The organism is Mesorhizobium sp. WSM2561 (genome assembly GCF_000513915.1).
Classification (GTDB): domain Bacteria; phylum Pseudomonadota; class Alphaproteobacteria; order Rhizobiales; family Rhizobiaceae; genus Mesorhizobium; species Mesorhizobium muleiense.
In genome coordinates this window covers 171454-228028 of record NZ_AZUX01000002.1, presented here as the reverse complement: position 1 = coordinate 228028, position 56575 = coordinate 171454, and the positions used below count along the sequence as shown (strand labels likewise).

The 56575-nt window shown below is 64.0% G+C and carries 51 protein-coding genes and 1 pseudogene (2 of these 52 running past the window's edge); 22 read left to right on the top strand and 30 right to left on the bottom strand.

Annotation, left to right across the window (positions count from 1 at the left end):
* The 7 genes from M727_RS0104190 to M727_RS0104155 all read right to left on the bottom strand — a co-directional run.
* Window positions 1-647 carry the 5' portion of a gamma-aminobutyraldehyde dehydrogenase gene (locus tag M727_RS0104190; protein ID WP_027151618.1) on the bottom strand. 781 nt of this gene lie to the left of the window's left edge, so 647 of the gene's 1428 nt are visible here — the first part of the coding sequence; it begins with the start codon at window positions 645-647; its stop codon lies beyond the left edge, outside the window.
* A gap of 29 nt (window positions 648-676) precedes the next feature.
* Entirely contained in the window at window positions 677-1492 is an 816-nt protein-coding gene (locus M727_RS0104185; RefSeq protein ID WP_027151617.1) for an ABC transporter permease, read from the bottom strand.
* Entirely contained in the window at window positions 1482-2447 is a 966-nt protein-coding gene (locus M727_RS0104180; RefSeq protein WP_027151616.1) for an ABC transporter permease, read from the bottom strand. The genes M727_RS0104185 and M727_RS0104180 overlap by 11 nt, the downstream gene beginning before the upstream one ends.
* A gap of 256 nt (window positions 2448-2703) precedes the next feature.
* Window positions 2704-3702, bottom strand: a complete 999-nt coding sequence (locus M727_RS0104170; protein WP_027151615.1) for an ABC transporter ATP-binding protein — start codon at window positions 3700-3702, stop codon at window positions 2704-2706.
* Window positions 3703-3888: 186 nt separating this feature from the next.
* The gene (locus M727_RS0104165; protein ID WP_027151614.1) at window positions 3889-5040 is read right to left on the bottom strand and encodes an ABC transporter substrate-binding protein; all 1152 of its coding nucleotides are present in this window, start codon (window positions 5038-5040) and stop codon (window positions 3889-3891) included.
* A 126-nt stretch (window positions 5041-5166) separates the two neighbouring features.
* Entirely contained in the window at window positions 5167-6093 is a 927-nt protein-coding gene (locus M727_RS0104160; protein ID WP_023802869.1) for a LysR substrate-binding domain-containing protein, read from the bottom strand.
* A gap of 76 nt (window positions 6094-6169) precedes the next feature.
* Complete coding sequence (locus M727_RS0104155; protein WP_027151613.1) at window positions 6170-6943, bottom strand: DeoR/GlpR family DNA-binding transcription regulator; 774 nt, start codon at window positions 6941-6943, stop codon at window positions 6170-6172.
* 426 nt (window positions 6944-7369) lie between these two features.
* Between M727_RS0104155 and M727_RS0104150 the strand changes: the two genes are divergently transcribed.
* Both M727_RS0104150 and M727_RS0104145 read left to right on the top strand, forming a co-directional pair.
* Window positions 7370-8254 carry a phosphotransferase family protein gene (locus tag M727_RS0104150; protein ID WP_027151612.1) on the top strand — a complete coding sequence of 295 codons (885 nt, stop codon included), beginning with the start codon at window positions 7370-7372 and terminating at the stop codon, window positions 8252-8254.
* On the top strand, window positions 8251-10704 hold the full coding sequence (locus M727_RS0104145; RefSeq protein WP_027151611.1) for an FAD-dependent oxidoreductase: 2454 nt from the start codon (window positions 8251-8253) through the stop codon (window positions 10702-10704). The genes M727_RS0104150 and M727_RS0104145 overlap by 4 nt, the downstream gene beginning before the upstream one ends.
* Before the next feature lie 115 nt (window positions 10705-10819).
* Here M727_RS0104145 and M727_RS0104140 read toward each other — a convergent pair whose 3' ends face one another.
* Complete coding sequence (locus tag M727_RS0104140; RefSeq protein ID WP_023802865.1) at window positions 10820-11452, bottom strand: class I SAM-dependent methyltransferase; 633 nt, start codon at window positions 11450-11452, stop codon at window positions 10820-10822.
* 158 nt (window positions 11453-11610) lie between these two features.
* Here M727_RS0104140 and M727_RS0104135 point away from each other — a divergent pair, with 158 nt between their 5' ends.
* Window positions 11611-12513, top strand: coding sequence for a phosphotransferase family protein (locus tag M727_RS0104135; RefSeq protein ID WP_027151610.1), 903 nt, complete (start codon window positions 11611-11613; stop codon window positions 12511-12513).
* A 41-nt stretch (window positions 12514-12554) separates the two neighbouring features.
* Here the strand turns inward: M727_RS0104135 and M727_RS0104130 are convergent, their stop codons facing one another.
* The 4 genes from M727_RS0104130 to ilvD all read right to left on the bottom strand — a co-directional run bounded on the left by M727_RS0104130 (window position 12555) and on the right by ilvD (window position 17100).
* Window positions 12555-13475, bottom strand: a complete 921-nt coding sequence (locus M727_RS0104130; RefSeq protein ID WP_027151609.1) for a DMT family transporter — start codon at window positions 13473-13475, stop codon at window positions 12555-12557.
* A 140-nt stretch (window positions 13476-13615) separates the two neighbouring features.
* Window positions 13616-13870 carry a hypothetical protein gene (locus tag M727_RS0104125; RefSeq protein WP_027151608.1) on the bottom strand — a complete coding sequence of 85 codons (255 nt, stop codon included), beginning with the start codon at window positions 13868-13870 and terminating at the stop codon, window positions 13616-13618.
* A 46-nt stretch (window positions 13871-13916) separates the two neighbouring features.
* Window positions 13917-15227 carry an amidohydrolase family protein gene (locus M727_RS0104120; RefSeq protein ID WP_027151607.1) on the bottom strand — a complete coding sequence of 437 codons (1311 nt, stop codon included), beginning with the start codon at window positions 15225-15227 and terminating at the stop codon, window positions 13917-13919.
* A gap of 28 nt (window positions 15228-15255) precedes the next feature.
* The gene (ilvD, locus tag M727_RS0104115; RefSeq protein WP_027151606.1) at window positions 15256-17100 is read right to left on the bottom strand and encodes a dihydroxy-acid dehydratase; all 1845 of its coding nucleotides are present in this window, start codon (window positions 17098-17100) and stop codon (window positions 15256-15258) included.
* A gap of 277 nt (window positions 17101-17377) precedes the next feature.
* On the opposite strand from ilvD, the gene M727_RS0104110 reads away from it, so the two are divergent.
* Entirely contained in the window at window positions 17378-17851 is a 474-nt protein-coding gene (locus M727_RS0104110) for a VOC family protein (RefSeq protein ID WP_027151605.1), read from the top strand.
* Window positions 17852-18024: 173 nt separating this feature from the next.
* Here M727_RS0104110 and M727_RS0104105 read toward each other — a convergent pair whose 3' ends face one another.
* Window positions 18025-19617, bottom strand: a complete 1593-nt coding sequence (locus tag M727_RS0104105) for a peptide chain release factor 3 (protein ID WP_027151604.1) — start codon at window positions 19615-19617, stop codon at window positions 18025-18027.
* Between the two features lie 136 nt (window positions 19618-19753).
* Here M727_RS0104105 and M727_RS0104100 point away from each other — a divergent pair, with 136 nt between their 5' ends.
* Window positions 19754-20830 (top strand): FAD-binding oxidoreductase, encoded by a 1077-nt coding sequence (locus M727_RS0104100; protein WP_027151603.1) that lies wholly within the window; start codon window positions 19754-19756, stop codon window positions 20828-20830.
* Here M727_RS0104100 and M727_RS0104095 read toward each other — a convergent pair.
* The 3 genes from M727_RS0104095 to M727_RS0104085 form a co-directional block, all read right to left on the bottom strand.
* Window positions 20824-22197: an amidase gene (locus M727_RS0104095; protein ID WP_027151602.1), complete on the bottom strand. Its 1374-nt coding sequence runs from the start codon at window positions 22195-22197 to the stop codon at window positions 20824-20826. The genes M727_RS0104100 and M727_RS0104095 overlap by 7 nt on opposite strands.
* A gap of 168 nt (window positions 22198-22365) precedes the next feature.
* Window positions 22366-23166 carry a class II glutamine amidotransferase gene (locus tag M727_RS35795; RefSeq protein ID WP_036261407.1) on the bottom strand — a complete coding sequence of 267 codons (801 nt, stop codon included), beginning with the start codon at window positions 23164-23166 and terminating at the stop codon, window positions 22366-22368.
* A 14-nt stretch (window positions 23167-23180) separates the two neighbouring features.
* Window positions 23181-23435, bottom strand: a complete 255-nt coding sequence (locus tag M727_RS0104085) for a DUF6356 family protein (RefSeq protein WP_027151601.1) — start codon at window positions 23433-23435, stop codon at window positions 23181-23183.
* 114 nt (window positions 23436-23549) lie between these two features.
* Between M727_RS0104085 and M727_RS0104080 the strand changes: the two genes are divergently transcribed.
* The 6 genes from M727_RS0104080 (at window position 23550) to M727_RS0104055 (ending at window position 28045) form a co-directional block, all read left to right on the top strand.
* Window positions 23550-24020, top strand: a complete 471-nt coding sequence (locus M727_RS0104080; RefSeq protein WP_027151600.1) for an Lrp/AsnC family transcriptional regulator — start codon at window positions 23550-23552, stop codon at window positions 24018-24020.
* 84 nt (window positions 24021-24104) lie between these two features.
* Window positions 24105-24590, top strand: a complete 486-nt coding sequence (gene dut / locus M727_RS0104075) for a dUTP diphosphatase (protein ID WP_027151599.1) — start codon at window positions 24105-24107, stop codon at window positions 24588-24590.
* Entirely contained in the window at window positions 24590-25246 is a 657-nt protein-coding gene (locus M727_RS0104070; RefSeq protein WP_027151598.1) for an HAD family phosphatase, read from the top strand. Before dut ends, M727_RS0104070 begins: the two co-directional genes overlap by 1 nt.
* A gap of 85 nt (window positions 25247-25331) precedes the next feature.
* Window positions 25332-26180, top strand: coding sequence for a hypothetical protein (locus M727_RS0104065; RefSeq protein ID WP_027151597.1), 849 nt, complete (start codon window positions 25332-25334; stop codon window positions 26178-26180).
* A 69-nt stretch (window positions 26181-26249) separates the two neighbouring features.
* Window positions 26250-27053 carry an oxaloacetate decarboxylase gene (locus M727_RS0104060; RefSeq protein WP_027151596.1) on the top strand — a complete coding sequence of 268 codons (804 nt, stop codon included), beginning with the start codon at window positions 26250-26252 and terminating at the stop codon, window positions 27051-27053.
* A complete protein-coding gene (locus M727_RS0104055; protein ID WP_027151595.1) occupies window positions 27050-28045 on the top strand; it encodes a proline racemase family protein in 996 nt (331 codons plus the stop codon). The genes M727_RS0104060 and M727_RS0104055 overlap by 4 nt, the downstream gene beginning before the upstream one ends.
* A gap of 99 nt (window positions 28046-28144) precedes the next feature.
* Here the strand turns inward: M727_RS0104055 and M727_RS0104050 are convergent, their stop codons facing one another.
* Window positions 28145-28840: a sulfate transporter family protein gene (locus M727_RS0104050; protein WP_027151594.1), complete on the bottom strand. Its 696-nt coding sequence runs from the start codon at window positions 28838-28840 to the stop codon at window positions 28145-28147.
* A 195-nt stretch (window positions 28841-29035) separates the two neighbouring features.
* On the opposite strand from M727_RS0104050, the gene M727_RS0104045 reads away from it, so the two are divergent.
* Window positions 29036-30028: an adenosine kinase gene (locus M727_RS0104045; RefSeq protein ID WP_027151593.1), complete on the top strand. Its 993-nt coding sequence runs from the start codon at window positions 29036-29038 to the stop codon at window positions 30026-30028.
* 17 nt (window positions 30029-30045) lie between these two features.
* Here the strand turns inward: M727_RS0104045 and M727_RS0104040 are convergent, their stop codons facing one another.
* A complete protein-coding gene (locus M727_RS0104040) occupies window positions 30046-32325 on the bottom strand; it encodes an NADP-dependent malic enzyme (protein ID WP_027151592.1) in 2280 nt (759 codons plus the stop codon).
* Between the two features lie 141 nt (window positions 32326-32466).
* Between M727_RS0104040 and mutS the strand changes: the two genes are divergently transcribed.
* Window positions 32467-35217 carry a DNA mismatch repair protein MutS gene (mutS, locus tag M727_RS0104035; RefSeq protein WP_027151591.1) on the top strand — a complete coding sequence of 917 codons (2751 nt, stop codon included), beginning with the start codon at window positions 32467-32469 and terminating at the stop codon, window positions 35215-35217.
* A gap of 24 nt (window positions 35218-35241) precedes the next feature.
* On the opposite strand, the gene M727_RS0104030 is transcribed toward mutS, so the two are convergent.
* From M727_RS0104030 to M727_RS42265, 3 genes and pseudogenes are all read right to left on the bottom strand, one after another.
* Entirely contained in the window at window positions 35242-36087 is an 846-nt protein-coding gene (locus tag M727_RS0104030) for an aldo/keto reductase (protein WP_027151590.1), read from the bottom strand.
* Between the two features lie 69 nt (window positions 36088-36156).
* Complete coding sequence (locus M727_RS42270) at window positions 36157-36525, bottom strand: DUF305 domain-containing protein (protein WP_036261486.1); 369 nt, start codon at window positions 36523-36525, stop codon at window positions 36157-36159.
* A 30-nt stretch (window positions 36526-36555) separates the two neighbouring features.
* A pseudogene (locus tag M727_RS42265) lies at window positions 36556-36897 on the bottom strand (YHS domain-containing protein); the annotation flags it as partial.
* Window positions 36898-37205: 308 nt separating this feature from the next.
* Here M727_RS42265 and M727_RS0104020 point away from each other — a divergent pair.
* Together M727_RS0104020 and murJ are read left to right on the top strand one after the other, a co-directional pair.
* On the top strand, window positions 37206-40007 hold the full coding sequence (locus M727_RS0104020; protein ID WP_027151588.1) for a [protein-PII] uridylyltransferase: 2802 nt from the start codon (window positions 37206-37208) through the stop codon (window positions 40005-40007).
* 46 nt (window positions 40008-40053) lie between these two features.
* Window positions 40054-41652, top strand: coding sequence for a murein biosynthesis integral membrane protein MurJ (murJ, locus tag M727_RS0104015; protein ID WP_027151587.1), 1599 nt, complete (start codon window positions 40054-40056; stop codon window positions 41650-41652).
* On the opposite strand, the gene M727_RS0104010 is transcribed toward murJ, so the two are convergent.
* Both M727_RS0104010 and M727_RS0104005 read right to left on the bottom strand, forming a co-directional pair.
* Complete coding sequence (locus M727_RS0104010; RefSeq protein ID WP_027151586.1) at window positions 41627-42031, bottom strand: type II toxin-antitoxin system VapC family toxin; 405 nt, start codon at window positions 42029-42031, stop codon at window positions 41627-41629. The genes murJ and M727_RS0104010 overlap by 26 nt on opposite strands.
* A complete protein-coding gene (locus tag M727_RS0104005; RefSeq protein WP_027151585.1) occupies window positions 42031-42276 on the bottom strand; it encodes a PSK operon transcription factor in 246 nt (81 codons plus the stop codon). The genes M727_RS0104010 and M727_RS0104005 overlap by 1 nt, the downstream gene beginning before the upstream one ends.
* A gap of 186 nt (window positions 42277-42462) precedes the next feature.
* Between M727_RS0104005 and trpS the strand changes: the two genes are divergently transcribed.
* From trpS to M727_RS0103990, 3 genes are all read left to right on the top strand, one after another.
* On the top strand, window positions 42463-43530 hold the full coding sequence (trpS, locus tag M727_RS0104000) for a tryptophan--tRNA ligase (RefSeq protein ID WP_027151584.1): 1068 nt from the start codon (window positions 42463-42465) through the stop codon (window positions 43528-43530).
* 88 nt (window positions 43531-43618) lie between these two features.
* Entirely contained in the window at window positions 43619-44110 is a 492-nt protein-coding gene (locus M727_RS0103995; RefSeq protein WP_023796709.1) for a universal stress protein, read from the top strand.
* 134 nt (window positions 44111-44244) lie between these two features.
* A complete protein-coding gene (locus tag M727_RS0103990) occupies window positions 44245-44814 on the top strand; it encodes a NifU family protein (RefSeq protein ID WP_023796710.1) in 570 nt (189 codons plus the stop codon).
* A gap of 110 nt (window positions 44815-44924) precedes the next feature.
* Here M727_RS0103990 and M727_RS0103985 read toward each other — a convergent pair whose 3' ends face one another.
* On the bottom strand, window positions 44925-45542 hold the full coding sequence (locus tag M727_RS0103985) for a L,D-transpeptidase (RefSeq protein WP_027151583.1): 618 nt from the start codon (window positions 45540-45542) through the stop codon (window positions 44925-44927).
* Window positions 45543-45768: 226 nt separating this feature from the next.
* Here M727_RS0103985 and cueR point away from each other — a divergent pair, with 226 nt between their 5' ends.
* A complete protein-coding gene (gene cueR, locus M727_RS35790) occupies window positions 45769-46191 on the top strand; it encodes a Cu(I)-responsive transcriptional regulator (protein WP_036261399.1) in 423 nt (140 codons plus the stop codon).
* A gap of 26 nt (window positions 46192-46217) precedes the next feature.
* Here cueR and M727_RS0103975 read toward each other — a convergent pair whose 3' ends face one another.
* Window positions 46218-47006: a sulfite exporter TauE/SafE family protein gene (locus M727_RS0103975; protein WP_027151582.1), complete on the bottom strand. Its 789-nt coding sequence runs from the start codon at window positions 47004-47006 to the stop codon at window positions 46218-46220.
* 111 nt (window positions 47007-47117) lie between these two features.
* The gene (locus M727_RS0103970; protein WP_027151581.1) at window positions 47118-47351 is read right to left on the bottom strand and encodes a hypothetical protein; all 234 of its coding nucleotides are present in this window, start codon (window positions 47349-47351) and stop codon (window positions 47118-47120) included.
* 177 nt (window positions 47352-47528) lie between these two features.
* On the opposite strand from M727_RS0103970, the gene M727_RS0103965 reads away from it, so the two are divergent.
* Window positions 47529-48029, top strand: a complete 501-nt coding sequence (locus M727_RS0103965; protein WP_036261485.1) for an MmcB family DNA repair protein — start codon at window positions 47529-47531, stop codon at window positions 48027-48029.
* A 224-nt stretch (window positions 48030-48253) separates the two neighbouring features.
* On the opposite strand, the gene nhaA is transcribed toward M727_RS0103965, so the two are convergent.
* The 4 genes from nhaA to hrpB all read right to left on the bottom strand — a co-directional run bounded on the left by nhaA (window position 48254) and on the right by hrpB (window position 54180).
* The gene (gene nhaA / locus M727_RS0103960) at window positions 48254-49450 is read right to left on the bottom strand and encodes a Na+/H+ antiporter NhaA (RefSeq protein ID WP_027151579.1); all 1197 of its coding nucleotides are present in this window, start codon (window positions 49448-49450) and stop codon (window positions 48254-48256) included.
* 129 nt (window positions 49451-49579) lie between these two features.
* Complete coding sequence (locus M727_RS0103955) at window positions 49580-50143, bottom strand: ActR/PrrA/RegA family redox response regulator transcription factor (protein WP_027151578.1); 564 nt, start codon at window positions 50141-50143, stop codon at window positions 49580-49582.
* A gap of 63 nt (window positions 50144-50206) precedes the next feature.
* Complete coding sequence (locus tag M727_RS0103950) at window positions 50207-51532, bottom strand: ActS/PrrB/RegB family redox-sensitive histidine kinase (protein WP_027151577.1); 1326 nt, start codon at window positions 51530-51532, stop codon at window positions 50207-50209.
* Window positions 51533-51564: 32 nt separating this feature from the next.
* A complete protein-coding gene (gene hrpB / locus M727_RS0103945) occupies window positions 51565-54180 on the bottom strand; it encodes an ATP-dependent helicase HrpB (RefSeq protein ID WP_027151576.1) in 2616 nt (871 codons plus the stop codon).
* Window positions 54181-54582: 402 nt separating this feature from the next.
* Here hrpB and M727_RS0103940 point away from each other — a divergent pair, with 402 nt between their 5' ends.
* Together M727_RS0103940 and M727_RS0103935 are read left to right on the top strand one after the other, a co-directional pair.
* A complete protein-coding gene (locus M727_RS0103940) occupies window positions 54583-55914 on the top strand; it encodes an ABC transporter substrate-binding protein (protein ID WP_027151575.1) in 1332 nt (443 codons plus the stop codon).
* A gap of 126 nt (window positions 55915-56040) precedes the next feature.
* Window positions 56041-56575, top strand: the 5' portion of a protein-coding gene (locus M727_RS0103935) for a sugar ABC transporter permease (protein WP_036261481.1). Its footprint extends 413 nt past the window's final position; only the first 535 of its 948 coding nucleotides appear in the window; its start codon is at window positions 56041-56043; its stop codon lies beyond the right edge, outside the window.

The window sequence follows — 56575 nt, the reverse complement described above, 5'->3', positions numbered from 1 at the left end:
TTCGGGTGGTTGATCAGCGTGTTGCCGACGCTGTCGCCTCTGCCGAGCACGACGTTGACGACGCCCTCGGGCAGAATCTCGGCAAGGATTTTTGCCAGCTTCAGCGCCGTCAGCGGCGTCTGCTCGGACGGCTTGAAGACGACCGTGTTGCCGCCGGCAATCGCTGGCGCCAGCTTCCAGGCCATCATCATCAGTGGGTAGTTCCACGGCGCGATCGAGGCGACGACGCCGATGGCATCGCGGCGAACCATCGAAGTGTGGCCCGGAATGTATTCACCGGCGACCTGGCCCGGCATCGAGCGGACAGCGCCGGCAAAGAAGCGGTAGCAGTCGACGATCGCCGGGATTTCGTCGTTGAGCACGGCATTGATCGGCTTGCCGCAATTGAGCGCCTCGAGGGCGGCGAAATCTTGTGCCGCGGCCTCGATGCGATCGGCGATCTTCAGGAGATGACCGGAGCGCTGCGCCGGCGTGGTGCGCGACCAGGTGACGAAGGCCTTTTCGGCCGCCAGCACCGCCGCCTCGATCTGCGCCTGGCTGGCTTCAGGCAGGTTGAGGATAGTCGCCCCGGTCTTTGGATTGAGGATCGGCTCCTCGGTCTCGGTGCCCTTCTCGAATTTCGAGCCGATCAGCATCTTTGTGTCCATGGCAGTCTCTCCCTTATGGATTCTTGACGTCATTTGCCCGAACCGGCGATCTGGTCGCCGTCGCGGGTCAGGTAATAGGCGACGAGGATGGGCAGCAGCGTCACCAGCACGACGACCATGGCCACGACATTGGTGACCGGGCGCTGGCGCGGACGGATCAGTTCCTCCAGCATCCAGATCGGCAGCGTCTGCTGCTGGCCGGCGGTGAAGGTGGTGACGATGACCTCGTCAAACGACAGCGCAAAGGCAAGCATGCCGCCGGCAAGCAGCGCGGTGGCGATGTTGGGCAGCACGACATGCCGAAACGTCTGGAAGCCGTCAGCGCCGAGGTCCATCGACGCCTCGATCATCGAGCCGGAGGTGCGGCGAAAGCGGGCGACGGCGTTGTTGTAAACGACGACGACACAGAAGGTGGCGTGGCCGAGCACGATCGTCCAGAACGAGAACGGAATCTCGGCCAGCGAAAAGGCCGAACGCAGCGCGATGCCGGTGATGATGCCGGGCAGCGCGATCGGCAGGATGACCAGCAGCGAGATGGTTTCGCGGCCAAAGAACCGTGTTCGCGAAACGGCGGCCGCGCAGAGCGTGCCGAGGACCAGGGCGACGAGTGTCGAGATGGCGGCGACACGGACCGACAGCGACAGCGCTTCCCACACGTCCGGGCGGTTCCAGGTGACGGCGAACCATTGCATCGTCAGTCCCGGCGGCGGCCAGGCGAAGCTCTTTTCCTCGGTCGTGAAGGCATAGATGAAGATCAGGAAGATCGGCAGATGCAGGAACAGCAGACCGCAGGCGGCGGCGACCTTCAGGCCGAGAGGAGCGGATGGTGAGCCATCAGAGCGCATCGAAGGCCCCCATGCGCTTGGCGCCCCAGAGGTAGAGGCCCATGATGACGATCGGCACCACCGTGAAGGCGGCGGCGAGCGGAATGTTGCCGGCGGTGCCCTGCTGCGAATAGACGGCCTGGCCGATGAACAGCCGCGAGGTGCCGATGATCTGCGGGATGATGTAGTCGCCCAGCGTCAGCGAGAAGGTGAAGATCGAGCCGGCGACGATGCCCGGCAGCGCCAGCGGGAACATCACGTTGCGGAAGGTCTGGCCGGGCGAGGCGCCGAGATCGGACGAGGCCTCGACCAGATTGCCCGGCACGCGCTCGAGCGCCGCCTGCACCGGCAGGATCATGAACGGCAGCCAGACGTAGACGAAGACGATGAAGGTGCCGGTGGACGACACCGACAGCGAGTTGCCGCCGACGACCGGCAGCGACAGCCAGCCATCGAGCAGCCATAGCAGATGCAGCTTGGCGAGCAGCCAGGTGAGAATGCCTTCCTTGGCGAGAATGAGCTTCCAGGCGTAGATCTTGACCAGATAGCTCGACCACAGCGGCAGCATCACGCCGAGATAGAACAGCGCCTTCCAGCGGCCGCGCGCATAGCGGGCCGCGTAATAGGCGATGGGAAAGGCGATGATCGCCGAGGCGAACGTGACCAGGGCCGCCATCGTCACCGTGCGCAGGATGATGTCGAGATTGGCGGCCTGCAGCAGGTCGCCATAGGTCTTCAGCGTGAATTGCCGGTTGATGAGGCCGGAGAATTCGTCGATCGAGAAAAAACTCTGCAAGAGCAGCGCGAACAGCGAGCCGACATAGACGATGCCAAGCCACAGCACCGGCGGCAGCAGCATCAACAGCAGCAGCAGCTTCGGCTTGCGCCAGAACAGGTCGGACAGGGCGCCGCGCACGCCGCCGCTTCCCGGCAGGATGGCGGGAGCGGGAGTGGAGTTGAGCGCGGCGATTGTCATGACGCCGCCCTGTCTTGACGGAGGATATATGAGAGGCCGCGATCCTTCGCGCCCCCCTCTGTCCTGCCGGACATCTCCCCCACTTGGGGGGAGATCGGCAGCTTCGCCTGCAGCGCCTTTTCTGCAACGTTGAGGATTGGCGAAATTGGTCGCGACAGCCGATCTCCCCCCTCGTGGGGGAGATGTCCGGCAGGACAGAGGGGGGCGCCGTAGAGCGCCTTGCCTCGGCTATTAGCGACAGTTGCCGACAGCGCCATCATCCCGGCTCGTCCATCAGGTGCAAATGCTCGCGGTTGAAGGTGAGCACGACCGCCTCGCCTTCCCTGGGCAATGTGGCCCCGGCCGGCACGATCGCATGCAGCCTCAACCCGTCGGCGTCGAGCGCCAGTCTGGTCGTGGCGCCGAGATAATTGGTCGAGACGAGACGGGCGGCAACGCCGTCGCCCTTGGCGGCACGGCCGATGCGAATGGATTCGGGGCGCAGGCTGCCCCAGCGATGCTGGCCGGAATAGCGCTGGACAAAATCCGGCGGCAGCACATTGGACGAGCCGACGAAATCGGCGACGAAGCGCGTCTTCGGCCGCTGGTAGATGTCCTCCGGCGTGCCGATCTGCATGACCTTGCCGTCGTTGAAGACGGCGACGCGGTCGGCCATCGACAGCGCCTCGCCCTGATCGTGGGTGACGAAGACGAAGGTGATGCCGAGCGCCTTCTGCAGCGACTTCAGTTCCTCCTGCATGTTTTCGCGCAGCTTGAGGTCGAGCGCACCAAGCGGCTCGTCGAGCAGAAGCACCTTCGGCTGGTTGACCAGGGCGCGGGCGAGCGCGACGCGCTGGCGCTGGCCGCCGGAAAGCTGGCTCGGGCGGCGGGCGCCGTAACCGGGAAGCCGGACCAGCGACAATGCTTCCTCGGCGGCCTTCTGCCGCTCCAGCTTGCCGACACCCTTGACCATCAGCCCGTAGGCGACGTTGTCGAGCACGTTCAGATGCGGGAACAGCGCGTAGTCCTGGAAGACGGTGTTGACGTTGCGGCGATAGGGCGGAACGCCTTCGGCGCGTTCGCCGAAAATGGAGATCGAGCCCGATGTCGGCTGCTCGAAGCCGGCGATCAGACGCAGGCAGGTCGTCTTGCCGGAACCCGAAGGTCCAAGCATGGCGAAGAACTCGCCCGGCACGATGTCGAGATCGACCATGTCGACGGCGCGCACATTGCCGAAATGGCGCGAGACTTTTTGGAAGGAAACGGCTGATGTCATGGGCTGTCCTGATCTGCCAGGCTCGTCAATTCAGGCGACAGCGCTGGCCCTCATCCGCCTGCCGGCACCTTCTCCCCGTAGGGACGGGGAGAAGGGGCCAGCCGCAACGCTCGCGATCCCCTCTCCCCGTTGTTCACGGGAAGGGGGTAAGGGGCAGCGCCAACTTGCGAGCAATGCGAAACGAACTCACCGTCCGCCGATGACGCCGATATAGTCCGACACCCAGCGATAGTAAGGCACGCACTGGTCCTGGGTGGCGCATTTCGACACCGGCGTCTTCCAGAACTTGATCTTTTCGAAATTGTCGTAGCCGTTGGTCTTGCAGCCTTCGTCGCCGAGCAATTCGTTGCCCTTGCAGGCAGCCGGCACCACCGGCAGCGAACCGAACCAGGCGGAGACATCGCCCTGCACTTTCGGCGACAGCGAGTGCTCCATCCACATATAGGCGCAGTTCGGGTGGGCTGCGTCGGCTGCCAGCATGGTCGTGTCGGCCCAGCCGGTGACGCCTTCCTGGGGGATGGTCGAAGCGACCGGCTTCTTGGCAGCAACCAGCGTGTTGACCTGATAGGGCCATGAACCGGAGGCAACGACGCCTTCGTTCTGGAAGTCGTCGACCTGGATGGCGGCGTCATGCCAGTAGCGTCCGACCAGCGTGCGCTGGACGCGCAGCAGATCGAGGGCGGCCTTGTACTGATCTTCGGTCAGCTCGTAGGGATCCTTGATGCCGAGCTCCGGCTTGTGGGACATCAGATAGCTGGCGGCATCGGCGATGTGGATCGGCCCGTCATAGGCCTGGACGCGGCCCTTGTTCGACTTGCCGTCGGGCAAGGTCATCTCCTCGAAGACGACGTTCCAGCTCTTCGGCGCTTCCTTGAACACCTCGGTGTTGTACATCAGCACGTTCGGCCCCCACTGGTAGGGGGCGCCGTAGTGGACGCCGCCGACCGTGAACCACGGCGCATCCTTCAGCCGGTCGTCGACCGTGTTCCAGCTCGGGATCAGATCGGTGTTGATCGGCTGGACCCGCTTGCCGGCGACAAGGCGCAACGACGCGTCGCCCGAGGCGGTGACGAGGTCGAAGCCGCCCTCGTTCATCAGCGCGACCATCTCGTCGGAGGTGTTGGCGGTCTTGATGTTGACCTTGCAGCCTGTGTTCTTCTCGAAAGACGTGACCCAATCATAGTTCTTGTCGGTTTCGCCGCGTTCGATGTAGCCGGGCCAGGCGACAATGTTGACTTGGCCTTCGCCCTTGCCGAGTTCCTTAACCTGGGCGATCGCCTGGCCGGAGAAGGCCAGCGCGACCGTCAATGCAGTGCATGACTTCAGGAATGAATTCATCGTCGATCTCCCATCTGAGGGGCCGCACTCTCGCGGCGGCTTTGCTCCCTGATCATGAAGGTGCTGTGAAATTTCCGGTTTCGCAAATTCATTTATCAGAAAGGCGATATCGGTTTTTCCGATAGATCAGCGGCCGTTCTTGTCCGGCCGCTGACGAACCATGCGCTGCGACTGGGCAAGCCCGATGAAGTCGCGCGCGGCCTGCGGCAGGCCGGAGCCGCGCCGCCAGACCGTGCCGACCTGGACAACCGGCAACGAGCCCGAAATATCGCGCGATTCGATGCGGTCGCCTTCCAGCGACCATGGCCGGTAGACGAGATCCGGCAGCAGCGCCACGCCGGCGCCGGTGGCGACGAGGCTGCGCACCGCTTCGACCGAGCGGGTGCGGAAGGCGACATGCGGCTTGGCGGCGATCGCCGCCAGCAATTTTCCGGTATTCTCTTCGATCTCGTCGACGGTCAGCATGATCAGCGGCTCCGACGCGATGTCGCTGATGCCGATGATGTCGGCGCTGGACAGCGGATGGCCAAGCGGCAGCCATAGCCGGTAGGGCGAGACTTCGAGAATTTCCGATTGCAGGGCGGTGCGGTCGCGCAGGTTCGAGGTGACCATGACGGCGATGTCGAGCTTGCCGCCGACCAGCAGATGTTCGAGGTAGTCGCCATTGTCCTCGATGGCCGAGATCTCGACGCCCGGATAGGCGCGGCGATAGCGGGCAAGAAGGTCGGACAGCACATAGCCGGCGACCAGCGAGGTGACGCCGAGTTGCAGCCGGCCGCCAGCCGCCGCTTGCTCGCCGGAGAAGGCGCGGCGCGCATCGGAAACATCGGCAAGGATCTTTGTCGCGTGGCGCAGGAACTGGTGGCCCTTGTGGGTGATGTTGAGGCCGCGCGGATGGCGCTCGAACAGTTCGACGCCGAGATCGCCTTCGAGCTCCTTGATCGCCTCGGTGACCGACGATTGCGAGATGGACAGGTTTTGGGCGGCGCCAGACACGGTGCCTTGCTCGGCGACGGCGATGAAGAACTGCAATTGGCGGATGGTGAAGGCCATGGCCGGACTAAACACCGGGACGGCAAGGAAGAAAAGCCGCCGATCCCAGGCTCACCGCATTACTGCTCTGGCCAGGTCAGGTCCCGCTTTCGCTGCCGGCAATGCTGAGCCGTGCGCCAGCCTGGGCAAGCGCTGCGGCGATGGCGTGCGGCGGCGGCCGATCGGTGACGAGTTCGGAAAAACCGTCGAGGCCGCAGACCTGGACCAGGCCCTGGCGGCCGAACTTGGTGTGGTCGGTGATGACGAGCGAGCGCTGGCCGCGCGACAGCACCATGCGGGCGAATTCCGCCTCGTCCAGATCATAGTCCATCACGCCGGTGACGGCATCGACCGCGCCGGTGGAGATCACAGCGTGGCTGACGGAAAAGCGGCTGACGAATGCAATGGCCGAGACGCCGAAGGCAGCGCCCGAATCGCTGCGCAGTTCGCCGCCGGCCATATAGACCTTGTTGCCGTTGACGGTGGCCAGCGTGCGGGCGATGTCGGAGGAGTTGGTGACCACCGTCAACCGCCGGTGACCGAGCAGTTCGCGGGCCAGGAAAGAGGTCGTGGTGCCGGTGTCGAGCATGATCGCTTCGCCGTCGCGGATGGTGGCGGCAACCATGCGGGCGATGGCGCGCTTGGCATCGGCATTCTCGCGCATACGCCGCTCGAACGGCGCCTCGCCGGCCATCGATGGCAGGCCGACGGCGCCATGCATCTTCAGGATCGAACCGTCACTGGTCAGCGGCTTGACGTCGCGGCGCACGGTCTCCAGCGAGACGCCCAGCCGGTCGGCCAGACTGGCGATGGTGACTGTGCCTTCCTCATGGAGGAGACGCAGGATTTCGCCATGCCGCTTCGAGGGCATCGGTCTCACCCAATCGGTTTGTTGCGCTACTGACCGCTTCTAAGGCAAATCGGCCACAGTTTACAAGAAATCCTTGTGATTTCGGGCAAAAAGCCACAAGTTGTCGTTGACAAGCCGGATCACATGGCGCGACACTGGCTTGTGACAGGCTTCGGAACTGCCACGGGAGAACGATGGCAGAGCCGCACCAAAATTCGCCTGCCCGAACGTCCGGGAAATCGTCTGACGTAAGGGAAAAGGACTTTTTTGAATCCGCGGGGGCGGATGCCGGAGTCAAAGAACCCGGCACTGGGGCTCGTCGGTGCGGTGCGGGATACCGATCCCGGGATCCCGCACCGACGAGGACTTCGCATTGCTCCCTCCTGCCGGCCGCCCTCTTTGCGTCGCCCGCGACGCCTTGAACCCCGCGCAACGAGGGATTCACCTGTGACCACCGAGGACCGCATCCGCGCCCTGCCCTGCTGGACCGGCAGCGTCGAGATCGCGCCGCTGCCGGGCGGCCTGAGCAACGCCAACTATCTGGTCAAGGACGCCGCCGGGCGGCATGTCGTGCGCTTTGGCCAGGACTTTCCGTTCCATCACGTCTTTCGCGAGCGCGAGGTGATGACCGCGCGCGCGGCGCATGCCGCCGGCTTCGCGCCTGCCGTCCGCCATTCCGAGCCCGGCATCCTGGTAACGGAATTTCTCGGCGCCAAGACTTTTGTCGCCGAGGACGTCCGCGCCAATATCGACCGCGTCGCCGCCCTGATGCGCGGCTTCCATCGCGAGATGCCCAATCATGTCTCCGGCGCCGGCTTCATGTTCTGGGTATTCCATGTCATCCGCGACTATGCGCGCACGCTGGAGGAAGCCGACAGCCGCATGCGAAGCGAGTTGCCGCGGCTGCTGGCGCTTGCAGACGAGCTCGAACGGGCGCAGAAATTGCTGCCGATCGTCTTCGGTCATAATGACCTTCTGCCGGCTAATATTCTCGATGACGGCCACAGGCTGTGGCTGATCGATTTCGAATATGCCGGCTTCAACACGGCGATGTTCGACCTCGCCGGCGTTGCCTCGAACGCCACCATGAACGACGAGGAGTCCTTCGCCTTCCTGACCGCCTATTTCATGAAGGAGCCGGACGAGGCGATCCGCCGCTCGCATGCGGCCATGCAATGCGCATCGCTGTTGCGCGAGGCGATGTGGAGCATGGTTTCCGAACTTTATCTCGACGCGCCCGGCATCGACTACGTCGCCTATACCGACGAAAACCTGACGCGGCTCGATGCCGCGCTGGAAAACTACAGAACAAAATACGGACAGATATCATGACCTTGCCCGCCTACGCCGAGATCGTCGTCATCGGCGGCGGCATAATCGGCTGTTCGACGGCTTATCATCTGGCGCGTGACCACAAGGCCGATGTCGTGCTCCTGGAACAGGGCAAACTGACTTCGGGCTCGACATGGCATGCGGCGGGGCTGGTCGGTCAATTGCGGTCTTCGGCCTCGATCACCCGCGTGCTCAAATATTCGGTCGATCTCTACAAGGGGCTGGAAGCCGAAACCGGGCTGGCCACCGGCTGGAAGATGACAGGGTGCCTCAGGCTCGCCACCAATGCCGACCGTTGGATCGAGTACAAGAGGTTGGCGACGACGGCGAAAAGCTTTGGCATGGATATGCAGTTGCTGTCACCGGCCGAGGTCAAGGCGATGTGGCCGCTGCTGGCAACCGGCGATCTCGTCGGCGCCAACTGGCTGCCGACCGACGGCCAGGCAAACCCTTCCGACATCACGCAGTCGCTGGCCAAAGGCGCGCGCATGCATGGCGCCAGGCTGTTCGAGGATGTCCGCGTCACCGGCTTGGACATGCAGGAGGACCGTATCACAACGGTAAAGACCAACAGGGGCGATATCGCCTGCGACAAGGTGGTGAACTGTGCCGGGCAATGGGCGCGGCAGGTGGGAGCGCTAGCCGGCATCAACGTGCCGCTGCAGCCGGTGAAGCACCAGTACATCGTCACCGAAAGAATAGACGGGTTGGCGACCGATGCGCCGACGATCCGCGACCCCGACCGCCGCATTTATTTCAAGGAGGAGGTCGGCGGGCTGGTGATGGGCGGCTATGAGCCGAACCCGCAAGCCTGGACGACCGATCTTCCCGGCGGCGATGTCCCTGACGACTGGCAGTTCCGGCTGTTCGACGACGATTACGATCATTTCGAGCAGCATATGAACCAGGCAATCACGCGGGTTCCGGCGCTCGAAACCGTCGGCGTCAAGCAGATGATCAACGGGCCGGAGAGCTTCACGCCGGACGGCAATTTCATTCTCGGCGTGGCACCCGAATGCGCCAACATGTTCGTCGGCGCCGGCTTCAACGCCTTCGGCATCGCGGCAGGCGGCGGCGCCGGCTGGGTGCTGGCGCAGTGGGTCGTCGACGGCGAGGCGCCACTCGACCTGTGGGTGGTCGATATCAGGCGCTTTTCCGACCTGCACCGCGACCGGCAATGGGTCCGCGACCGCACGCTGGAAGCCTATGGCAAGCACTATACGATCGGCTTCCCGCATGAAGAGTATGCCACGGGCCGGCCACGGATCGTGTCGCCACTCTATGAACGGCTGCAAAAGCACCGCGCCGTGTTCGGCTCCAAGCTCGGTTGGGAGCGGCCGAACTGGTTTGCGCCCGAAGGCGTCGAGCCGAACGACATCTATTCGATGGGCCGGCAGAACTGGTTTTCGCCGGTCGGCGACGAGCACCGGCACGTGCGCGAACACGTGGGCATCTTCGACCAATCGTCCTTCGCCAAATACGAAATGACCGGTGCGGATGCGCTGAAGGCGCTCGACTGGATCTGCGCCAACGACGTCGCCAAGCCGGTCGGCCGGCTGACCTACACGCAGCTTCTCAACACGCGCGGCGGCATCGAGGCCGACCTGACCGTGGCGCGGCTCGGCGAAGACCGATTCTACATCGTCACCGGCACCGGCTTTAGGACGCATGACTTCTCGTGGATCGGCGACCATGTCGGCAACGAGCTCGACGTGACGCTCACCGATGTCACCGAGGATTTCGGCACGCTGTCGCTGATGGGGCCGCGGGCCCGCGACGTGCTGGATGCGGTGACCGATGCGGACGTGTCGAACACCGCTTTCCCGTTCGGACACGTGCGGGAAATCTCCATCGCCGGCACCACAGTTAGGGCGCTGCGCGTCACCTATGTCGGCGAGCTCGGCTGGGAGCTGCATGTGCCGATCGCGGCGACGGGCGAAATCTTCGACGCTCTGATGGCGGCGGGCGAGGAGCACAGCATCCGCCCGGTCGGCTACAGGGCGCTGGAATCGCTGCGGCTGGAAAAAGGCTACCGCGCCTGGGGCTCCGACATCACGCCCAACGACACGCCGCAGGAGGCCGGCCTTGGCTGGGCGGTGAAGCTTCGCAAGAACACAGATTTTCTCGGGCGGCGGGCGCTGGAAGAGATCGGCGGCGCGGTTCTGAAAAAACGCTTTGCCGGCTTCACCGTCGACGATTGCGAGATCGTGCTGCTCGGGCGCGAAACGATCCTGCGCAACAGCGAGCCGGTCGGCTACCTGACCAGCGGCGGCTATGGCTACACGGTCGGAAAGAACATCGGCTACGGCTATGTGCGCAACGCCGACGGCGTCAGCGACGATTTCCTCACCTGCGGCGACTACGAGCTGGTGGTGGCTATGGAGCGGACGCCGGCAAAAATCCATCTCGAGCCGCTTTACGACCCGGCCGGAGAAAGGATCAGAGCCTAAAGCGCGTCGCGTCTGAACGGATTCATGCGAGGCGCTTTAAGTTCTTGTTTCTATGCATGTCGTTATCGCAAAACCGCTGCGCACTTTTGCGCGACATGCATAAGAGCCGGGATGGTCAGTTCACGCGCAGAACGAGACCGCGGCTGGGCACGGTGTCGGCCTCGCCCGGCATGGAGACATAGGGCGATGTCTCCTCGGCGCGCGTGACGACGCCCTTCGCCTCGAGGTCGGCTATCCCTGCGGAAAAGCCGGCGTCCCACAGGGTGTTCTTGACTGTCAGCACGATTATCCCGCCCGGCCGGCAGATGCGGATCAGTTCGTCCAGCCCCTCAGCGCCGACATGGCCCGAGGTGAAGACGCCGGCCGATATGATGCCGGCATAGGCATCATCCGCGAAGGGCAGCGGGCCGCCGAGCGCCAGGCAGTGAAGCGCCGAATAGACGCCCTTGCGCGCTGCCTGGGCCAGCATGCCTTCGGAAATGTCGAGCGCCTCGACCTGCGGATAGCCCGCGATCTTCAGCCACTCGCCGATGAGCCCGGTGCCGGCACCGGCATCGAGGAGCGGTGCCGCGCCGCGCGGAAGGTGGCGGGCAAGCAGGGCAAGGCAGATGGTCGGATGGCGATAACCGGCCGCCGACATGTCGGCGTCGTAGGTGTCGGACCAGCGGTCGTAGAGCGCCGCCACCTCCTCTGGCCGCTTCGCTGCATAGGCCGCGGCGAGCGCGCCTTTGTTTTTCCTGTCCGCCATTACAGTCTCGTCCGCAAATCAAAGCGCCGCAGCGTTCTTAGCGCGTCCTACAGGAACGCACGGCGCTGGAGTGAACCGCATGCAAGCGATGATAGCCAAACGGCGAAATTTGTGGAACCGTCGTCACCACAAATAGACGCGAAAAGAGGGCAGAAGCGATGGTGGACGAGGAAGCACGCGCGGCGCTTGCAGCCATTCCGGCGCTGGCCGGCTACGAGGGACCGCTGGAGCGGCTGGGTGGCCTCACCAACCTCGTCTTCAGGGCTGGAGATGCCTGCCTGCGGATTCCCGGCAAGGGCACGCAGGAGTATATCAACCGCGCCAACGAGGCGGTGGCGGCGCGGGAGGCAGCGATGGCCGGCGTCAGCCCCGAGCTGCTGCATGTCGACGGCGAGACAGGCGTGTTGGTGACGCGCTTCATCGCGGGCGCCGAGACGATGTCGCCGGATAAATTCAAGACCCGGCCGGGCAGTCCGGCGCGTGCCGGCAAAGCCTTCCGCAGATTGCATACATCCGGCGCGGTGTTTCCCTTCCGCTTCGAGCTGTTTGCGATGATCGACGACTACCTGAAGGTGCTGTCGACCAAGGACGTCGCCCTGCCTGCCGGTTACCACGACGTCGTTATCGAGGCGGAAACCGTGCGCTCGGCGCTTGCCGCGCATCCCCTGCCTCTCGTCGCCTGCCACTGCGATCCGCTGTGCGAAAATTTTCTCGATACGGGCGACAGGATGTGGATCGTCGACTGGGAATATTCCGGCATGAACGACCCGCTTTGGGATCTCGGCGACCTCAGCGTCGAAGGCCAGTTTGATACGGCGCAGGAGGACGAGATGATGGGCGCCTATTTCGGTGGCGAGCCGACGCCGGCGGAGCGCGGCCGCATCGTCATCTACAAGGCGATGTGCGATCTCTTGTGGACGCTGTGGGGACTGATCCAGCTTGCCAACAGCAATCCGGCCGACGATTTCCGCGCCTATGCCGACGGTCGCTTTTCACGCTGCAGGGCGCTGATGGAGACGGCCGACTTCTCAACGCATCTGGCGGCGGTGCGCGCCGGGTAAGTGCCAAAACTCTGAACCTTAAGGCACCAGAAATCTGGACCCTAGTTGACACCTTTCGGCACGTTTTCGGGCGGCACCGTGTCGACCACTTTCTGGCGATGGAAGATGAGCAGGCCGGCCAGCACGATGATGCCCGAGCCGATCAGGATGCGCGGGCCGGGCATGTCGCCGAAGAAGGCCAGCCCGAAGATGACGGCCCACAGCAGCAGGCTGTAATGCAGCGGCGCCAGCGTCGACGCCGGCGCCAGCTTCAGCGCCCTGGTGATCATCAGATGCGCGCCGCAGGAGACGATGCCAAGAAGCAGCATGGCGCCGAAATCGAGCGAGGACGGCGTCTGCCAGTTGCCGATGGTGAGAACCCCGCCGACCAGCAGCGTGCCGATGGTTTGCCAGGTAACGAGCGAGGTGTCGCTGGTGCCGCGCAACCGCCGGTTGAGGATGATGGCGAAGGCGAATGAAATGCTTCCGGCCAGCGCGAAGGTCGATGACAGCGAAAACGCGGCCGAGGACGGTTCGAGCATGATCAGCACACCGCAGAACCCGACCAGAATCGCCATCCAGCGGCGCCAGCCGACCTTTTCGCCAAGCAGCAGGTGGGACAGCGCCGCCACGTAGATCGGCCCCGCCATATAGAAGCTCATGACGTCGGCGAGCGGCAGATAGACGACGGCGGCGTAGAACAGCGCCGTGTCAAGCGTCGTCATGACGACGCGCAAGACCTGCAGTTCCAGGCGCTCCATGCGGAACAGCCTGGCCGCGCCTTGACGCGCGATCATCGGACCGAGCACGAAAAAGGCGCCGATGGAACGGATCAGCACGACCTGGCCGACGGAAAAGCTGGCGACCAGCCATTTACCCATCGCATCATTCAATGCAAACAGGAAATCGCCGGCCAGCATTAGCAGAATGCCAGCCAAAAGCACGTTCCTGATCGTCGAATTATGGGCTGTTGGCTCTGCCATGCCGATGTCGCTTCCTCCCGCATGAAAGCCCGGTGAGCAGCGTCGTAGACGCAAGCGGCCGCTTTGACGAGCGGAAATCGGGAAGCCGGCCAGACCAGGGACCGGAAATCGGCTGGGCCTGTACGGACGATCGCAACGGCCTACATTGGCCGTGGCCGAATGATAACCGGACGATAGATCACCGGCCGATCCCAGGGATCGAAGACCGACGCGCTTCTGAGCTCGGCGCGGCGCGCCAGATCGATGCGCTGCAGACATTCGGCGAAGGCATCATTCTTCCTGACGAAGCCGTAGGAACGGCATTTCGCCTCATCCGCCGCACGACGATCGTCGGCCGTCATGCAGCCTGCACAAGTGGCCGCCAACGCGACCACCATCGCCGTCTTGTGCCACATGGTTTCCTCCTCGGCATAAAACTGGAGGTTGATTGTAGACTTGCGGTCAGGACCTATCAATCTGATCGATGGAGTTTTGAGACGGGCGATGCCTGCGGTTCACTGTTGCCGGCCGTCCGGCGATCGAGAGCCGTGTTTCCTGCCTGGCCCGCTCGGCCACCACCCTGCCCCTGGCGATGACGCAGAGGCGCTCGGGGCGCAGGCGCAAGGCCTCGACCGGGTCGCCGGCATCAAGGACGACGAGGCTGGCGCGCTTGCCGACCGCCAGGCCGAGATGGTCGAGGCCCATGATGGCGGCGTTGACGTTGGTGACCATGTCGAAGCAGCGCGCCATGTCGGCCGGGCTCGACATCTGGGCGACGTGAAGGCCCATGAAGGCGACGTCGAGCATGTCGGCGGTGCCCAGCGAATACCAGGGGTCGAGCACGCAATCCTGGCCCCAGCCGACGCGGATGCCGTGGGCAAGCATTTCCTTGACCCGCGTCAGGCCGCGGCGTTTGGGGAATGTGTCGTGGCGGCCCTGCAGCATGATGTTGATCAGCGGATTGGGGATTGCCGAGACGCCTGCCTCGGCGATCAGCGGCAACAGCTTCGAGACATAGTAATTGTCCATCGAGTGCATCGACGTAAGATGCGAGCCGGCGACCCTGCCCTGCAGGCCGAGGCGTTGCGTCTCATAGGCCAGTTGTTCGATATGGCGCGACAGCGGATCATCGGTCTCGTCGCAATGCAGGTCGACCATGAGGCCGCGTTCTGCCGCGATTTCGCACAGTTCCGTCACCGAACGCGTGCCGTCGGCCATGGTGCGCTCGAAATGCGGAATACCGCCGACGATGTCGACACCCATGTTGAGCGCGCGGATGGTGTTATCACGCGCCGTCGGCGAGCGATAAAACCCATCCTGCGGGAAGGCGACCAGTTGCAGGTCGATATAGGGCGCGACGGTCTTCTTCACATCGAGCAGGGCTTCGACCGCCAGCAGCCTGGTATCGCAAACATCGACATGGCTGCGGATGGCGAGCAGGCCCATGGTGACAGCCCAGTCGCAATAGGCGAGCGCGCGGTCGCGCACCGCTTCGTGCGTCAACAGCGGCTTCAGTTCGCCCCACAGCGAGATGCCTTCGAGCAGCGTGCCCGACACGTTGATGCGCGGGATGCCTAGCGAGAGCGTGGCGTCCATGTGAAAATGCGGATCGACGAAGGGCGGCGAGATCAGATTGCCATGGGCGTCGATCGCCGTGCCCGCGCCAGCGTTCAGCTCCGGCTCGATGGCCGCGATCGTCTCGCCGATGATGCCAATATCGGCGATCCTGCCGTCGGGCAGCGTGCCGCCGCGGACGATAAGGTCGAAATCCATCTACCGTCATCCCTTTGAAGAAGCGAACCTATTCCGGCACATGCCTTACCGCACCCTTTGCAGCACTGGTCGCCAGCGAGGCGTAGGCGCGCAAGGCCATCGTCACCTTGCGCTTGCGCTTTTCCTCGGGCTTCCAGGCGGCGTCTCCCTTGGCCTCCATCGCGGCGCGGCGGGCGGCCAGTTCGGCATCGTCGACGGCAAGCCGGATGGTGCGGTTCGGGATATCGATCTCGATCGTGTCGCCCTCATGCACCAGCCCGATCAGCCCGCCTTCCGCCGCCTCGGGAGAGGCATGGCCGATCGACAGGCCGGAGGTGCCGCCGGAGAAGCGGCCATCGGTGACCAGCGCGCAGGCCTTGCCGAGGCCCTTCGACTTCAAATAGCTGGTCGGGTAGAGCATTTCCTGCATGCCGGGGCCGCCGCGCGGCCCTTCGTAGCGGATGACGACGACATCGCCGGCCTTGATCTCGTTGGACAGGATCGCCTTGACGCTGGCATCCTGGCTTTCGAACACCCGGGCCGGGCCGGTGAATTTCAGGATCGATTCATCGACGCCCGCGGTCTTCACGATGCAGCCGTCGAGCGCCAGGTTGCCTTTCAGCACGGCAAGGCCACCGTCCTTGGAAAAAGGATATTGGGCCGAGCGGATGACACCCTTCTCCCGGTCGAGATCGAGTTCGTCCCAGCGGCAATCCTGGCTGAAGGCGACCTGCGTCGGCACGCCGCCCGGGGCCGCCAGAAAGAAGTCGCGGACATTCTGGCTTGACGTGCGCGAGATATCCCAATGGTCGAGCGCTTCGCCGAGAGTTGCGGTGTGCACGGTCGGCAGGTCGCGGTTGATCAGTCCGGCGTTATCGAGCTGGCCAAGGATCGCCATGATGCCGCCGGCGCGGTGGACGTCTTCCATGTGCACATCCGCCTTGGCGGGGGCAACCTTGCATAGCACCGGCACCTTGCGTGACAGCGCGTCAATGTCGTCCTGACCGAAATCGATCTCGCCTTCATGCGCGGCAGCCAGGATGTGCAGCACGGTGTTGGTCGAGCCGCCCATGGCGATGTCGAGCGTCATGGCGTTCTCGAAGGCTCCCTTCGAGGCGATGCTGCGCGGCAGCGCGGTGTCGTCGTCCTGCTCGTAGTAGCGCTGCGCGAGATCGACGATCAGGTGGCCGGCCTCGACGAACAGCCGCCTGCGGTCGACGTGCGTCGCCAACGTGGAACCGTTGCCGGGCAGCGAAAGGCCGAGCGCCTCGGTCAGGCAATTCATCGAATTGGCGGTGAACATGCCCGAGCAGGAGCCGCAGGTCGGGCAGGCCGAGCGCTCGATGGTCTTGACGTCCTCGTCGGAGATCTTGTCGTCGGCAGCCGCGACCATGGCGTCGACCAGATCGAGCGCCTGCGTCTTGCCGGCAAGCACCACCTTGCCGGCCTCCATCGGGCCGCCGGAGACGAAGACGGTCGGGATGTTGAGACGCAGCGACGCCATCAGCATGCCCGGCGTGATCTTGTCGCAATTCGAGATGCAGACCATGGCGTCGGCGCAGTGGGCGTTGACCATATATTCGACCGAGTCGGCGATCAGCTCGCGCGAAGGCAGCGAATAGAGCATGCCGTCATGACCCATGGCGATGCCGTCGTCGACAGCGATGGTGTTGAACTCCTTGGCGACGCCGCCGGCCTTCTCGATCTCGCGGGCGACCAGTTGGCCGAGATCCTTGAGATGGACGTGGCCCGGAACGAACTGGGTGAAGGAATTGACGACAGCGATGATCGGCTTGCCGAAATCGGAATCCTTCATGCCGGTGGCGCGCCACAGGCCGCGGGCGCCGGCCATGTTACGGCCATGGGTGGTGGTGCGGGAACGGTAGGCGGGCATTAAACTGTCCTTGCTGTTTTCGTCGCGTCCGAACAGGGGCGGAAAACCGGAATTGAGCGGCGTTATATACGCCACCGTCTGGTCTGGCCACGTTTTTGCGATGCGCCGGGATCTTGAGCCAAAGACGGCAAGCCGGTCCAGGCAGTAAAAAGAGACAGAGGTGCTGTCGGATCGTGTTTTGTTTGAGCGTCCTTGGGCAGACGGCGGCGACCGCATCAATCGCCAGCCGGCCGTTGGACGCGTGAAAACAAGCCAAAACAGCCCGAGGAGCAAGAAAATGCAAAAGATCACCCCCTGCCTGTGGTTCGACGACCAGGCCGAGGAGGCCATGAACCATTACATCTCCATTTTCAAGAACTCGAAGGTGCTGAGCGTGATGCGCTGGCCCAAGGGCAGCGGCGATAATGAGGGCAAGGTGCTGGTGACCTATTTCGAGCTCGACGGCGTGCAGTTCCAGGCGCTCAACGGCGGGCCGCAATTCAAGTTCACCGAGGCAGTCTCGCTGTCCATCGACTGCAAGACGCAGGAGGAGGTCGACTATTTCTGGGAAAGGCTCATCGAGGGCGGTGGCGAGCCCAGCCAGTGCAGCTGGCTGAAGGACAAATTCGGCGTCTCCTGGCAGGTCGTGCCGGAGCAATTGCCTAGGCTGCTGCAGGACCCCGACACGGAAAAGGCCGGCCGCGTCATGCAGGCGATGATGCAGATGTCCAAGATCGACATCGCCAAGATCGAGGAGGCAGCCAGGGGGTGAGCGGAAGACGACCGATCTTCCCTTCTCCCCTTGTGGGACAAGGTGGATCGGCGCGCAGCGCCGAGACGGTTGAGGGGTGTTGGACAGAATGAGACGTCGGTGTTCCCTGGAACACCCCTCATCCGTCGCCTTCGGCGACACCTTCTCCCACAAGGGGAGAAGGTGAAGAGTGCTCAGGCTGCCTTGTCGCGGACCTGGTAATCCTTGACCGCCGCAAAACGGATCGCCTTCCAGCGCTCGGCCTCGTAGTTGAGCGAGAAGGCGTGCTGGGCGAGGAACACCGGATCGTTGTCGAGGTCGCGGGCGATGTCGCCGCGATGCGCCTCGATGAAGCGATGCACCTCGGCCTTGTCGTCGGCCGATATCCAGCGGCAGACGGAAAAGCGCGACATCTCGAAATCGACCGGCAGCGTGTATTCGATATTCAGCCGCTCCTTCAGCACGTCGAGCTGCAGCGCACCGACGACGCCGACGATTGCCGGCGAGCCGTCTTCTGGCGAGAACAGTTGCACGACGCCTTCCTCGGCCATCTGGTGCAGCGCCTCCTTCAGCTTCTTGGCCTTCATCGCGTCGCCGAGGCGGACGCGGCGCAGGATTTCCGGCGCGAAATTCGGCACGCCGCGGAACAGTATCTCCTCGCCCTCGGTCAGCGTGTCGCCGATGCGCAGCGTGCCGTGGTTGGGGATGCCGACGACGTCGCCGGCAAAGGCCTCGTCGGCGGTGACGCGGGTGCGGGCGAAGAAAAATTGCGGCGCCGACAGGCTCATCGGTTTTCCCGTGCGCACCAGCTTGGCTTTCATGCCGCGCTCAAGCTTGCCCGAGCAGACGCGGACGAAGGCGATGCGGTCGCGGTGGTTGGGATCCATGTTGGCCTGGATCTTGAAGACGAAGGAGGTCATCCTATCCTCGGTCGCCTCGACTTTGCGGGTGTCGGCTTCTTGCGCGCGCGGCGGCGGTCCGTAGGCGCCAAGCGCCTCGATCAGGTCGCGCACGCCGTAGTTGCGCAGCGCCGAACCGAAATAGACCGGCGTCAGATGGCCCTCGCGGAACGCACCGATGTCGAGCGGACGGCAGGCTTCGCGCGCCAGCTCCAGTTCCTCGATGAAAGCCTCGCGCTCGTTCTTCGGCAACAGGCCGGCGACGCGGTTGGAGTCGGGACCATTGACCGGCGTGCGTTCTTTCTCCGCGTCGCCCTTGCGCACGGCGTTCAGCGCCAGATGATAGGTGCCGGAAAAGGTCTTGCCGCGGCCGATCGGCCAGGTGATCGGTGCGGTGTCCAGCGCCAGCTTCTGCTCGATCTCGTCGAGAATCTCGAACGGATCGCGGCTTTCGCGATCCATCTTGTTGACGAAGGTGATGATCGGGATGTCGCGCAGCCGGCAGACCTCGAACAGTTTTAGCGTGCGCGGCTCGATACCCTTGGCGGCGTCGATGACCATGACCGCCGCATCGACTGCCGACAGCGTGCGATAGGTATCGTCGGCGAAATCCTCGTGACCGGGCGTGTCGAGCAGGTTGAAGACATTGTCCTCATACTCGAAGGTCATCACCGAGGTGACGACCGAAATGCCGCGCTCGCGCTCGATCTTCATCCAGTCCGACCGGGTCTGGATGCGATCCTTCTTGGCCTTGACCTCGCCGGCAAGCTGGATGGCGCCGCCGAACAAAAGCAGCTTTTCGGTCAGCGTCGTCTTGCCGGCGTCCGGATGCGCGATGATCGCGAAAGTGCGGCGGCGCGCCACCGCGTTCGTGATGTCTTCAGCCAATTTATGGAATCCCATGTGGTGCGCGGGCTTCTAGCAGCGCTTTTGCAGCCTGTCGAACAAATTTGGGCGATTGCCCGGCCTTGAGATAGGTCCGCCGCAATGGCATCAACAGAGGCGGTTCGATAAAGGTCCATCCATGAGCGCAGCCAAGCACGTCATCGTCGTCGGAGCCGGCATCATCGGCGCGTCCATCGGCTGGCATCTGGCGAAGGCTGGCGCGAACGTGACGATCATTGCCGACAGCGGCGCCGGCAGTGTCGCCACGCCGAATTCCTTTGCCTGGATCAATGCCAGTTGGGGCAATCCAGAGCCGTATTTCCGGCTGCGTACCCGTTCGATGGCCGAATGGACGCGGCTTGCCCATGACGTGCCCGGCATTCCGCTCGCCTGGTGCGGCGGCCTGTGCTGGGACCTGCCGCCGGCCGAACTTGAGGCCTATGCCGCCGAGCATTCCGCCTGGGGCTACGGGATCGAGCGCGTCGACCGCGTGAGAGCCGCACGTATAGAGCCCAATTTGACCGAGCTTCCCGACTTCGCCCTTCACGTTGCTGAGGAGGGCGTGGCCGAACCGGTCGCGGCCACGCAGACGCTGCTGGCCGACGCCGAGCGGCTTGGTGCGCGGGTGATTACCGGCACGACAGTCACCGCGCTGATACAGACCAATGGCAGGATTGGCGGCGTCGATACGTCAGGCGGACGGATTGTCGCCGACGAGGTGGTGATCGCGGCCGGCGCCGGCTCTGCGGCAATTGCGGCAACGGCCGGGCTAAAACTGCCGATCGAGACGCCGCCCGGCCTGATCGTCCATTCACGCCCGTACGAAAAGCTGCTCAACGGCCTGGTGATCGGCGACCGGCTGCACATGCGCCAGACTGCCGAGGGCCGCATCATCGCCGGCTCGGATTTCGGCGGCGCCGATCCGGGCATGGAAGCCGAAGCCACAGCCCGAGAGTTGTATGCGTCGATGAAAACCATGCTGCGCGGCGCCGACCGGCTGGAACTGGATTTTCACACCGTCGGCTATCGGCCGACGCCGATCGACGGCTTTCCGATCATCGGACGGGCTCAAGACGTGAGCGGCCTCTATGTCGCGGTCATGCATTCCGGCATCACGCTGGCGCCTGCCGTCGGCCTGTTCGCCGGCCGGGAAATACTGGACGACGCGCGCGATCCGCTACTTGAGCCCTACAGGCTGACTCGGTTTGCTCAATAGCCGGGCGGACGGCGAAAACCGCCGCTCAGCGGCGCTATCGCCCTGGCGATGCCAAGCAGCCGCGATTCTGACCAGCGACGGCCGACCAGCTGCAGGCCGATGGGCAGGCCGTCGCGGTCCTGCCCGCAGGGCATCGACAGTGCCGGGTGGCCGCTGTAGTTGAACACCGCGCCATAGGCTGGCAGCAGCCAGTAGCTCTGCTCCCTGTCATCGACCTTGATTGGTGTTCCCGGCTCGCAATGCGGAAAGGCCGTGGTCATGGCGACGGGGCAAAGCAAGACATCGCAACCTTCGAAAAACCGGTCCCAGGCAAGGATTGACTGGTCGCGGCGGGCGAGCGCTTCGAACCAGCGCGAGACCGGTGTCGGTTCTTCTGGCGGCTCCGGCTGCGCAGCCTCCAGCATCATGCCGATCAGCGCGCCGCCTTGCGTCAGATCGTCATGCAGGTCGAGCGTCGGCAGTCTTGCTTCCTCGACGGCTGCCCCCGCAGACTTGAGTTGCTCGGCCAGACTTTCGACCGCGGCCCTGATCTCGCCGGCCACTGGAAAACCCGGAAAGGCCGGCGCGAAAGCGATGCGCAGGGACTTGAGATTGACCTCAGGCATGTCCTCGACCAGCACCGGGGCAAGGTCGGTGTCGCTGCCATCCGGTCCTGCAATGAGCCTCAGGATCAGCGCCAGATCTTCGACGTAGCGGGCCAGCGGACCGATGCAGGACATCAGCCGTACGCCGCGCGGTACGCCACCGGGATCGGGAAAAGCGCCGGCCAGGGAGACGCGATGCTCGGTCGGCTTGAGGCCGTAGACGCCGCAGAAGGCTGCCGGCAGGCGGATCGAATCCTGCATGTCGGTGCCGAGTTCGAATGGCGTCATGCCCGCGCAAAGTGCTGCCGCCGCTCCCCCGCTGGAACCGCCGGCGGTGCGCGATAGATCCCACGGATTACTGGTGCGGCCGAACAGCGGGTTGTTCGACTGCCAGTCGCCCAGCATCGTTGCGACATTTGTCTTGCCGACGAGCACGCTGCCGGCCGCCTTCAACCTGAGGACGACCGGGCTGTCTTTTCTCGCCACATTGTCGGCAAAAGGCGGGAAGCCGACCGTCGTCTTCATCCCCAGTGTTTCGTGAGTGTCCTTCAGCGTGAACGGCACGCCGTGCAGCGGCCCGAGAGCGTCGCCGCGCGCCTGCGCTTCGTCGGCCTTCTTCGCGCGAGCGCGAGCCCCTTCCCTGTCGAGCGTGACGACCGCGTTGACCGCCTCATTGTGCCTGTCGATCTCAGCCAAATGCGCGTCCAGCGCTTCCACAGCGGAAATCTTGCGGTCGCGAATCGCGGCGGCGAGTTCGATAGTCGAGGAAAAGACGAGGTCCATGACCAATGCTCCGGCTTGCTAGCGGCGCCAGCCTCACCAAATGGCGGGCTACGGCGCGTCTTCAAGCCGAGTTCAGCATTCGAGGACAGGTGGTGCTTGATCGGAATTGCGCTGCGAGGGTCTGCTGAGGGGGCGCTGTCCGGCGATGTTGCCGCGATAGCGAGGGATCTACACGGCCAGGGCCAGTCTTACCGGTTCCGGCGCAAATGGACGAATGGTCATGCCGTCTCTGGTAATGGTGACGAAGCTAGAGGGCGGGATCGGCTGCCAGTCGCCGCCATCACGGTCGAAAGGCTCCGACATAAGGCATCGCCCGCCGCCATTGCGGAAGACGGAGGTGTAGAGCGTCGGCGCGTGGGCATCGGTCGCATAGCGCACCGCATGGAGCGATTCGCCGTCCGACAAGGCGGCGGTAAGTCTCAGCGCCGGTTCGAAGCCGGCGCGGCGCGAGGCGTCGATCACCCGCGCCGTAGCGCGCGACACCGCGCCTTGCGGATCGCCCGCCAGACCCTCGTCGATCATCAGGAGAAAGAAAAGTTCGGAATCGGTGGTGCCCTCGCGCCGATCGAAGACATCGTCGGAGAGCGCGTTTTCCAGCGCGCGGCGGATTCTTTCGAAGCCGCCGATCTGGCCGTTGTGCATGAACGACCAGCGGCCGGCAGTGAAGGGATGACAGTTCATGCGGCTGGTGGCGCCGCCGGTCGAGGCGCGCACATGGGCAAGGAACAGGCTGGACCTGATCTGCCGGCACAGGCTCTTCAGATTGGGATCGGACCAGGCCGGCAGGATGTCGCGATAGAGACCCGGCTCGGGCCGGTCGCCGTACCAGGCGAGACCAAAGCCATCGCCATTGGTCGGCGACTTGGCTTCCTGGGCGCAATGACTCTGGGCGATCAGCGAATGGCAGGGCGCCGTGACGATGTCTTCCAGGAAAACCGCTTCGCCGAGGTAGGCCGCCCACCGGCACATTCGCTTAGTCCCCCTCAGGCGCGATCCATGAGAGCCGCAGGCTCCTTGATCGCGTGTGTGCCTCTGTTGTGCGTGCGCTCATAGAGCTCGCGAACGATTCGGCTGGCCGTAGTCTCGAACAGAAACGGCAAGAAAGCGTGAATGAGCGCGGCGAACGCTGCCATGAACAGACGCGAGCAGAACCACGCCGCGAAGGCCATATGGCTGAAATAGGTCTCGCCCACCTTGGCCGGGTGATAGGTAAAGAGCCTTGCAAGCCGTGTCGTCATGGTGATCCCTCCTGGCTGGGTAAGCCCCGATGCTGAATATTCTGGCACGAGCTTTCGGTTCATCGGTCCCAAATCATCCTTGTGTTTGGCCAAGTATTGGGACAAATATCCCACATGTCTCTGGAAATCGATGAAATCGACCGAAGATTGCTGGCCGAGCTGCAACGCGACGGTACATTGTCGGTCGACCAATTGTCGGAAAGGGTGTCGCTGTCGCGCAACGCCTGCTGGCGCCGGGTCAAGCGGCTGGAAGAAGACGGCGTCATCACCGGCCGGGTGGCGCTGGTCGATGCCGACAAGCTTGGCCTTGGCCTTTCGGTGTTCATCCTGGTCCGGACCTCCAACCACAATCCGGACTGGCTGCAAAAATTCCGGGCGGCAGTGAGCGGTTTTCCCGAGATCACCGGCGTCTACCGCATGTCCGGCGACCTCGACTATGTCTTGCGCGCCCGCGTCGCCGACGTGAAGGCGTATGACCGGCTCTATCAACGGCTGATCGCCAAGGTGGCGCTGTCGGATGTTTCGGCGTCCTTCGTCATGGAGGAGATCAAGGAGACGACGATCGTTCCCGTAGAACTGCGCTGAAACGGAACTGCGCTGAAAGAAAGCCGTTGATAGTATCACCGCCGAGTTGACTGAATCGGCGTTGATAGCGATAGGATCAGCCTCATGCGCGCAGCACTCTACACTTCCTCCGTCATCGGTCCGGCCGTCGGCTTCGTCAGGCTGCCGCATGGTGAAGGCCTGCCGCTTCCCGCCTATGAAAGCGCGGGCGCCGCCGGCATGGATCTGCGCGCCGCGGTGCCGGACGACCGGCCGCTGCTGATCCTGCCGGGAAAACGTGCGCTGGTGCCGACCGGGCTGATCCTGGAGATCCCGGAGGGCGTGGAAGGCCAGGTCCGGCCGCGCTCGGGCCTCGCCTTCAAGCATGGCCTCACCTGCCTCAACACGCCGGGTACCATCGACAGCGACTATCGCGGCGAGGTCAAGGTGCTGCTGATCAATCTTGGCGACGAGGATTTCGCGGTGACGCGCGGCATGCGGATCGCCCAGATCGTCTTCGCCCCGGTGACGCAGGCGACGGTCGATGAGCGCAGCTTGGCCGGCGGAACGACGCGCGGCTCCGGCGGTTTCGGATCGACCGGCACGGCCTGATGTTCCTACCCAAACTGGTCATCTTCGATTGCGACGGGGTTCTGGTCGACACCGAGAACCTGGCCAATCGACGCCTCGCCGAATGGCTCAGCGCCGCCGGCTACCCGGCAAGCTTCGAATATTGCCGCAAGAACTTCTCCGGCCGCGCCATGGTCTCGGTGCAGAAGGAAGTCGAGGCGACCGGCGCCAGCCTCGGCGCCGATTTCGTCGACCGTTGGAACGCCGGTCTGCCGGACCTGTTCGCGCATGGCGTCGAAGCCGTCCCCTATGTCAGGCAGTTCATCGAAGCCGTGCACGCTGCCGGCATCGCAACTTGCGTCGCTTCGTCGGCGCGGGTGAGTAAAATGCACATCACGCTCGGCCAGACCGGGCTGCTGCCGCTGTTCGAGCATGCACTGTTCAGCTCGACCATGGTTTCGCGCGGCAAGCCGTTTCCCGACCTGTTCCTGCATGCCGCAAGCACGATGGGCTTCGCGCCCGCCGACTGCATTGTCATCGAGGACAGCGTCGCCGGGACGTTAGCCGGCATTGCCGCCGGCATGCGCGTATTTTCCTACTACGGCGACCCGCATTCCGACCGCGACGGCCTGACCGAGGCCGGCGGCATCCTGTTCGACGACATGCGCGAGCTGGCCGGGCTGGTGCCGATCCCCTGATCTGGTCTTCAGGTTTTTATCCGGCTGGACGCGCCAGGCGCCCATGCTAGCTTGCCAATGCTCGACAGTGGGAGGCGCCCAGCCTATGAACTCGATCCTGTTTCGCTTCACCCTCGCCTGCTTGCTGCTGCCGTGTCTGTGGGCCGCGGCCGGCGCGCAGGGCGTCAGCTTCCCGGACCTTCGCAGCACCGTCCCCGGCCACGAGAACACGACCTATCTCGACCTCGCCAGGATGGTCATTCCCGATCTGGCGGCGGACAAGGACGGCTTCTACCGTGGTTCCATGCCGATCGAGATGCGCCATATCGAAGGTGGAGATAGCGGTGGCTCGCCGCAGGAAACATCGGGCTTTTCCGATGCTGGCGTGCTCCAGATCAGGGCCGGCGGCAAGGAACGGCTGGCCATGCTGTTCGACCTCGGCAGTTCCTCCGACAGCGCAGAGGGCTTTGCGATGCTGGCGCTCTACGATCTTGCCGGCAAGCCGAGACTGCTCGACGCTGTCAATGTCGCCGTCGACCGGAGCACCTATTTCCGCGATCCGGGCAAGCTTCCGATCGGGCCAGGCGATGACGTCATCATCACCCTGAGCACGCATTTCAATTCGAGCCAGGGCTATGTGAGCACGCCGCTGATCCTGGTCCGCGACGACAGGTTCGAGCTGATCGACATGATCTCTACGTTCGACGAGTCCCTGTGCGCCTACAGGCGCACGCAGGAGTTGGCGTTTCAGACCGTTGCGGAAGGCCAGCCCTATGCGGCCATCAAGGCGACGGTGACCGATGCCACCATGCCGAATGGCGAAAGCTGCGACGATGCGGCGCCCGAGGCTTCCTCGCGCGACATCTCCGTCACCTACCATTGGGACGGGACCGCGTACGTCAAGGGGTCCGACGCACTGGACAAATTGGCAGGAGAGAACGCCAATCGCTTCTGACCCAATCGCATTCGTTTGCCCGGCGGGCAGTGGCGGGATAAAATGCGCTTCGCACTCTGGGGAGCATCCATGGACAAGGGCAAAATCTTTCGCGACCTGCACAGTTCGATCTTCGTCATGCCCAACCCCTGGGACGTCGGCACGACGAAACTGCTGGCCTCCTTCGGTTTCAAGGCGTTGGCGACGACCAGCGCCGGCTTTGCCTTTTCCCGCGGCCTGCCCGATGGCGCGGTGACCTTCGAGGCGATGATCCACCACTGCCGCGACGTTACCGCGGCGACCGGCCTGCCGGTCTCGGCCGACCTCGAGAAGGGCAAGGGCGACAGCGCGACAAGTGCCGCGGAAACTGTCTTCGCAGCCGAAGCGGCAGGCCTCGCCGGCTGCTCGATCGAGGACCACACCGGCGAGCCCGACAAGCCGATTTATGAATTTTCGCATGCCGTCGAGCGCGTCGCCGCTGCAGCGGAGGCGGCACGGGCGCTGAAGCACGACTTCGTCTTCACCGCGCGGGCCGAGAATTTTCTGTGGGGCAGGCCAGACATCGACGACACGATCAAGCGGCTGCAGGCCTTCGAGAAGGCCGGCGCCGACGTGCTCTACGCGCCAGGCCTCGGCGATGTCGAGACGGTGCAAACCGTCTGCTCGGCGCTGACCAAGCCGGTCAACGTCATGGTGAGGCCCGGCTTCACCATCGCCGATCTTGCCCAGGCAGGGGTCAAGCGCATTTCGCTCGGGCCCTGGCTGACCAATTACGCCTTCGGCATGCTGGAAACGGCGGCGCGCGAGATCCAGCAGGACGGCACCTTCGGCTTCACCCGCACCGCCATGCCGTTCGGCAAGCTGCAGGCGTTGTTTGCCGAACCCAACGCATGAAGCTCAGCGTCGTCGACATGCACACCGGCGGCGAGCCGCTGCGGATCGTCACCGGTGGTTATCCCAGGATTCCTGCAGGCACGATCCTGGAAAAACGCGCCTATCTGCGCGATCACCTAGATCATCTCAGGAAGATCCTGATGTTCGAGCCGCGCGGCCATTACGACATGTATGGCGCGCTGCTGGTGGAACCCGACCTGCCCGGCGCCGACCTCGCCGTGCTGTTCATGCACAATGAGGGCTATTCGACGATGTGCGGCCACGCCATCGTCGCGCTCGGCCGCTACGCCGTCGACGAGGGGCTGGTGGCGCGGCAGGAGCCGCTGACGACAGTCAACATCGAGGCGCCGTGCGGGCTGGTCGTCGTCTCGGTCGAGGTGCAGGACGGCAAGGCCGGTGCTGTGTCATTCGAAAGCGTGCCGGCCTTTCTGTTCGCCCGAGACCAGCAGATCGAATTGCCGGGTTACGGGGCGATCGGATTCGACATCGCCTATGGTGGCGCCTTCTATGCGCTCGCCGATTGCCGGCAGTTCGGGCTGGAGTTCGGCAAGAACCGCGTGCGCGATTTCGTCGATGCGGCGACGGCACTGACGGAGAAGCTGAAGAAGGGAGTCCCGCTGTCGCATCCCGACCATGCCGAGCTTGCCTTTCTCTACGGCACCATCCTGACCGACGGACAGGACGCATATTCCGATAGCCCGACCAAAAACATATGCGTCTTCGCCGAGGCCCAGGTCGACCGCTCGCCGACCGGATCGGGTGTCACCGCGCGGCTGGCGGCGATGCATGCCAGGGGCGAAATCGCCGGCCAGACGCGGCTGTTCGAGAGTATCGCCGGCTCGCGCTTTTCCGGCAGCGTGGCGAGGACCGCGAAAGCCGGGCCGCATGATGCCATCATCGCCCGCGTCGGCGGCCGCGCCTTCTACAGCGGCCGGGCCGAATTCATCGTCGAATCCGAGGACGAGTTGGGACGTGGTTTTCTTTTACACTAGCGCCGGCCCCGAGAAACCGAACCGAGCGTACCGTTGGGTACGCCCGGAAGCGCAGGACATCGGCATTCGCAAGCCGGCATCACCTGAGCATCAGCACTCCTACACTGCTTCCCGCGCCGAGATAGCCTTGTGCAGGTGCACCATCATGGCGGCGGCGAACAGCGGCGTCAAAAGGTTGAGCAGCGGCACGGCGAGGAAGGCAGCGACAACCAGCCCGGCGAGGAATACCGTGACGGCATGTTTTTTGCGTAACGCCCGTGCTTCGGCCTCTGGGCGAAAGCGCATAGCGGCGAATTCGAAGAATTCGCGTCCAAGCAGATAGCCGTTGACGATAAAGAAGGCAGCGATGTTGATGCCCGGCACCAGCAGAAGCAGCAAGGCCACGATGTTGCCGAGGATGACGACGCCGAAGAATCTTATCGCCAGCACCAGCGAGCGCAGCGCCGGCATGGCGCGGCCGGGCGGGTCATTGGGATAGTCGGTGCGCTCGACCAGTTCGGCGGCGTCGTCGAGGAACAGGCCGGCGATGATCGCCGTCACCGGCGCGATCAGCAGCGCCAGACCCAGCGCCAGTCCGATCCCGGCGACGATGACGCCCAGCCATCCGGCCCAGGACGGCAGGCCGGGCAGCCATGCGTCGATCCATGGCCAGGCCAGCCATTCGAACAGGCCCTCGATGGCGAACCAAAGCGCGGCGAGCGCCAGCAAGGTCAGGCCCAGCGTTTTTACGAACACCGAGCGGAATTCGGGCGAGAACAGCTGGCTGGCGGCGGCGCGGGCGGCGCTGGAGATCACGGCGTTTCCAATTCCATGTTGAACATCTGCGAAATAAGCGGAGACACGAGAAGTCACAAGCGCAACCAAGGGCGCAACCACGTGCGGCGTCACGCCAAATAAAAATCACGGCCTAGGCAAAGCCGCATCAAATCGCTAGACCCGCCCGCGGCCGGCATGCCAGAAAGCCGGTGGTTTTTCGCGGAGACATCATTGATGCCGAACTATGACGTGCTTTGTATCGGTAATGCCATTGTCGACATCATCGCCCAGTGCGACGAGGCATTCCTGGAAACCAACGGCATCATCAAGGGCGCGATGAATTTGATCGATACGAGGCGCGCCGAGCTGCTCTACAGCCGCATGGGCCCGGCCATCGAAGCCTCCGGCGGCAGCGCCGGCAACACGGCGGCGGGCGTCGCCAGCTTCGGCGGTCGCGCCGCCTTCTTCGGCAAGGTCTCGAACGACACGCTCGGCGAAATCTACGCCCATGACATGCACGCGCAGGGCGTGGCCTTCGACACCAGGCCGCTCAATGGCGAACCGCCGACGGCGCGCTCGATGATCTTCGTCACGCCGGACGGCGAGCGCTCGATGAACACCTATCTCGGCGCTTGCGTCGAGCTCGGTCCGGAGGATGTCGAGGCGGACAAGGCGTCGGGCGCCGCCGTCACCTATTTCGAGGGCTATCTGTGGGACCCGCCGCGCGCCAAGGAAGCGTTCCGGCAGACGGCGAAGCTCGCCCACGCAGCCGGGCGCGAAGTGTCGATGACATTGTCGGATTCGTTCTGCGTCGACCGCTACCGCGAGGAATTTCTGGAGCTGATGCGCTCGGGTACTGTCGATATCGTCTTTGCCAATAGGCACGAGATCAAGTCGCTGTACCAGACCGCCTCCTTCGACGAGGCGCTGGCCCAGATCCGCAAGGATTGCAAGATCGCCGCCGTCACCCGCTCCGAAAAGGGCTCGGTCATCGTGCGCGGCGACGAGACCGTCACCATCAATGCGACGGAAATCCGCGAACTGGTCGACACCACCGGCGCCGGCGACCTCTATGCCGCCGGCTTCCTCTACGGCTACACACAAGGCCGCAGCCTGAAGCATTGCGGCGATCTCGGCTCGCTGGCGGCCGGGCTGGTGATCCAGCAGATCGGGCCAAGGCCGCGGCAGAATTTACGTCACGAGGCTGAGCAGGCAGGCCTGATTTAGGAAGAGGCGCTCGCTCCTCAGGCCCCCGCCGTATAAGCGGCAATCGCCGCCATGTTGACGATGTCGCTGTCCTTGGCGTTGAGCGAGACGATCTGAACCGGCTTGTCCAGGCCGACCAGCAGCGGGCCGATGACGGTCGAGCCGCCGAGCTCCTGCAGCATCTTGGTCGAGATCGAGGCCGAGTGGAATGCCGGCATGATCAGCACATTGGCCGGTCCGGTCAGCCGGATGAACGGGTATTGCGCCATGGCGCGTGCGCTGAGCGCCACGTCGGCTGCCATCTCGCCGTCATATTCGAAATCGACGCGCCGCTTGTCGAGGATGCGCACCGCTTCCTGGATGCGTTCGGAGCGCTCGCCCTGCGGATGGCCGAAGGTGGAATAGGCAAGCATGGCCAGCCGCGGCTCATAACCCATGCGGCGGGCAAAGCCGGCGGCCTCCTCGGCGATGTCGGCGATCTGTTCGGCATTCGGCATATCGTGCACGGCGGTGTCGGCGACAATCACGGTTCGGCCCCGCGCCAGCACAATCGAGGCGCCGATGACGCGGTGGCCGGGCTTGGCGTCGATGATGCGGCGGATGTCGTCGAGCGCCGTCGAGTAGTTGCGGGTGACGCCGGTGACGATGCCATCGGCATCGCCCAGCGCCACCATGCAGGCGGCGAAATGGTTGCGGTCATTGTTGATCAGGCGCTGGCAGTCGCGAAACAGAAAACCCTTGCGCTGCATGCGCTCGTACAGACAGTCGGTGTAGACGCCGTTGCGGCGCGACAGCCTGGCATTGATGATCTCGATGCCTTGCTTGTTCAGTTCGATGCCGGCGTTCCTGGCGTTCTCCTTGATGATGTCGTCGCGGCCGAGCAGGATGGCGGTGCCGAGCCGCTGGTTCACATAGGAGACGGCGGCGCGCATCACCTGCTCCTCCTCACCCTCGGCGAAAACGATGCGCTTGGGCTGGCGGCGCACGCGGTCGTAGATGCGCTGCAGCGTCGAGGCGATCGGATCGCGGCGGGCGGAAAGCTCCTGCGCGTAGCGGTCGAGGTCGAGGATCGGCTTGCGCGCGACGCCGGATTCCATCGCGGCCTTGGCAACCGCGATCGGAATGGCCGAGATCAGGCGCGGGTCGAACGGCACCGGGATGATGTAGTTGGGGCCGAATTTCGGCCGCATGCCCTGGTAGGCAGCGGCGACGTCGTCGGGCACATCCTGGCGCGCCAGTTCGGCGAGCGCACGCGCCGCGGCGATCTTCATGTCGTCATTGATGGTAGTCGCCCGCACGTCCAGTGCGCCGCGGAAGATGTAAGGGAAGCCGAGCACGTTGTTGACCTGGTTCGGATAGTCCGAACGCCCGGTAGCCATGATGGCATCGGCGCGGATTTCGGCGACTTCCTCCGGCGTGATCTCGGGATCGGGGTTGGCCATGGCGAAGATTATCGGTTTCTCGGCCATAGACTGCACCATCTTGGTGGTCAGCGCGCCCTTGGCTGAGAGGCCGAGGAACACGTCGGCACCGTCGAGCGCCTCGGCCAACGAGCGCGCGTCGGTCTTGACGGCATGCGCCGACTTCCATTGGTTCATGCCTTCGGTGCGGCCCTGGAAGACGACGCCTTTGGTGTCGCACAGGATGATGTTTTCGGGCGCAAAGCCCATCGCCTTCATCAGTTCGATGCAGGCGATGCCGGCGGCACCGGCGCCGTTGCAGACCATTTTGGTGGTCTTCATGTCGCGGCCGGTGATTTCCAGCGCGTTGATCAGGCCGGCCGCCGAAATGATGGCGGTGCCGTGCTGGTCGTCATGAAAGACCGGTATGTCCATAAGTTCGCGCAGCCGCTGCTCGATGATGAAGCATTCCGGCGCCTTGATGTCTTCCAGATTGATACCGCCGAACGACGGCCCAAGGAAACGCACGCAATTGATGAACTCTTCGGCATTCTCGGTATCGACCTCGAGATCGATGGAATCGACATCGGCGAAGCGCTTGAACAGCACCGCCTTGCCTTCCATCACCGGCTTGGCGGCCAGCGCGCCGAGATTGCCGAGGCCGAGGATGGCGGTGCCGTTTGAGATGACGGCGACCATGTTGCCGCGCGCCGTGTAGTCGAAGGCGCGGCTGGGATCCTCGGCAATGGCAAGCACCGGAACCGCGACGCCCGGCGAATAGGCGAGACTGAGGTCGCGCTGGGTGGCCATCGGCTTGGTGGCGACGATCTCCAGCTTGCCCGGGCGGCCCATGGCGTGGAATTCCAGCGCCTCCTGCGCACTGACGGAGGGGCCGTTGCTTTCGGTTTTCTTGGCCATGATGCTTTCGATTTCCTCACCCGTGCAGCACCGCTTGAGACGGGTGCAATGCTTTCTTTTGTGGAACGTTCGGGATTAAGGCTACACTTCGCCGCTGTAAACCGCCAAGCAGATGGCTCGGGAAATTTTGGAAGCAACTTCTTGAACGACGAAACGCCCATTCGCAGCGACAGCGCTACGCCGGCCTTTGCGCCGGCAACGCCGATGATGGAGCAGTATATCGAGATCAAGGCGGCGAACCCGGATTCGCTGCTGTTCTACCGCATGGGCGATTTCTACGAGCTGTTCTTCGACGACGCCGAGAAGGCGAGCCGGGCGCTCGGCATCGTTCTGACCAAGCGTGGCAAGCACCAGGGCCTCGACATCCCGATGTGCGGCGTGCCGGTGCATGCCGCCGACGATTATCTGCAGAAGCTGATTGGACAAGGGTTCCGCGTCGCCGTCTGCGAGCAGATCGAGGATCCGGCAGAGGCGAAGAAACGCGGTGGCAAATCGGTGGTGCGCCGCGACGTGGTGCGGCTGGTAACGCCCGGCACCATCACCGAGGACAAATTGCTGGCGCCGTCGGAATCGAGTTTCTTGATGGCACTTGGCCGGGTCAAGGGCGGAGCCGAACAAAGAAGCGGGGATCGCGGCAGCGCGACAGGGAACCAAGGAAGTTTTGCGCTAGCCTGGATCGAGATCTCGACCGGCGCCTTCCGCGTTGCCGAGACCAGCGCCGACCGGCTGCTCGCCGATGTCTTTCGCGTCGACCCACGCGAACTGATCGTCGCCGAACCGGTGTTTTACGATCCGGAGCTGAAACCGGTGTTCGATGTGCTCGGCCGCATCGCCAGTCCGCAGCCGCCGAGCCTGTTCGACTCGGCGTCGGCCGCCGGGCGCATCGCCCGTTTCTTCGAGGTGGCGACGCCGGACAGTTTCGGCACGTTTTCCCGCGCCGAACTGTCGGCGATCTCGGGCGCCATCGCCTATGTCGAGAAGACGCAGAAGGCCGAGCGGCCGCCGCTGTCGCGGCCCGAGCGCGAGGAGCAGGGTTCGACGCTGTTCATCGATCCGGCGACACGCGCCAATCTGGAACTGCTGCGCACGCTGTCCGGCAGCCGCGAGGGCTCGCTGTTCAAGGCGATCGACCGCACGGTGACCGGCGGCGGCGCGCGGCTGCTCGCCGACCGGCTGATGGCGCCGCTGACCGATCCGGCGGCAATTGGCGCAAGGCTGGATTCGGTGTCGTTCTTCCGGTCCGAGACACGGCTCTGCCAGGCGGTGCGGGCGAGCCTGAAGAGCGTCGCCGACATGCCACGCGCGCTGTCGCGGCTGGCGCTCAACCGCGGCGGCCCGCGCGATCTCGGCGCGCTGCGTGCCGGGTTCGAGGCCGCCGGCGCTATTGCCGAACTGTTTGGGGCGACCGCCCTGCCGCCAGAATTGGCGGCGGCGCTGGCGGCGATCGAAGCGCTGCCGCGCCCGCTGGCCGAGAATCTGACGCGGGCGCTCGCCGACGAGCTGCCGCTGCTCAAGCGCGACGGCGGCTTCGTCCGTTCCAGCTACAACGCCGAGCTCGACGAGATGCGAGCGCTGCGCGATGAATCGCGCAAGGTGATCGCCGGGCTGGAGCGCTCGCTGATCGGCGAAACCGGCATCCGCTCGCTGAAAATCCGGCACAACAATGTGCTTGGCTACTACATCGAAGTCACCGCCAACAACCATGGCATCATGACGAGCAGCGACGGGGCGAAGGCGCGCTTCATCCATCGCCAGACCATGGCCAACGCCATGCGCTTCACCACGACCGAACTGGCGGACTTGGAATCGAAGATCGCCAATGCCGCCGACCGGGCGCTGGCGATCGAGCTTGCCGCCTTCGACAGGCTGACGGCGGAAGCCGTCGGCGAGGCGGACAAGATCCGCGCCGGCGCCGAAGCACTCGCCGTGCTCGACGTGTCGGCGGCACTGGCGCTGCTTTCCGAAAGCGAGGCATGGTGCCGACCCATCGTGGACGCGAGCCTCGCCTTCGCCATTTCGGGCGGGCGGCATCCGGTGGTGGAACAGTCGCTGCGGCGTTCGGGCGAAGGACCGTTCGTCGCCAATGATTGCGATCTGTCGCCGGAAGGAAATGCCAAAAACGGCGCGATCTGGCTGCTGACCGGCCCGAATATGGGCGGCAAATCGACTTTCCTCAGGCAGAACGCGCTGATCGCCATCCTCGCCCAGACCGGCTCCTTCGTGCCGGCGGCATCAGCCCATATCGGCGTCGTCGACCGGCTGTTTTCACGTGTCGGCGCCTCCGACGACCTGGCGCGCGGCCGCTCGACCTTCATGGTCGAGATGGTCGAAACGGCGGCGATCCTCAACCAGGCCGGCGAGCGCGCGCTGGTGATCCTCGACGAGATCGGCCGCGGCACCGCCACCTTCGACGGCCTGTCGATCGCCTGGGCGGCGGTCGAGTATCTGCACGAAAAAAACCGCTGCCGGGCGATCTTCGCCACCCATTTCCACGAAATGACTGCGCTGGCCAGCAAGCTCGCTCGACTGCACAATGTCACCATGCGGGTCAAGGAATGGGAAGGCGACGTGGTCTTCCTGCACGAGGTCGGCAAGGGTGCCGCCGACCGCTCCTACGGCGTGCAGGTGGCGCGTCTGGCCGGCTTGCCGGAGGCGATGGTCGGGCGGGCCAGGGAAGTGCTGCACCAACTGGAAGCTGGCGAGGTTTCGGGCAAGGCCAACCGGCTGGTCGACGATCTGCCGCTGTTTTCGGTGGCGGTGAAACGGGAAGCGCCGAAGCCGGTGAAGGACGATGCACTGGGCGCCGCGCTCGGCGCGATCAACCCCGACGAGATGACGCCGCGGGAGGCGCTGGAGGCGCTTTACCGGCTGAAGGGGATGGCGGGGAAGTAGCTGGGCCTCGTCCGCTCCCATCCCTCAAATCATCTGCAGGCCCTGCTTGCGCCGCGGCGGCGGGAAGGCGCGGTCGATTTCGGCGAGATCCTCACGCGTTAGTTCGATGTCGAGCGCCGCGACATTCTGGCGGATATGCTCCTGCTTGCTGGCCTTTGGAATGGCGATGACGCCGTCCTGTGCCATCACCCAGGCCAGCGCCAGCTGAGCCGGCGTCGCATCGTGGCGGGCAGCGATGGCTTCGAGGCTGGCGTTGCGCGCCAATACGCCCTGGTCGACCGGCGAATAGGCCATCAGCGGAATGCCACGCTGCCGGCTCCAGGGCGCAAGGTCGAATTCGGGGCCGCGCTGGGACAGATTGTAGAGGATTTGGTTGGTCTGGACGCCGTCGCCGGCCGGCAGGCTGACCAGTTCCTCCATCTCATGAGTGTCAAAATTGCTGACGCCCCAGTGGCGGATCTTGCCGGCTTTTTTCAACGCTTCGAAGGCCTCGACCGTTTCCGCCAGCGGCACGCTGCCGGGCCAGTGCAGCAGATAGAGATCGATGCGGTCGGTGCGCAGATGCCTGAGGCTTGCCTCGCAGGCAGCCGGCACGCCGGTGCGCGAGGCGTTGGACGGCAGCACCTTGGAGACCAGGAACACCTCGTCGCGGCGCCCGGCAATAGCATCCGCCACCACGTCCTCGGCGCCACCGCTGGCATACATTTCGGCGGTGTCGATCAGCGTCATGCCGAGATCCAGCCCAAGCTTCAGGGCATTGACTTCATCGGCATGGCGGCGGGCGTCCTCGCCCATTTTCCAGGTGCCTTGACCCAGCACGGGAACGGCTTCGCCCGAGGGCAATGTTGTGGTTCTTATCGTTGACGGCATGGCGTGCTCCAGTCGAGGCCCGATGGCAGCCGGGGAGAAATCCAGATCAAAGTCCTTCCCGCTCTGATGCTACTCCACCGGATGGGCGGCCAGCCAATCCTGCATCTGCTTGATCTCGGCTTCCTGCGCCGCGATCACCGCTTCGGCCAGCTTGCGCATTTCCGGATCCTTGCCATTGGCAAGCTCGACCTTGGCCATGTCGATAGCCGCCTGGTGATGCGGGATCATGCCGCGGGCGAAATCGACATCGGCATTGCCGGAATATTCGATCGCCATCATCGCGGTGTGCATCTTGTCCATCGCCGCCTTGTAGCTATCGGTCGAGGCACCCTGCGCGCCCATCGCTCCCATGTCGTGCGCCCCCATGTCGTGTTTCGTCTCCTGGGCTTGCGACGGAAGGCTTTCAAGGAAAACCGCAAGCAGCATTCCGGCCGCCATCAGCAGCAGCACGATCTTCTTGGCCAACGCCGGCTCCGCCTCGAACTTCACCTTGCAACCGGCCGAGCAGAAATAGAAGCCCTGGCCTTCATGCCGGGAAAAGTGCTTCGCGGTGGCACGCTCGACAGGCATGCCGCAGACCGGGTCGGTGGCGGTAACGTAGTTTTCCGGCTCAGCCGTGAACTGCGAACGGCAGCGCTCGCTGCAGAAATGATAGAGGTGGCCGCCATACTCGGCGGTCGGCTTGCCGGCGGCCGGATCGACGGTCATGCCGCAGACCGGATCGCGAATGACCGCGTCGGCGACGGACGGGGCAGCTTTCGGCGAGCAGCAACCGCTATGGGCGCGATGGTCGTGGTCGGAATGCGTCAATGCGAAAAGGCCTCTCTGTCTCGAACTTGCGACAGAGGTAGTGCTTCCAGTGACTGGAAGGTCAAGGGCCAATTTCGACCTTTGGTGCCGTGGTGCACGCCGGACTGCCTGACCCAAACCGCTTCCATGCTTATGGCCGCCGCCACTTCCGGGCTTGGCAACATCGTCCAGCAAGACCATCTATCAACTGCGGCAGGAGGCGATCATCCGGTTTCGACTCCCGTGGAGAGCCTATCCGTCCGCCCCATACCCAGCGCCGCGAAAACGCGCTATAGACGCCGCCAAAACGGCGAGGCCGAACGGCACTTATGGCAAGAATCTCTCTAAAGCTCGACGAACTGATCGACGGCGAAGCCCTGCGCCGCGAGATGACCGCGCTGACTGCGGCCACGGCAGGCGACGGCTCCGGCAAGGCTGCGCGTGCCGGTGTTCTCCAGCTTCTCAAGGGCAGGCTGGCCGCCGGCCGCAGCATCGCCGAACGCATGCTGATGGACGACGGCAGCGGCACTGCCTGCGCCGCCCGGCTGTCGCATCTCATGGACGAAATCATCCGCGCGCTCTACGAGTTCGCCGCCACCCACGTCTATCGCGTCAAAAACCCGTCATCGGCCGAACGCATGGCCGTCGTAGCGGTCGGCGGCTATGGCCGCGGCACGCTGGCGCCGGGATCCGATATCGATCTGCTCTTCCTGCTGCCCTACAAGCAGACGCCATGGGGCGAGCAGATCGTCGAATACATGCTCTACGTGCTGTGGGACCTGGGGCTGAAGGTCGGCCACGCCACCCGCAACATCGACGAATGCCTGCGGCAGTCGCGCACCGACATCACCATCCGCACCTCGATCCTGGAGGCGCGTTTCCTGTGGGGCGAGCAGAAACTCTATGACGAACTCTTGCAGCGCTTCGACCGCGAGGTGGTGCGCACCACCGGACCCGAATATGTGCAGGCCAAGCTTGCCGAACGCGACGAGCGTCATGCCAAGGCCGGCGAAAGCCGCTATCTGGTCGAACCCAACGTCAAGGACGGCAAGGGCGGCCTGCGCGACCTGCAGACGCTGTTCTGGATCGGCAAGTATTTCTACCGGGTCCGCACCGGCGAGGAACTGGTCGACAAGGGCGTCTTCACCGGCACCGAATACCGGGAATTCCAGAAGGCCGAGGACTTCCTGTGGGCGGTGCGCTGCCACATGCATTTCCTCACCGGCAAGGCCGAGGAACGGCTGCATTTCGACATCCAGCGCGAGATCGCCGAGCGGCTGGGCTACACCACACATCCGGGCCTGTCGGCGGTCGAGCGCTTCATGAAGCATTACTTCCTCGTCGCCAAGGACGTCGGCGATCTGACCCGCATCTTCTGCGCGGCGCTCGAGGAGGAGCAGGCCAAGCATGTGCCGGGCTTCAACCGTATCTTCCTCACCTTCTCGCGCCGCAAGCGCAAGCTTGCCGGCACGTCCGATTTCATTATCGACAACCATCGCATCAACATCGCCGACGACCTGGTGTTCGAGCGCGATCCGGTCAATCTCTTGAGGCTGTTCTGGTTCGCCGACAAGCACGGGCTGGAATTTCACCCCGATGCGCTAAAGCTGCTGACCCGTTCGCTCGGCCTCGTCGGCAAGGCGCTCAGGCGCGACGAGGAAGCCAACCGGCTGTTCCTCGACATATTGACGTCGGACCGCAACGCCGAACTCAATCTCAGGCGCATGAACGAGGCGGGACTGCTGGCAAAGCTGATCCCGGATTTCGGCAAGATCGTCGCCATGATGCAGTTCTCGCTGTACCACCACTATACGGTGGACGAGCACCTGATCCGCTGCATCGGCGTGCTGGCCGAGATCGAGCGCGGCGACGGTGAAAAGGTCCACCCGCTTGCCCACTCGCTGATGCCGGGGCTGAAGAAAAGCCGCGAGGCGCTCTATGCCGCGGTGCTGCTGCACGATATCGCCAAGGGCCGGCCGGAGGACCATTCCGAAGCTGGCGCCCGGATCGCGCGGCGGATCTGCCCGCATATGGGGCTGTCGGCGGCCGACACCGAAACGGTCGCCTGGCTGGTCGAGAACCATCTCGTCATGTCGATGACCGCGCAGACCCGCGACCTCAACGACCGCAAGACGATCGAGGACTTTTCCGCGATCGTGCAGTCGGTTGAACGGCTGAAGCTGCTGCTCGTCCTGACCGTCTGCGATATCAGAGGCGTCGGGCCTGGCGTCTGGAACGGCTGGAAGGGTCAGTTGCTGCGCACGCTCTACTACGAAACCGAACTGCTGTTGACCGGCGGGTTTTCGGAAGTGTCGCGTGCGTTGCGCACCGCGGCCGCCCGCGAAAAGCTGGCCGAGGCGCTCGCCGATTGGCCGGAAAAGGCGCGCAAGCGCTATGTCGCCAAGCACTATGAGAATTATCTGCTGGCGGTCGATCTCGCCGACCAGCTTCGCCACGCCGAATTCATCCGCGAGGCGGATGCGGCGGGCAAGAAGCTCGCCACGATGATCAAGACCCACCAGTTCGAGGCGGTGACCGAGATCACCGTGCTGGCGCAGGACCATCCCCGCCTGCTGTCGGTCATTGCCGGCGCCTGTGTGGCGGCCGGCGGCAACATCGTCGATGCGCAGATCTTCACCACCTCCGACGGCCGCGCGCTGGACACCATCCTGATCTCGAGGGAATTCGACCGCGACGAGGACGAACGCCGCCGTGCCGAACGCGTCGGCCGGCTGATCGAGGACGTGCTGTCGGGCAAGAGCTGGCTGCCGGAGATGATCGAGAAGCGCACCAAGCCGCGGCGCGGCGCCAAGGTCTTCCGCATCCAGCCGCGCGCCGAAATCCGCAACACGCTGTCGAACCGGTTCTCGGTGATCGAGGTCGAAGGGCTGGATCGGCCGGGCCTGCTGTCCGAGATCACCGGGGCGTTGTCCGACTTGTCGCTCGACATCGCCTCGGCACACATCACCACCTTCGGCGAAAAGGTCATCGACACCTTCTATGTCACCGATCTCACCGGCCAGAAGATCGACAGCCCGACCCGCATGGCCGCCATCAAAAACAGGCTGATCGCCGTCCTCGAAGGCACCGTGCCCGAGCGCGGCGGCAAGGCCAAGGCTGCGGCCGAGTGACCGCCACCACTCATTTGTCCCAATCCTGCAGGCAGTCTCCAGACGCATGAGCCTTGTCAAAAAGTTCGCGACGGTCGCTTCCGGCACGCTGATGAGCCGGGCCCTCGGCTTCGGCCGCGAGATGCTGATGGCGGCCGCGCTCGGCACCGGGCCGATCGCCGACGCCTTCAACGCCGCCTTCCAGTTTCCCAACACCTTCCGCCGGCTGTTTGCCGAAGGCGCCTTCAACGCCGCCTTCGTGCCGCTCTTCGCCAAGGAGATCGAAACCCACGGCACCGATGGCGCCAAGCGCTTTTCCGAAGAGGTGTTCGGCGTGCTGTTCACGGCGCTGCTGGCGCTGACCATCGCCATGGAACTGGCGATGCCGCTGATCGTGCGCTACCTGGTGGCGCCGGGCTTTGCCGACTCGCCGGGAAAGTTCGAGATGACGGTCCGGCTCGCGACCATCATGTTTCCCTATCTGATCTGCATGTCGCTCGGCGCCATGATGGCCGGCATGCTGAATTCGCTGCGCCGCTATTTCGCCGCCGCGGTGGCGCCGGTGTTCCTAAACGTCATCCTGATCGGCGTGCTCGCCTATGCCTGGCACAAGGGATCGGACGCGCGCACCGTTGGCTTCGCACTGGCCTGGGGCGTGCTGGCGGCGGGGCTGGTGCAACTGGCGATCGTCTGGGTGGCGGTGCGCCATGCCGGCATCTCGATCGGCTTTCGCCGGCCAAGGATGACGCCCAATGTCAAGCGGCTGCTGATCCTGGCGCTGCCGGCGGCGATCACCGGCGGCATCACCCAGATCAACCAGCTGATCGGCACCGCAATCGCCTCGGCGCAGGACAGCGCGGTGTCGTCGCTCGCCTATGCCGATCGCATCTATCAGCTGCCGCTCGGCGTCGTCGGCATCGCCGTCGCCATAGTGCTTCTGCCCGAACTGTCACGGGCGCTGAAGTCGGGCAATCTGATCGAGGCGGCCAATCTGCAAAACCGGTCGGTGGAGTTCACGCTGTTCCTGACCTTGCCGGCGGCGGCGGCACTGCTGGTCATGGCGGAGCCGATCGTCGGGCTGGTCTACGAACGCGGAGCATTTGCCGCAAACAACTCGACGCCGATCGTGGCGGCGATCCTGGCGATCTTCGGCTTGGGGCTGCCGGCCTTCGTGCTGATCAAGGCGTTCACCCCCGGCTATTTCGCTCGCGAGGACACACGCACGCCGATGATCTTCGCCGCGATCTCGGTGGCGGTGAACATCACCACCGCGCTGACGCTGTTTCCGCAGATGGGCGCGCCGGGCATCGCCGTCGCCTCGGCCGTCGCCGGCTGGGTCAATGCGCTGATGCTGCTCGGCGTGCTGATCCGGCGCGGCCATTGGGGCCGCGACGTACCGCTCTTGAGACGCGTCCCACGGCTGGTGCTGTCGGCGGCGGTGATGGCGGCGGCGCTGTATTTTGCCGAGCACTGGTTCGCCGCCCAACTGGCTTCGGGCTCGCCGCTGGTGGTAAAGACTGCAACCCTGCTTGGGCTGGTCGCCGGCGGGGCGCTGCTTTACTTCGTCACCGCCTTCGCCATCGGCGGCGCCGATTTCGGCATGATCCGGCGCAGTATGGCGCGGAAGGGATCACCGCCTGTCAGGGGACAGTCTCCAGATCCGTAAGCCGGAATTCGTCCGCCGTCGAAAGCATCGGAACGGCGTAGTAGCGCGCGCAAGCGTAGTGGAAACAGTCAGCCATGTTCAGGCGGATAGCGTTGTTGCGAAACCGCGACGCCGCCTCAACGGACAGAGATGTTGCGTCAGAGGCCGGCGGAAGCTCCCGCAGGGCAATTGCCCGCTCTTCGAGAAAACGGCTAACTATCTTCAGGCTTACGGCGACCGGTATGGCCAGCTTTTCCGATCGAGAAAGCGCCATCGCGGCTTCCCAAACGGCGATCGCCGACGTGAACGGAGCCGACGCCTCCATGACCGCGTGCGCGCAGCGCTGGGCTTCGGCTTCGTCGCTCAGCACCGCGACGATAGCGGCTGCGTCAACGAACATCAGTCTTCGCCGGACAATTCGTCATAAACCGAGCGCGGCAGCGGGTTACGCGCCTGCTCGCTCAGCTCAATCCCGAACTCGGCCCGGAGCCGTGCCGCCGTCTCCAGCGGCGTCTCGCGATTACGCCGGCGCTCCAGAGCTTCACGCATAGCGATCACAATCGCCTCGGTAATGCCGACGCCCTCGACCTTCGCGAAGGCACGCGTCAAGCTGTCTGCCTCCTTGTTGCTTATGTTGATCGTCATTCACTTCTTGCCTTATTCACGCTAAAGTAGTTGAAATTATGTAGCTATCTACACGATTTTGTCAATATTCGCAATCTGTGCTGATCGCCACCGGCCTCTTGATCCGCTCCCCGCTCTCGTCCATAAGCGCGCCGTCGAAAGACTTTCGCCGCGCGCGAAACGGCCCTCCACAAGCCATGAGGACATATGACCGCCTTCAAGCCCCTCGTTTTTTCCGGCGTCCAGCCGACCGGCAATCTGCACCTCGGCAACTATCTCGGCGCCATCAAGAAATTCGTCGCCCTGCAGGACACCTCCGACTGCATCTATTGCGTCGTCGACCTGCATTCGCTGACAGCGCAGCTTGTCCATGAGGATCTCAAGGACCAGACGCGCGCGATCACCGCGGCGTTTCTCGCCTCCGGCATCGACCCGACGAAGCACATCGTCTTCAACCAGTCGCGGGTCATGCAGCACGCCGAGCTTGCCTGGATCTTCAACTGCGTCGCCCGCATCGGCTGGATGAACCGGATGACGCAGTTCAAGGACAAGGCCGGCAAGGACCGCGAGAACGCCTCGCTTGGTCTGCTCGCCTATCCGAGCCTGATGGCGGCCGACATTCTCGTCTATCGCGCCACCCATGTGCCGGTCGGCGATGACCAGAAGCAGCATTTGGAACTGACACGCGACATCGCGCAAAAATTCAACAACGACTTTTCGGACCGCATTGCCGGCCTTGGCGTCGGCGTCGAGATGAAGGTCGGCGAGGAGACCGTGAACGGTTATTTCCCGCTGACCGAACCGATCATCGGCGGACCGGCGGCGCGCATCATGTCGCTGCGCGACGGCTCGAAGAAGATGTCGAAGTCGGATCCGTCGGACCTGTCGCGCATCAATCTGACCGACGATGCCGACAGCATCTCGAAAAAGATCCGCAAGGCCAAGACCGACCCCGAGGCGTTGCCTGGCGAATTGGACGGCCTGGCCGGCCGGCCGGAAGCCGAAAACCTGGTCGGCATCTATGCGGGTCTCGCCGAGATCTCGAAGGAGGCGGTGCTGAAAGAGTTCGGCGGCCAGCAGTTTTCGGTGTTCAAGCCGGCGCTGGCCGACCTCGCGGTAGAAAAGCTGGCGCCGGTCGCCGGCGAAATGCGCCGCATTTCCGACGATCGCGCCTATGTCGATGCGGTGCTCAGGGATGGCGGCGAGCGGGCCGGCCTGCTGGCCGAGGCGACGATGAAGACCGTGCGCGACATCATCGGCCTGCTGCAGGGTTAATCTGCAGCCAATATCGCTACATCCGCCGGTCGCTTGCGGCCGGGCTGTGGCGGTGGCAGATTGCGACCGAAACCATCGAAGGTAGAATATGGTCTCCAAACGCCTCAGCCGCGAAGCCGGCCATCGCCGCAAGTTTTTGGCGATCATCGACGACACGCCCGAATGCGAACGGGCCGTCGTATACGCCTCGAAGCGCGCGCAGAGCACCAGCGGCGTGCTGGTGCTGCTCTATGTGATCGAGCCGGACGATTTCCAGCATTGGCTGGGTGTCGAGAAGATCATGCGCGAGGAGGCTACCGCCACCGCGCGCGCCGCACTGGACAGCTATGCCAACAAGGTGCGCCAAAAACTCGGCATCGAGCCGGAACTGGTGGTGCGAGAAGGCAAGCCGACGGAAGAGATCCACAAATTGATCGAGGAGGACCAGGATATCGCCATCCTCGTGCTGGCGGCCGGCGCCGGCAAGGAGGGGCCGGGGCCGCTGGTCGGCGCGGTCGCCGGCAAGGGCGCCGCCTTCCCGATCCCGGTGACAGTGGTACCGCAGAACCTGTCAGACGAAGAAATCGACAGCCTCGCCTAAGGTGTGTTGCAGAAGACCGCAAAAACATTCTTCCAGCCAGCCGTTCCGGCGATGGCTTTCGCTTGAATGTCCTGCCGATAGGGCCTATTTAGAATTATTCCAAACTATATGCCCGAACGGGCTCGGAGACGACCATGTTCATCCAGACCGAATCGACGCCAAATCCGGCGACATTGAAGTTCCTGCCCGGCAAGGAAGTGCTTGTCGAAGGCACCGCCGATTTCCGCGATGCCGACAGCGCTGCCGCGGCTTCGCCGCTGGCCGGCCGGCTGTTCGAGATCCCCGGCGTGACCGGCGTCTTCTTCGGCTATGATTTCGTCACCGTGACCAAGGACGGCCCCGACTGGCAGCATCTGAAGCCGGCGATCCTCGGCGCCATCATGGAGCACTTCATGTCCGGCGCGCCGGTCATGGCCAGGGCCGGCCCCGCCGCCGAGACCAGCCAGACCGGCGAATTCTACGACAAGGCCGACGAGGAACTGGTCATCACCATCAAGGAACTGCTCGACACGCGGGTGCGTCCGGCGGTCGCCCAGGACGGTGGCGACATCACCTTCCGCGGCTTCGAGAACGGCACCGTGTTCCTGCACATGAAGGGCGCCTGCGCCGGCTGCCCGTCGTCGACGGCGACGCTGAAGCACGGCATCCAGAACCTGCTCCGGCATTTTGTGCCTGAGGTGCAGCAGGTCGAACAGGTCTCTTAAGATCAAAGGACGTCAATTCGCGCCTTCGCGCGACACAAAAAACCGGGCCAAATTGCCCGGTTTTTTGTTTTGGGACGTCAGTTGTTGCCTAGACGGTCCGCGTATGAGTTCTAGAGAACGATGACCTTGGCGCCGACGGAGGTGCGGTCGTAAAGGTCGATGATGTCCTGGTTCATCAGCCGAATGCAGCCCGACGACATCGCTTTGCCGATCGAGTTCCACTCCGGGCTGCCATGCAGGCGGTAGCCTGAATCGCCGCCCTTGTTGAACAGATACAGGGCGCGCGCGCCGAGCGGGTTGGTCAATCCGGGATCCATGCCGCCGGCAAATTTGGCGAGTTCCGGCTGGCGCTTGATCATCGCCGAAGGTGGCGTCCAGGTCGGCCATTCGCGCTTCGCCGCGATGCGGGCGGTGCCGCGCCATTCAAAACCCTCGCGGCCGACGCCGATGCCGTAACGCATCGCCTCGCCGCCGCCCATGACATAATAGAGGAACTTGTTCTGCGTATCGACGACGATGGTGCCCGGCTTTTCACCGGTGTCGTAGCTCACGATCTGCCGGCGGTACTTGAACGGCACCTTTTCGATCGGAATGCGCGGCAGTTGATAGCCCGCATCGGTCATCGGGCCATAGTTGTTGGTGAATATCTGCGAGCCGATGGTGCTGCAACCAGCAATAGCCGTCGACAGCGCAAGTGCGGCGACGATTGCGAATGACTTCATGCGCATGAAAAGGTCCGATGCCCCGCCCGAAAGATAGCGGCACGAGACGGCCGCCTTGTCGCCATCATTCATGCTGGCATTTGCTTTGCTTGCCAAGCGGGCGATGCCTATATGCAGGAGCTTACATGCCGGTAAGTCCGCAGCTGTGGCTTTTCGGCAACGGCACTCATAAGATTATGTAGGAAATTCAATGGGGCGGTCCGCCAGGCCGCCGGAAGTTAGGGAACCAATCATGAATGTCGGAGATGCCGCCCAGCGTTCCGGCCTGCCGGCCAAGACCATTCGCTACTATGAGGAGATCGGCCTGATCCGCCCGCAGCGCGCCGGCAACGGCTACCGCGACTATTCGGGCGACGACATCCACCGGCTGACGTTTCTGCGCCGCGCGCGCAATCTCGGCTTTTCCATCGACGACTGCCGTCAGCTGATGGCGCTCTACCAGGACCGCAGCCGCGCCAGCCATGACGTGCGCGAGATCGCCGCCGCGCATGTGACGGCAATCGAGGAGAAGGTGCGCGAATTGCAGTCGATGCGCTCGACCCTGCAGAAGCTGATCCATGCCTGCCACGGCGATGACCGGCCGGACTGCCCGATCCTGGACGATATTGCGGGGGCGGTTTTGCCATCTGACAAAGTCGTTCCCGCACAGGTGTGAAGGTTGCGCGGCTAGGCTAGGTGGTGCTATTCGTGCCGCCAGATCCTGTAGGCTGAGATCACCAGAATTGCCGCCAGCAGCGGGAGCAGGATTTGCTCGGGGACCACGCCAAGCAACTGCCCGCCGATATATGTCCCGACAATCGAACCGCCAGCCATGGCCAGCAAGAACGCCTTGTTCCTGCCGATGACCGAAAAGCTCTGGTCGCGGCTATAACGGGTGAAGCCGACCAGCATCGTCGGCAGGCTTACCGCCAGCGATAGAGAGCCCGCCAGCTTGATGTCGGCACCGAACAGAAGCACAAGTGTCGGGACGAGCAGTTCACCGCCTGCCACGCCGAGCAGGGATGCCACGACGCCGATGGCAAACCCTGCAATGATCCCGGCAACGATCAATGCGGCTTCGGTGACAAATTGCAATCCTGCAGCATCTGGATCATGGCCGAAAACCAGGACAATCGCGATTAGGATCAGCAGTGCGGCAATCACCTTGTAAAGCGCCGCGGACTGGAGGCGGGTTGCCCATCCTGCGCCAAACCAAGCGCCCAGAAGGCTGCCGGCCAGGAGATTGAGTATGATCGGCCATTGTGCGGCCACCGAGGCTAGCGGCACCGTGGTGGCCCGGAATGGCAGCGCTGCAGCGACGACCACCAAGCTGGCGGCCTTGTTCAAGATAACGGCTTCAAGGGCGGCAAATCGAAACAGACCGATCAGGAACGGCAGACGAAACTCTGCACCGCCAAGCCCGATCAAGCCGCCAAGTGAACCGACGCCAGTTCCAACTGCAAATGCACCAAGGCCACGTCGCTCAACCATTGAACCGCTATGCCGTGGCGAGACCCGGAAAGCTAGCCGTTTTCCAGATTGGGTTTGGCCATGCAATCATTATCGGCGGAGGGTCGATGATTGATCCAGCTACAGTGCCGATCAAGAAGTACCATCCACACGCTCGGCTATGGCGAATGCCTGCAGGTTCCTTGCCTTGCCGTGGTCTTCTTCGGCGTTGGCGATAATCGAGAAGAAGGCCGCACGGGCGATGTCCTTCTTTGACGCGTTCGGGTGTTCCTTCCTGGCCGCTTTGATCAATTGCTTGGGTGCCATGTCAGGCGTCACGACCCGCATCAGGGTGTCGGCTAACGCCTGCATCTCGTCCGCGTTCATCATCCACACTCCCTAAAGCCACCCGCATTCGCACAGTATCTCATATGGCTAATGTGTGGAACGTGCGGTGTCCGTTCGAGTACCAAGATTTCACGCAAAAACCACATTTCAAGCGCGCCTTGGGTGCCTCCCAGAAAACAGGTTCAAACCGTGAACAAAATCTGGCATGATGCCGCCATGCCAATTATCTCACCGATTCCTCTCAATCCGCTGATCGATGGCCGCCAGTCGGAGCGCGCGATGCTGGTTCGGCGCGGCGTGCAGCGGCTGCTCAGGGAGATGGGCGCGCATGTGCTGCCCGAGCTGTCGCTGGCGACCGGGCGCCGCGCCGACCTCGTCGCGCTGACCCGCCAGGGCGACATCTGGATCATCGAGATCAAGTCCTCGATCGAGGATTTCAGGGTCGACCGCAAATGGCCGGATTACCGGCTGCATTCCGACCGGTTCTTCTTCGCTACCCATCCCGGCGTGCCCTCGGAGATCTTTCCGCACGAATGCGGCTTTATCCTTTCCGACGGCTACGGCGCCGAAATCCTGCGCGATGCGCCCGAGCACCGCATGGCGGCGGCAACGCGCAAGGCGCTGATGCTGAGGATCGCGCGGGCCGGAGCAGCGCGGCTGCTGGCGGCGGAACTCGCCGGTGTGGCGGTGCCGGCGCTGGAGGGCGAGAGCGAGTAGCTGGAACGTTTGTGCTCTTCCTTAACCCTTCGCGCTGCCCCTCATCTGCCTGCCGGCACCTTCTCCCCGTAGAGTGACGGGGAGAAGGGAGCTGGCCGCAACCTTGGCGCACTTTCTGCAACGCTGGAAATTGGCGAAATCCTTTGCGAAGGCGTCTTTCTCCCCGTCTCTATACGGGGAGAAATGCCCGGCAGGGCAATGAGGGGCGGCGCGACGTTCGTCGGCTACTCTTCCTCTTCGTCCATCCCATTCGCCGCAGGCGCCAACAGCAGCACGGCGGCGCCGAGGATGGCGGCGATGAAGGAGCCGGCGAGGATGCCGACCTTGACCGCGTCCTGGAGCTCGACATTGCTGGCGAAGGCGAGCAGGCCGATGAACAGGCTCATGGTGAAGCCGATGCCGCAGAGCAGCGAAATGCCGACCATGTGCAGCCAGCCGGCGTTGACCGGCAGACCGGCGAGGCCGAGCCGGATGGCGAGCGCAGAAGAACCGAACACGCCGACCAGCTTGCCGGCGACGAGGCCGGCGGCGACGCCCAGCGTCAGCGGCTCGACCAGGGCGGCTGCGCTCAGGCCGGCCAGCGAAACACCGGCATTGGCAAAGCCGAAGATCGGGATGACGACAAACGGCACTATTCTGTGCAGGCCGTGCTCAAGCCGATGCAGCGGCGAATGGTCGAGATCTTGTCCGACGCCCGGGGAGACTTTCAAAGGTATGGTCAGGGCCAGCGCCACGCCGGCGAGCGTGGCATGGATGCCCGATTTCAGCACCAGCACCCACAGGACGGCGCCGAGCAGGAGATAGGGCAGCAGCGTCAGCACCTTCATGCGGTTGAGCACGATGAGCAGAGTGATGACGGCGAAGGCGGCGCCGAGATAGGCGAGCGACAGGCCGCTCGTGTAGAACACCGCAATGATGATGACGGCGCCAAGGTCGTCGATGATGGCGAGCGCGGTGAGGAATACCTTCAGCGACCCCGGCACGCGGCTGCCGAGCAGCGACAGCACGCCGAGCGCAAAGGCGATGTCGGTGGCGGTCGGGATCGCCCAACCGGCCAGGGCGGCTGGATTGTCGCGGTTGATGGCGACATAGACAAGCGCCGGCACCAGCATGCCGCCGGCAGCGGCGATGCCGGGCAGAGCGCGGCGTGGCCAGGTCGAGAGCTGGCCGTCCAGCATCTCGCGCTTGATCTCCAGGCCGACCAGCAGGAAAAACACCGCCATCAGGCCGTCATTGATCCAGTGCGATACGCTGAGCGGTCCCAGATAGGCGTGAAGGGCGTCGAAATAGGTTTCGGCCAGCGGCGAATTGGCGACGACCAGCGCCAATGCCGCGGCTGCCATCAGGACGATGCCGCCTGCCGCCTCGCTGGCCAGGAATTCGCGAAAGATGGAGATCGGCCGCGGCTTCTGGTCCTGCATGTCGTCTCCATCGTATCGCCTACCCGCCGGCAGGGACAACATCACCCTGTGCGATGATGCGCAACCGCCGATGGCAGGGCAGTTCCTACAGTGCCGCGCGACCTTGGGGGCGCAAAGGACGGTCAGGCGTTAGCGGGGCGCGCGTTTGGCGAGTATCCGCTGCAGCGTGCGGCGATGCATGTTGAGCCGGCGCGCCGTCTCGGAGACGTTGCGGTCGCACATTTCGTAGACGCGCTGGATGTGCTCCCAGCGCACGCGGTCGGCAGACATCGGGTTTTCAGGCGGCGCGGCGCGTTCGCCCGCAGTGCGGGTAAGAGCCGCGAAAACCTCGTCGGCATCGGCCGGTTTCGACAGATAGTCGATGGCCCCGAGCTTCACCGCCGTAACCGCGGTGGCGATGTTGCCATAGCCGGTGAGGATGACGGCGCGGGCGTCGTCGCGCTTCTCGCGGATGGCGGCGACGACGTCGAGGCCGTTGCCGTCGGCGAGCCGCATGTCGACCACCGCGTAGGCTGGCGGATTGGCGCGCGCCTTGGCCACGGCCTCCTCGACGCTCTCGGCCGTCTCGACCACGAAACCCCTGGTCTCCATGGCGCGGGCAAGGCGCGTGAGGAATGGCCTGTCGTCGTCGACGATCAGCAGCGAGGTGTCCTCGCCCTCAACCACTGCGCCAATCGTTTCGTCGCCATTCATCGTCTTGACATTCCTGCTGCCCGAATTTTACGCAGATATAGTTTTGGAGCGCTATTGTCCAATTCAAGCCGTGTCAAACATGGTGGCCGAAGCCGATTCAGGATTGAGGAAGACGCTGCGCGGCCACGATATCCGCACGACGGCGCCCTCGCCCGGCTCGTTTGAATTGCGGAAATCGAGCGTGGCGCCCGAGCGTTCAAGCAGGGTCTTGGCGATGAACAGCCCCAGTCCGAGGCCGCCACCGGCCTCGGTGCCCTGGCGTGTCGACATATAGGGCTCGCCGATGCGATCGATGATTTCGGGAGGAAAGCCCGGCCCGTCGTCGGTGATCGAGAAGGTGACCGTTGCCTCGTTCCAGCTCCAGCGCACGGTGACGCTCTTGCGGGCAAAATCGACGGCGTTCTCGACCAGATTGCCGAGGCCGTAGATGACGCCGGGATTGCGCCGTCCCACCGGTTCGGGGCCGATGCGCTCGCCGGGGAGAACCTTGATCGAGATGCCGAAATCGCGGTGCGGGGCGGTCATCTCCTCGACCAGCGAGGTCAGCGGCAGGCGGGAGAGATGCGCCTCGCCCTCGGAGGACAGGCTGGTCAGGCGTTTGAGGATCTCGCGGCAACGCTCGCTCTGCGAGCGCAACAGCGTCACGTCCTCGCCGTATTTCGGGTCATTGCGGAGCGCCTTCTCCATCTCCTTGGCAACAAGCGTGATGGTGGCGAGCGGCGTGCCGAGCTCATGCGCGGCGGCAGCGGCAAGGCCGTCCAGCGCCGACAAATGCTGTTCGCGCTGCAGCACCAGCTCGGTGGCGGCAAGCGCGTTGGCGAGCAGCCGGGCTTCCTCGGCCACGCGGAAGGCGTAGATCGCGGTGAAGGCGATCGAGGAAAACACCGCCATCCACATGCCGGCGACGTAAATGAACGGCATCTCCAGCGGCGCGCCCTCGTACCAGGGCAGCGGCAGATGGAAGAACACCAGCAGGCTCGCCGTCACCATCACCAGCGCGCCGAGGATGGCGGTCAGGCGCAGCGGCAGCGACGTCGCCGAGATGACCACGGGCACGGTGACCAGCACTGAAAACGGGTTGGTGAGCCCGCCAGTCAGGTAGAGCAGACCGGCAAGCTGCAGGCTGTCGATGGTCAGGATGGCGAAAGCCTGCAGCGGGGTCAGCCGATGCGCCGCCGGATAACGGAAGGTCAGCAGCAGGTTCATCCAGGCCGAACAGGCGATCAGCGCGAAGCAGAGACTGACCGGCAGCGGGAATTTCAGCCCATAGGCAACGACAAGGACCGTCAGACTCTGGCCAACAATGGCAAGCCAGCGCAGCCTTATCAGCGTGTTGAGGCGCAGCCGCTGGCTTTGCTGGAAGTCGGGCGCCCGCAGGATGTTTATCATGGCCAAGGATTATAGCCGGAAAAGGAGAAAGGCTAGGTCCCCCGCGGTTTGGCGCGGCTGGTGGCGGTGGCGAGAAGCGGGTTCTCCGGCCAGACATGCCGGGGATAGCGGCCACGCATCTCGGCTCGCACATCGGCCCAGGAGCCGCGCCAGAAACCGGGTAGGTCACGCGTCGTCTGGATCGGTCGGTGCGCCGGTGACAATAGCTCGAGCGTCAGCGGCACCGCGCCGTTGGCGATCGCGGGATGCCGGTCCAGACCGAACAGCTCCTGGACGCGGATCGCCAGCACCGGCCATTCACCGTCATAGCGGATCGGCACGCGGCTGCCGGATGGAGGGTCGAAATGGGTCGGCGCCAGCGCCTCGATCCGGCGCTGCAGATCGTGCGGCACCAATGCCATGAGGCCGACCGAAAGCACGCCCGGATCGATCGCGGCAAAGGACGCCGCGCCGGAAAGGAAGGGCAGCAGCCAGTCGTCGAGGCGGTCGATGAGCGCCGCATCGGAAACATCTGGCCAGGGCGCGCCAAGACCGCGATGCAGCCAGCCGAGCCGTTGGCGCAGCGTTTCGGCCTCCTTGCCCCACGGCAAAAGCGACAGCCCGTGTTGGCGCAGGGCGTCAAGGATGGCGCGATCGGCGGCGATGCCGGCCGGCGCCGGCAGCATGCGTTCGGACAGGGTGATGGCGCCGAGGCGAACGGTTTCACGCACACGCACCGCACGCCTGTCGCGGTCGAAACTGGTTTCGCGGTTTGTCTCGATCTTATCGGCGAGCGAAGCGCGAATGTCGGCTTCGTCTATCGCCGCCGCTGCCGTAATGCGGGCGTTCTGCGCCTTGCCCTGCAGATCGGCGACGACAAGCCAGGTTTCGCCCGCCAGCGGGTCGGCGGCGTCGAGCATGGCGCCTGAACCGTTGGCCAGCACGAAACGGCCGCGCTCTCCGCGCGCCCTGGCGACGCGGTCCGGCCAGGCATGAATGAGGAGAGCGCCGGCGCTGCCCTCCCCCCCGAGGGGAGGGTCGGCGAGTGAGCCTTGCCCAGCAAGGCGAGGGAGACGGGGTGGGGTCGGCGATGGCGTGCCCGACCCAATCCCACCCCGATCCGCTTCGCGGATCGACATACCGGGGCGAACCACGGGTCTCGCCCGTCCTTCGGTCCCCCTCGAAGGGGAGGGTGAAGCCTGTTTCGCCAGCCGCTCGGCGAGTTGCCGGGCGGCGGTGGCGCGCGGCGATCTTTCGGATCGGAACCGAAGCAGCCGCCGTTCGAGGTCGGCGCCGTCGCCGCCCAGGCCACGCTCGGTGAGCAGCACGGCGAGCATGGCCGCTTCGAACGCCCGGCCGGTGTTTGCCACCTCGGCGACCATGTGAGCCAGCCGCACAGGCAGTGCCAGCCTGCGCATCGCAGCACCCGATTGCGTCAGTCGCCCTGCCTCGTCAATGGCGTCGAGCGCGCGAAGCAGCGCCCTTGCCTCGTTGAGTGCCGGGGCCGGCGGCGGATCGAGGAAGCAGAGGCTCGACGGATCGGCGACACCGAAGGCGGCGCAATCGAGCAGAAGTCCGGAAAGGTCCGCCTCGAGGATTTCCGGCGGCGTGAAGGCGGGAAGTGCCGCGGTCTGCTCGGTCCGCCACAACCGGACGGCGACGCCGGGCTGCGTGCGGCCGGCGCGGCCGGCGCGCTGGTCGGCGGAGGCTTTGCTGACCCGCACCGTCTCCAGCCGCGTCAGGCCGCTGGCCGGCTCGTAGCGCGGCAGGCGGGACAAGCCGGAATCGATGACGACGCGCACGCCGTCGATGGTAATCGAGGTCTCGGCGATCGAGGTCGCCAGCACCACCTTGCGGCGGCCGGACGGCGCCGGCTTGATCGCGGCGTCCTGCGCCTTGTTGTCGAGCATGCCATAGAGCCGCACGATGTCGGTGTCGGCACTGACGCGGCCTTGCAGCCGCTCGGCGGTGCGCTCGATCTCGCGCTGGCCGGGCAGAAAGGCGAGCACGCTGCCGCTCTCCTCGGCAAGGGCCGCGCGGATTGCGTTGGCCATCGCGTCCTCGATGGCGATGCCGGCCGGCCGCTCGTCGTAGCGGATGTCGACGGGAAAGGCGCGGCCTTCGCTCTCGATCACCGGGGCGCCGGAAAGCAGCCGAGCGACGCGCGCGCCGTCGAGCGTCGCCGACATGACCAGCAATCGCAAATCGGTCCGCAGCGCACCTTGCACATCGAGCGCCAGCGCCAGACCAAAATCGCCGTCGAGCGAGCGCTCGTGGAACTCGTCGAAGAATACCGCCGAGACACCGGGCAACTCCGGATCGTCGAGGATCATCCGCGACAGCACGCCTTCGGTGACGACAAGGATCCTGGTCCTCGCAGAAGCGCGGTTCTCCATCCGCATGGCATAGCCGACCGTTTCGCCGGGCTCCTCGCCGAGCAGTTCGGCCATGCGGCGGGCGGCAGCGCGGGCAGCGAGCCGGCGCGGCTCGAGCAGAATGATCTTCCCCGTGCCGAGCCATGCTGCATCGAGCAGCGCCAGCGGTACCAGCGTCGTTTTGCCGGCGCCGGGCGGCGCCACCAGCACGGCACTGTTGCCATGGCCGAGCGCTTCACCGAGCGCCGGCAGCACGGCGGAGACCGGAAGCTCTGGCAAGGGTTTTCTGGTCATTGTTTCAGGGATGCATCCATCCAATCTCGCGGCAGGTCGGTCGCGCCCCGCATATCAGCGGTGGCGGTCGCCGCGCAACCGGGCAACGGACCAACTCAAAGCGGGTCCACCTCCTCGCCATAGTCAAAGGCGGAAGCCACCGACGATGACGCGGCCGAGGAGCGACAGGAAGTCGGGATATTTCCTGATAGAACGGCGCGGCCAGGATCACCGCCCAGATACAAGCAAATTATGCTGCAGCGCAGCGACGAATTCGCTTGCGTTGTTTAGTAAAAATTGCATCACTAAACAAATTACTAAACATCCACCGCTTAACCGCGTCGTCATGTTTAGACCCCTGAGGAGGGGTTTGAGGTTATTTGAAACCGTCATCCGGGCGCGTTTCGCAAATGGGAGGAAGGCATGAAATCGACCTTGAAACTGACGTTGGAACTGACATCGGCGATGTTTGCGTCGACCGCCGTTTCGAATGTCGCGCAGGCTGAAGATCTGACGCTTTGCTGGGCAGCCTGGGACCCGGCCAACGCGCTTGTCGAATTGTCCAAGGATTTCACCAAGGAAACCGGCATCGGCATGAAATTCGAATTCGTGCCGTGGACCAACTATGCCGATCGCTTCCTCAACGAACTGAATTCCAAGGGCAAGCTGTGCGACCTGATCATCGGCGACAGCCAGTGGATCGGCGGCTCGGCCGAGAACGGCCACTACGTCAAGCTGAACGACTTCTTCGACAAGGAGAAGATCAGCATGGACGACTTCGTGCCAGCGACCGTCGTCGGCTACTCCGAATGGCCGAAGAACTCGCCGAATTACTGGGCGCTGCCGGCCATGGGCGACGTGGTCGGCTGGACCTATCGCAAGGACTGGTTCTCCAAGCCGGAACTGCAGAAGGAATTCAAGGAAAAGTACGGCTGGGATCTCGCAGCGCCGACGACCTTCGACCAGCTGAAGCAGATCGCCGAGTTTTTCCAGAAGCGCGAGATCGACGGCAAGACGGTCTATGGCGCATCGATCTATACCGAGCGCGGCTCCGAAGGCATCACCATGGGCGCCATGGACGGGCTCTACAGCTTCGGTTTCAAATATGAGAATCCCGACAAGCCATACGAGATGGACGGTTTCGTCAACTCCGAGAAATCGGTGAAGGGTCTTGAGTTCTACAAGGCGCTCTATGACTGCTGCACGCCTCCCGGGGCTTCCAACAGCTACATGGGCGAAGGCGTCGACGCCTTCAAATCCGGCCAGGTGGCGATGCACATGAACTTCGCCTTTACCTGGCCAGGCCTGCAGAAGGACGAAAATGTCGGCGGCGACAAGATAGGTTATTTCGCCAATCCCAAGGGGCCCGACGGCGATCAATTCGCCCAGCTTGGCGGCCAGGGCATCTCGGTGGTCTCTTACTCCGACAAGCAGGAGGCTGCGCTCAAATACATCAAGTGGTTCGCCAACAAGGATGTTCAGGCCAAATGGTGGTCGCTCGGCGGCTTTTCCTGCCTCAACGCGGTCGTCAAGGATCCAGGCTTCCCGGCCAGCCAGCCTTACGCGCAGACCTTCCTCGACTCCATGGCCATCGTGAAGGATTTTTGGGCAGAGCCCAGCTATGCGCCGCTGCTGCAGGCGTCGCAGAAGCGCTTCCATGATTATGTCGTCGCCGGCCAGGGTTCGGCCAAGGATGCACTTGATGGCCTGGTCAAGGACTGGACCGAGGTCTTCCAGGACGACGGCAAGATGTAGTTGGGGCAAGACCTAACCGGCTCCTCCCGAGCCACGACCGCGTGTCCCGTGCCGCCCTTGGCACGGGACACAGTTCAGATAAATTCCACTGTCGAGACGACCCAAGTGACCGAAGCGGGACTGACCATGCTCAATCGGACTGCGGACAGCGTTGCCCGGGCTACGCCTGAGCCGTTGGCCCGCAAGGTCCGGGGCATCAGCGACAAGGGCCTCGCCTGGCTGTTCATCTCGCCGACGATCCTGTTGCTGCTCGCCATCAACATCTTCCCGCTGTTCTGGGCGATCTATCTGTCCTTCACCAATTACCGCGCCAACCGTCCCAACGAGGTGGTCAGGAATGTCGGCCTTGCAAATTACAAGCGCATCCTCGGCGACCAGGACATCTGGATCGCCATGCAGACGACGGCGCATTTCGTGTTCTGGACCATCCTGCTGCAAACGCTGATCGGTTTTACCCTGGCCTGGCTGATCGATCGAAAGTTTCGAGGCCACGCCTTCTGGACGACCATCATTATGGTGCCGATGATGCTGTCGCCGGCAGTGGTCGGCAATTTCTGGCGCTTCCTCTACGAGCCGCAGATCGGGCTGTTCGCCTATGCCATCTCGTTCGTCACCGGCATTCCGGCAACGCAGATCGGCATGCTCTCCAACGTGTCGCTGG

What these genes read in the sequence shown, in the direction of transcription:
- M727_RS0104160 (WP_023802869.1), bottom strand. Translation starts at nt 6,093, where the DNA reads ATGGCCTTCACCATCCGCCAATTGCAGTTCTTCATCGCCGTCGCCGAG.
- M727_RS0104155 (WP_027151613.1), bottom strand. Translation starts at nt 6,943, where the DNA reads ATGCCCTCGAAGCGGCATGGCGAAATCCTGCGTCTCCTCCATGAGGAA.
- M727_RS0104055 (WP_027151595.1), top strand. Translation starts at nt 27,050, where the DNA reads ATGAAGCTCAGCGTCGTCGACATGCACACCGGCGGCGAGCCGCTGCGG.
- dut (WP_027151599.1), top strand. Translation starts at nt 24,105, where the DNA reads ATGCGCGCAGCACTCTACACTTCCTCCGTCATCGGTCCGGCCGTCGGC.
- M727_RS0104135 (WP_027151610.1), top strand. Translation starts at nt 11,611, where the DNA reads ATGGTGGACGAGGAAGCACGCGCGGCGCTTGCAGCCATTCCGGCGCTG.
- M727_RS0103970 (WP_027151581.1), bottom strand. Translation starts at nt 47,351, where the DNA reads ATGAACGCGGACGAGATGCAGGCGTTAGCCGACACCCTGATGCGGGTC.
- M727_RS0103940 (WP_027151575.1), top strand. Translation starts at nt 54,583, where the DNA reads ATGAAATCGACCTTGAAACTGACGTTGGAACTGACATCGGCGATGTTT.
- M727_RS0104040 (WP_027151592.1), bottom strand. Translation starts at nt 32,325, where the DNA reads ATGGCCAAGAAAACCGAAAGCAACGGCCCCTCCGTCAGTGCGCAGGAG.
- M727_RS0103995 (WP_023796709.1), top strand. Translation starts at nt 43,619, where the DNA reads ATGGTCTCCAAACGCCTCAGCCGCGAAGCCGGCCATCGCCGCAAGTTT.
- ilvD (WP_027151606.1), bottom strand. Translation starts at nt 17,100, where the DNA reads ATGCCCGCCTACCGTTCCCGCACCACCACCCATGGCCGTAACATGGCC.
- M727_RS0103985 (WP_027151583.1), bottom strand. Translation starts at nt 45,542, where the DNA reads ATGCGCATGAAGTCATTCGCAATCGTCGCCGCACTTGCGCTGTCGACG.
- M727_RS0104100 (WP_027151603.1), top strand. Translation starts at nt 19,754, where the DNA reads ATGAGCGCAGCCAAGCACGTCATCGTCGTCGGAGCCGGCATCATCGGC.
- M727_RS0104125 (WP_027151608.1), bottom strand. Translation starts at nt 13,870, where the DNA reads ATGTGGCACAAGACGGCGATGGTGGTCGCGTTGGCGGCCACTTGTGCA.
- M727_RS0103950 (WP_027151577.1), bottom strand. Translation starts at nt 51,532, where the DNA reads ATGATAAACATCCTGCGGGCGCCCGACTTCCAGCAAAGCCAGCGGCTG.
- cueR (WP_036261399.1), top strand. Translation starts at nt 45,769, where the DNA reads ATGAATGTCGGAGATGCCGCCCAGCGTTCCGGCCTGCCGGCCAAGACC.
- M727_RS42270 (WP_036261486.1), bottom strand. Translation starts at nt 36,525, where the DNA reads ATGGCGGCCGGAATGCTGCTTGCGGTTTTCCTTGAAAGCCTTCCGTCG.
- M727_RS0104060 (WP_027151596.1), top strand. Translation starts at nt 26,250, where the DNA reads ATGGACAAGGGCAAAATCTTTCGCGACCTGCACAGTTCGATCTTCGTC.
- M727_RS0104120 (WP_027151607.1), bottom strand. Translation starts at nt 15,227, where the DNA reads ATGGATTTCGACCTTATCGTCCGCGGCGGCACGCTGCCCGACGGCAGG.
- M727_RS0104145 (WP_027151611.1), top strand. Translation starts at nt 8,251, where the DNA reads ATGACCTTGCCCGCCTACGCCGAGATCGTCGTCATCGGCGGCGGCATA.
- M727_RS0104085 (WP_027151601.1), bottom strand. Translation starts at nt 23,435, where the DNA reads ATGACGACACGGCTTGCAAGGCTCTTTACCTATCACCCGGCCAAGGTG.
- M727_RS0104045 (WP_027151593.1), top strand. Translation starts at nt 29,036, where the DNA reads ATGCCGAACTATGACGTGCTTTGTATCGGTAATGCCATTGTCGACATC.
- M727_RS0104180 (WP_027151616.1), bottom strand. Translation starts at nt 2,447, where the DNA reads ATGACAATCGCCGCGCTCAACTCCACTCCCGCTCCCGCCATCCTGCCG.
- M727_RS0104005 (WP_027151585.1), bottom strand. Translation starts at nt 42,276, where the DNA reads ATGACGATCAACATAAGCAACAAGGAGGCAGACAGCTTGACGCGTGCC.
- M727_RS0104030 (WP_027151590.1), bottom strand. Translation starts at nt 36,087, where the DNA reads ATGCCGTCAACGATAAGAACCACAACATTGCCCTCGGGCGAAGCCGTT.
- M727_RS0104140 (WP_023802865.1), bottom strand. Translation starts at nt 11,452, where the DNA reads ATGGCGGACAGGAAAAACAAAGGCGCGCTCGCCGCGGCCTATGCAGCG.
- murJ (WP_027151587.1), top strand. Translation starts at nt 40,054, where the DNA reads ATGAGCCTTGTCAAAAAGTTCGCGACGGTCGCTTCCGGCACGCTGATG.
- M727_RS0104170 (WP_027151615.1), bottom strand. Translation starts at nt 3,702, where the DNA reads ATGACATCAGCCGTTTCCTTCCAAAAAGTCTCGCGCCATTTCGGCAAT.
- M727_RS0104020 (WP_027151588.1), top strand. Translation starts at nt 37,206, where the DNA reads ATGGCAAGAATCTCTCTAAAGCTCGACGAACTGATCGACGGCGAAGCC.
- M727_RS0103975 (WP_027151582.1), bottom strand. Translation starts at nt 47,006, where the DNA reads ATGGTTGAGCGACGTGGCCTTGGTGCATTTGCAGTTGGAACTGGCGTC.
- M727_RS0104070 (WP_027151598.1), top strand. Translation starts at nt 24,590, where the DNA reads ATGTTCCTACCCAAACTGGTCATCTTCGATTGCGACGGGGTTCTGGTC.
- hrpB (WP_027151576.1), bottom strand. Translation starts at nt 54,180, where the DNA reads ATGACCAGAAAACCCTTGCCAGAGCTTCCGGTCTCCGCCGTGCTGCCG.
- M727_RS0104080 (WP_027151600.1), top strand. Translation starts at nt 23,550, where the DNA reads ATGTCTCTGGAAATCGATGAAATCGACCGAAGATTGCTGGCCGAGCTG.
- M727_RS0104065 (WP_027151597.1), top strand. Translation starts at nt 25,332, where the DNA reads ATGAACTCGATCCTGTTTCGCTTCACCCTCGCCTGCTTGCTGCTGCCG.
- M727_RS0103955 (WP_027151578.1), bottom strand. Translation starts at nt 50,143, where the DNA reads ATGAATGGCGACGAAACGATTGGCGCAGTGGTTGAGGGCGAGGACACC.
- trpS (WP_027151584.1), top strand. Translation starts at nt 42,463, where the DNA reads ATGACCGCCTTCAAGCCCCTCGTTTTTTCCGGCGTCCAGCCGACCGGC.
- M727_RS0104185 (WP_027151617.1), bottom strand. Translation starts at nt 1,492, where the DNA reads ATGCGCTCTGATGGCTCACCATCCGCTCCTCTCGGCCTGAAGGTCGCC.
- M727_RS0104165 (WP_027151614.1), bottom strand. Translation starts at nt 5,040, where the DNA reads ATGAATTCATTCCTGAAGTCATGCACTGCATTGACGGTCGCGCTGGCC.
- M727_RS0104130 (WP_027151609.1), bottom strand. Translation starts at nt 13,475, where the DNA reads ATGGCAGAGCCAACAGCCCATAATTCGACGATCAGGAACGTGCTTTTG.
- M727_RS0104110 (WP_027151605.1), top strand. Translation starts at nt 17,378, where the DNA reads ATGCAAAAGATCACCCCCTGCCTGTGGTTCGACGACCAGGCCGAGGAG.
- M727_RS0103990 (WP_023796710.1), top strand. Translation starts at nt 44,245, where the DNA reads ATGTTCATCCAGACCGAATCGACGCCAAATCCGGCGACATTGAAGTTC.
- M727_RS0104095 (WP_027151602.1), bottom strand. Translation starts at nt 22,197, where the DNA reads ATGGACCTCGTCTTTTCCTCGACTATCGAACTCGCCGCCGCGATTCGC.
- M727_RS0104010 (WP_027151586.1), bottom strand. Translation starts at nt 42,031, where the DNA reads ATGTTCGTTGACGCAGCCGCTATCGTCGCGGTGCTGAGCGACGAAGCC.
- M727_RS0103965 (WP_036261485.1), top strand. Translation starts at nt 47,529, where the DNA reads ATGCCAATTATCTCACCGATTCCTCTCAATCCGCTGATCGATGGCCGC.
- nhaA (WP_027151579.1), bottom strand. Translation starts at nt 49,450, where the DNA reads ATGCAGGACCAGAAGCCGCGGCCGATCTCCATCTTTCGCGAATTCCTG.
- M727_RS35795 (WP_036261407.1), bottom strand. Translation starts at nt 23,166, where the DNA reads ATGTGCCGGTGGGCGGCCTACCTCGGCGAAGCGGTTTTCCTGGAAGAC.